This window comes from Marinobacter sp. E2 (genome assembly GCF_055755345.1).
The window spans coordinates 634,387-689,460 of record NZ_CM146911.1 but is presented as its reverse complement, the minus strand read 5'-3'; the positions used below and the strand labels follow the sequence as shown (position 1 = coordinate 689,460).

General features: G+C 59.1%; 64 protein-coding genes (2 of these 64 cut by a window edge). 7 read left to right on the top strand and 57 right to left on the bottom strand.

The window, feature by feature from the left end:
• A protein-coding gene (locus AC0J1C_RS03125; RefSeq protein ID WP_473045572.1) for a glycosyltransferase family 9 protein crosses the window boundary here: on the top strand, positions 1–1,007 show its 3' portion. The gene continues 58 nt to the left of window position 1, outside the view; only the last 1,007 of its 1,065 coding nucleotides appear in the window; its start codon lies off the left edge, out of view; its stop codon occupies positions 1,005–1,007.
• 87 nt (positions 1,008–1,094) lie between these two features.
• On the opposite strand, the gene AC0J1C_RS03120 is transcribed toward AC0J1C_RS03125, so the two are convergent.
• The 3 genes from AC0J1C_RS03120 to glnE form a co-directional block, all read right to left on the bottom strand.
• Positions 1,095–1,502, bottom strand: coding sequence for a DUF6165 family protein (locus AC0J1C_RS03120; RefSeq protein WP_473045571.1), 408 nt, complete (start codon positions 1,500–1,502; stop codon positions 1,095–1,097).
• Positions 1,503–1,589: 87 nt separating this feature from the next.
• Positions 1,590–2,516, bottom strand: coding sequence for a branched-chain amino acid transaminase (locus AC0J1C_RS03115; RefSeq protein WP_375193316.1), 927 nt, complete (start codon positions 2,514–2,516; stop codon positions 1,590–1,592).
• Positions 2,517–2,592: 76 nt separating this feature from the next.
• The gene (glnE, locus tag AC0J1C_RS03110; protein ID WP_473045570.1) at positions 2,593–5,499 is read right to left on the bottom strand and encodes a bifunctional [glutamate--ammonia ligase]-adenylyl-L-tyrosine phosphorylase/[glutamate--ammonia-ligase] adenylyltransferase; all 2,907 of its coding nucleotides are present in this window, start codon (positions 5,497–5,499) and stop codon (positions 2,593–2,595) included.
• Positions 5,500–5,579: 80 nt separating this feature from the next.
• On the opposite strand from glnE, the gene AC0J1C_RS03105 reads away from it, so the two are divergent.
• Complete coding sequence (locus AC0J1C_RS03105; protein ID WP_473045569.1) at positions 5,580–6,746, top strand: potassium channel family protein; 1,167 nt, start codon at positions 5,580–5,582, stop codon at positions 6,744–6,746.
• Here AC0J1C_RS03105 and AC0J1C_RS03100 read toward each other — a convergent pair.
• From AC0J1C_RS03100 to typA, 6 genes are all read right to left on the bottom strand, one after another.
• Positions 6,737–7,603 (bottom strand): CYTH domain-containing protein, encoded by an 867-nt coding sequence (locus tag AC0J1C_RS03100; RefSeq protein WP_473045567.1) that lies wholly within the window; start codon positions 7,601–7,603, stop codon positions 6,737–6,739. The two genes, AC0J1C_RS03105 and AC0J1C_RS03100, sit on opposite strands and share 10 nt — an antisense overlap.
• A 90-nt stretch (positions 7,604–7,693) precedes the next feature.
• A complete protein-coding gene (locus AC0J1C_RS03095; RefSeq protein ID WP_473045566.1) occupies positions 7,694–8,701 on the bottom strand; it encodes a porin in 1,008 nt (335 codons plus the stop codon).
• Positions 8,702–9,209: 508 nt separating this feature from the next.
• Positions 9,210–9,656, bottom strand: coding sequence for a D-aminoacyl-tRNA deacylase (dtd, locus tag AC0J1C_RS03090; protein WP_473045564.1), 447 nt, complete (start codon positions 9,654–9,656; stop codon positions 9,210–9,212).
• Between the two features lie 92 nt (positions 9,657–9,748).
• On the bottom strand, positions 9,749–10,711 hold the full coding sequence (gene pip, locus AC0J1C_RS03085; protein ID WP_473045563.1) for a prolyl aminopeptidase: 963 nt from the start codon (positions 10,709–10,711) through the stop codon (positions 9,749–9,751).
• Between the two features lie 90 nt (positions 10,712–10,801).
• A protein-coding gene (locus AC0J1C_RS03080) for an IS3 family transposase (RefSeq protein WP_473044084.1) occupies positions 10,802–12,051 on the bottom strand; the annotation gives its coding sequence in 2 pieces (ribosomal slippage) (positions 10,802–11,697 and positions 11,697–12,051; 1,251 coding nt in all).
• 98 nt (positions 12,052–12,149) lie between these two features.
• Positions 12,150–13,961, bottom strand: coding sequence for a translational GTPase TypA (gene typA, locus AC0J1C_RS03075; protein WP_375172560.1), 1,812 nt, complete (start codon positions 13,959–13,961; stop codon positions 12,150–12,152).
• 572 nt (positions 13,962–14,533) lie between these two features.
• Here typA and glnA point away from each other — a divergent pair.
• From glnA to ntrC, 4 genes are all read left to right on the top strand, one after another.
• A complete protein-coding gene (gene glnA, locus AC0J1C_RS03070; RefSeq protein WP_473045562.1) occupies positions 14,534–15,937 on the top strand; it encodes a glutamate--ammonia ligase in 1,404 nt (467 codons plus the stop codon).
• Positions 15,938–16,126: 189 nt separating this feature from the next.
• Positions 16,127–16,651: a DUF4124 domain-containing protein gene (locus tag AC0J1C_RS03065; protein WP_473045561.1), complete on the top strand. Its 525-nt coding sequence runs from the start codon at positions 16,127–16,129 to the stop codon at positions 16,649–16,651.
• A gap of 253 nt (positions 16,652–16,904) precedes the next feature.
• On the top strand, positions 16,905–17,999 hold the full coding sequence (gene glnL, locus AC0J1C_RS03060) for a nitrogen regulation protein NR(II) (protein WP_375193831.1): 1,095 nt from the start codon (positions 16,905–16,907) through the stop codon (positions 17,997–17,999).
• Positions 17,996–19,423, top strand: a complete 1,428-nt coding sequence (ntrC, locus tag AC0J1C_RS03055; RefSeq protein ID WP_473045560.1) for a nitrogen regulation protein NR(I) — start codon at positions 17,996–17,998, stop codon at positions 19,421–19,423. The genes glnL and ntrC overlap by 4 nt, the downstream gene beginning before the upstream one ends.
• 61 nt (positions 19,424–19,484) lie before the next feature.
• On the opposite strand, the gene AC0J1C_RS03050 is transcribed toward ntrC, so the two are convergent.
• The 19 genes from AC0J1C_RS03050 to AC0J1C_RS02960 form a co-directional block, all read right to left on the bottom strand.
• Complete coding sequence (locus AC0J1C_RS03050; protein ID WP_473045558.1) at positions 19,485–22,604, bottom strand: DUF6701 domain-containing protein; 3,120 nt, start codon at positions 22,602–22,604, stop codon at positions 19,485–19,487.
• 65 nt (positions 22,605–22,669) lie between these two features.
• Positions 22,670–23,071 (bottom strand): hypothetical protein, encoded by a 402-nt coding sequence (locus AC0J1C_RS03045; RefSeq protein ID WP_473045557.1) that lies wholly within the window; start codon positions 23,069–23,071, stop codon positions 22,670–22,672.
• Position 23,072: 1 nt separating this feature from the next.
• Positions 23,073–23,858, bottom strand: coding sequence for a PulJ/GspJ family protein (locus tag AC0J1C_RS03040; protein ID WP_473045555.1), 786 nt, complete (start codon positions 23,856–23,858; stop codon positions 23,073–23,075).
• Entirely contained in the window at positions 23,858–24,352 is a 495-nt protein-coding gene (locus AC0J1C_RS03035) for a type IV pilus modification PilV family protein (protein WP_375193825.1), read from the bottom strand. Before AC0J1C_RS03035 ends, AC0J1C_RS03040 begins: the two co-directional genes overlap by 1 nt.
• Positions 24,349–24,810, bottom strand: a complete 462-nt coding sequence (locus tag AC0J1C_RS03030) for a prepilin-type N-terminal cleavage/methylation domain-containing protein (protein ID WP_473045552.1) — start codon at positions 24,808–24,810, stop codon at positions 24,349–24,351. Before AC0J1C_RS03030 ends, AC0J1C_RS03035 begins: the two co-directional genes overlap by 4 nt.
• Positions 24,811–24,880: 70 nt before the next feature.
• Complete coding sequence (locus AC0J1C_RS03025; RefSeq protein ID WP_473045549.1) at positions 24,881–25,375, bottom strand: type II secretion system protein; 495 nt, start codon at positions 25,373–25,375, stop codon at positions 24,881–24,883.
• 41 nt (positions 25,376–25,416) lie between these two features.
• Positions 25,417–25,929, bottom strand: coding sequence for a type II secretion system protein (locus tag AC0J1C_RS03020; RefSeq protein ID WP_473045547.1), 513 nt, complete (start codon positions 25,927–25,929; stop codon positions 25,417–25,419).
• Positions 25,930–25,990: 61 nt separating this feature from the next.
• A complete protein-coding gene (locus AC0J1C_RS03015) occupies positions 25,991–26,572 on the bottom strand; it encodes a hypothetical protein (protein WP_375193821.1) in 582 nt (193 codons plus the stop codon).
• Positions 26,573–27,802 carry a type II secretion system F family protein gene (locus AC0J1C_RS03010; protein ID WP_375193820.1) on the bottom strand — a complete coding sequence of 410 codons (1,230 nt, stop codon included), beginning with the start codon at positions 27,800–27,802 and terminating at the stop codon, positions 26,573–26,575. It abuts the gene before it with no gap.
• The gene (locus AC0J1C_RS03005) at positions 27,802–29,571 is read right to left on the bottom strand and encodes a GspE/PulE family protein (RefSeq protein WP_473045545.1); all 1,770 of its coding nucleotides are present in this window, start codon (positions 29,569–29,571) and stop codon (positions 27,802–27,804) included. Before AC0J1C_RS03005 ends, AC0J1C_RS03010 begins: the two co-directional genes overlap by 1 nt.
• On the bottom strand, positions 29,571–30,620 hold the full coding sequence (locus AC0J1C_RS03000; RefSeq protein ID WP_473045544.1) for a tetratricopeptide repeat protein: 1,050 nt from the start codon (positions 30,618–30,620) through the stop codon (positions 29,571–29,573). The genes AC0J1C_RS03005 and AC0J1C_RS03000 overlap by 1 nt, the downstream gene beginning before the upstream one ends.
• On the bottom strand, positions 30,617–31,456 hold the full coding sequence (locus AC0J1C_RS02995) for an ExeA family protein (protein WP_375193817.1): 840 nt from the start codon (positions 31,454–31,456) through the stop codon (positions 30,617–30,619). Before AC0J1C_RS02995 ends, AC0J1C_RS03000 begins: the two co-directional genes overlap by 4 nt.
• Before the next feature lies 1 nt (position 31,457).
• Entirely contained in the window at positions 31,458–33,155 is a 1,698-nt protein-coding gene (gene mshL, locus AC0J1C_RS02990) for a pilus (MSHA type) biogenesis protein MshL (RefSeq protein WP_473045543.1), read from the bottom strand.
• Between the two features lie 17 nt (positions 33,156–33,172).
• On the bottom strand, positions 33,173–33,514 hold the full coding sequence (locus tag AC0J1C_RS02985; RefSeq protein WP_473045542.1) for a hypothetical protein: 342 nt from the start codon (positions 33,512–33,514) through the stop codon (positions 33,173–33,175).
• Positions 33,515–33,516: 2 nt separating this feature from the next.
• On the bottom strand, positions 33,517–34,194 hold the full coding sequence (gene gspM / locus AC0J1C_RS02980; RefSeq protein ID WP_473045541.1) for a type II secretion system protein GspM: 678 nt from the start codon (positions 34,192–34,194) through the stop codon (positions 33,517–33,519).
• On the bottom strand, positions 34,194–34,799 hold the full coding sequence (locus tag AC0J1C_RS02975) for a PilN domain-containing protein (protein ID WP_473045540.1): 606 nt from the start codon (positions 34,797–34,799) through the stop codon (positions 34,194–34,196). Before AC0J1C_RS02975 ends, gspM begins: the two co-directional genes overlap by 1 nt.
• On the bottom strand, positions 34,796–35,722 hold the full coding sequence (locus AC0J1C_RS02970; protein WP_375193812.1) for a biogenesis protein MshI: 927 nt from the start codon (positions 35,720–35,722) through the stop codon (positions 34,796–34,798). The genes AC0J1C_RS02975 and AC0J1C_RS02970 overlap by 4 nt, the downstream gene beginning before the upstream one ends.
• A 220-nt stretch (positions 35,723–35,942) precedes the next feature.
• Positions 35,943–36,464 (bottom strand): single-stranded DNA-binding protein, encoded by a 522-nt coding sequence (ssb, locus tag AC0J1C_RS02965; protein WP_473045538.1) that lies wholly within the window; start codon positions 36,462–36,464, stop codon positions 35,943–35,945.
• 57 nt (positions 36,465–36,521) lie between these two features.
• Positions 36,522–37,892 (bottom strand): MFS transporter, encoded by a 1,371-nt coding sequence (locus AC0J1C_RS02960; RefSeq protein ID WP_473045537.1) that lies wholly within the window; start codon positions 37,890–37,892, stop codon positions 36,522–36,524.
• Between the two features lie 186 nt (positions 37,893–38,078).
• Here AC0J1C_RS02960 and uvrA point away from each other — a divergent pair, with 186 nt between their 5' ends.
• Positions 38,079–40,901 (top strand): excinuclease ABC subunit UvrA, encoded by a 2,823-nt coding sequence (gene uvrA / locus AC0J1C_RS02955; protein ID WP_473045536.1) that lies wholly within the window; start codon positions 38,079–38,081, stop codon positions 40,899–40,901.
• A gap of 222 nt (positions 40,902–41,123) precedes the next feature.
• Here uvrA and rplQ read toward each other — a convergent pair whose 3' ends face one another.
• From rplQ to tuf, 29 genes are all read right to left on the bottom strand, one after another.
• Complete coding sequence (gene rplQ, locus AC0J1C_RS02950; RefSeq protein WP_091992202.1) at positions 41,124–41,522, bottom strand: 50S ribosomal protein L17; 399 nt, start codon at positions 41,520–41,522, stop codon at positions 41,124–41,126.
• A 33-nt stretch (positions 41,523–41,555) separates the two neighbouring features.
• A complete protein-coding gene (locus AC0J1C_RS02945) occupies positions 41,556–42,560 on the bottom strand; it encodes a DNA-directed RNA polymerase subunit alpha (protein WP_008174911.1) in 1,005 nt (334 codons plus the stop codon).
• 35 nt (positions 42,561–42,595) lie between these two features.
• Positions 42,596–43,216 carry a 30S ribosomal protein S4 gene (gene rpsD, locus AC0J1C_RS02940; RefSeq protein ID WP_091992201.1) on the bottom strand — a complete coding sequence of 207 codons (621 nt, stop codon included), beginning with the start codon at positions 43,214–43,216 and terminating at the stop codon, positions 42,596–42,598.
• Positions 43,217–43,234: 18 nt separating this feature from the next.
• The gene (rpsK, locus tag AC0J1C_RS02935; RefSeq protein WP_007153992.1) at positions 43,235–43,624 is read right to left on the bottom strand and encodes a 30S ribosomal protein S11; all 390 of its coding nucleotides are present in this window, start codon (positions 43,622–43,624) and stop codon (positions 43,235–43,237) included.
• 13 nt (positions 43,625–43,637) lie between these two features.
• Positions 43,638–43,994: a 30S ribosomal protein S13 gene (gene rpsM, locus AC0J1C_RS02930; RefSeq protein WP_091992200.1), complete on the bottom strand. Its 357-nt coding sequence runs from the start codon at positions 43,992–43,994 to the stop codon at positions 43,638–43,640.
• 140 nt (positions 43,995–44,134) lie between these two features.
• Entirely contained in the window at positions 44,135–44,248 is a 114-nt protein-coding gene (gene rpmJ / locus AC0J1C_RS02925) for a 50S ribosomal protein L36 (RefSeq protein ID WP_008174902.1), read from the bottom strand.
• A gap of 31 nt (positions 44,249–44,279) precedes the next feature.
• A complete protein-coding gene (gene secY / locus AC0J1C_RS02920; protein ID WP_008174899.1) occupies positions 44,280–45,602 on the bottom strand; it encodes a preprotein translocase subunit SecY in 1,323 nt (440 codons plus the stop codon).
• Positions 45,603–45,619: 17 nt separating this feature from the next.
• A complete protein-coding gene (gene rplO / locus AC0J1C_RS02915; protein ID WP_473045535.1) occupies positions 45,620–46,054 on the bottom strand; it encodes a 50S ribosomal protein L15 in 435 nt (144 codons plus the stop codon).
• A gap of 1 nt (position 46,055) precedes the next feature.
• Entirely contained in the window at positions 46,056–46,244 is a 189-nt protein-coding gene (gene rpmD, locus AC0J1C_RS02910) for a 50S ribosomal protein L30 (protein ID WP_008174894.1), read from the bottom strand.
• A 4-nt stretch (positions 46,245–46,248) separates the two neighbouring features.
• A complete protein-coding gene (gene rpsE / locus AC0J1C_RS02905; RefSeq protein WP_473045534.1) occupies positions 46,249–46,749 on the bottom strand; it encodes a 30S ribosomal protein S5 in 501 nt (166 codons plus the stop codon).
• 12 nt (positions 46,750–46,761) lie between these two features.
• Complete coding sequence (rplR, locus tag AC0J1C_RS02900; protein WP_091992197.1) at positions 46,762–47,109, bottom strand: 50S ribosomal protein L18; 348 nt, start codon at positions 47,107–47,109, stop codon at positions 46,762–46,764.
• A gap of 9 nt (positions 47,110–47,118) precedes the next feature.
• Positions 47,119–47,652 carry a 50S ribosomal protein L6 gene (gene rplF, locus AC0J1C_RS02895; RefSeq protein ID WP_091992196.1) on the bottom strand — a complete coding sequence of 178 codons (534 nt, stop codon included), beginning with the start codon at positions 47,650–47,652 and terminating at the stop codon, positions 47,119–47,121.
• Between the two features lie 9 nt (positions 47,653–47,661).
• On the bottom strand, positions 47,662–48,054 hold the full coding sequence (gene rpsH, locus AC0J1C_RS02890; RefSeq protein WP_091992195.1) for a 30S ribosomal protein S8: 393 nt from the start codon (positions 48,052–48,054) through the stop codon (positions 47,662–47,664).
• A gap of 88 nt (positions 48,055–48,142) precedes the next feature.
• Positions 48,143–48,448: a 30S ribosomal protein S14 gene (gene rpsN, locus AC0J1C_RS02885; protein ID WP_091992194.1), complete on the bottom strand. Its 306-nt coding sequence runs from the start codon at positions 48,446–48,448 to the stop codon at positions 48,143–48,145.
• A gap of 12 nt (positions 48,449–48,460) precedes the next feature.
• A complete protein-coding gene (gene rplE, locus AC0J1C_RS02880) occupies positions 48,461–48,991 on the bottom strand; it encodes a 50S ribosomal protein L5 (RefSeq protein ID WP_407656874.1) in 531 nt (176 codons plus the stop codon).
• A gap of 24 nt (positions 48,992–49,015) precedes the next feature.
• Positions 49,016–49,336, bottom strand: coding sequence for a 50S ribosomal protein L24 (rplX, locus tag AC0J1C_RS02875; RefSeq protein ID WP_091992192.1), 321 nt, complete (start codon positions 49,334–49,336; stop codon positions 49,016–49,018).
• A gap of 17 nt (positions 49,337–49,353) precedes the next feature.
• On the bottom strand, positions 49,354–49,722 hold the full coding sequence (gene rplN / locus AC0J1C_RS02870) for a 50S ribosomal protein L14 (protein ID WP_091992191.1): 369 nt from the start codon (positions 49,720–49,722) through the stop codon (positions 49,354–49,356).
• A gap of 18 nt (positions 49,723–49,740) precedes the next feature.
• A complete protein-coding gene (gene rpsQ, locus AC0J1C_RS02865; RefSeq protein WP_008174879.1) occupies positions 49,741–50,007 on the bottom strand; it encodes a 30S ribosomal protein S17 in 267 nt (88 codons plus the stop codon).
• 1 nt (position 50,008) lies between these two features.
• Positions 50,009–50,200, bottom strand: coding sequence for a 50S ribosomal protein L29 (gene rpmC, locus AC0J1C_RS02860; RefSeq protein ID WP_008174877.1), 192 nt, complete (start codon positions 50,198–50,200; stop codon positions 50,009–50,011).
• Positions 50,200–50,613, bottom strand: coding sequence for a 50S ribosomal protein L16 (gene rplP, locus AC0J1C_RS02855; RefSeq protein ID WP_091992190.1), 414 nt, complete (start codon positions 50,611–50,613; stop codon positions 50,200–50,202). The genes rpmC and rplP overlap by 1 nt, the downstream gene beginning before the upstream one ends.
• Before the next feature lie 12 nt (positions 50,614–50,625).
• Positions 50,626–51,309, bottom strand: a complete 684-nt coding sequence (rpsC, locus tag AC0J1C_RS02850) for a 30S ribosomal protein S3 (RefSeq protein ID WP_064230338.1) — start codon at positions 51,307–51,309, stop codon at positions 50,626–50,628.
• Between the two features lie 11 nt (positions 51,310–51,320).
• Positions 51,321–51,653 (bottom strand): 50S ribosomal protein L22, encoded by a 333-nt coding sequence (gene rplV / locus AC0J1C_RS02845; protein ID WP_069185081.1) that lies wholly within the window; start codon positions 51,651–51,653, stop codon positions 51,321–51,323.
• A gap of 16 nt (positions 51,654–51,669) precedes the next feature.
• Entirely contained in the window at positions 51,670–51,945 is a 276-nt protein-coding gene (gene rpsS, locus AC0J1C_RS02840) for a 30S ribosomal protein S19 (protein WP_007154011.1), read from the bottom strand.
• A gap of 23 nt (positions 51,946–51,968) precedes the next feature.
• On the bottom strand, positions 51,969–52,796 hold the full coding sequence (gene rplB / locus AC0J1C_RS02835) for a 50S ribosomal protein L2 (protein ID WP_091992189.1): 828 nt from the start codon (positions 52,794–52,796) through the stop codon (positions 51,969–51,971).
• Between the two features lie 17 nt (positions 52,797–52,813).
• Positions 52,814–53,107, bottom strand: a complete 294-nt coding sequence (rplW, locus tag AC0J1C_RS02830) for a 50S ribosomal protein L23 (RefSeq protein ID WP_008174862.1) — start codon at positions 53,105–53,107, stop codon at positions 52,814–52,816.
• Positions 53,104–53,709, bottom strand: coding sequence for a 50S ribosomal protein L4 (rplD, locus tag AC0J1C_RS02825; protein ID WP_473045532.1), 606 nt, complete (start codon positions 53,707–53,709; stop codon positions 53,104–53,106). The genes rplW and rplD overlap by 4 nt, the downstream gene beginning before the upstream one ends.
• A gap of 11 nt (positions 53,710–53,720) precedes the next feature.
• Positions 53,721–54,359 (bottom strand): 50S ribosomal protein L3, encoded by a 639-nt coding sequence (gene rplC / locus AC0J1C_RS02820; protein ID WP_091992186.1) that lies wholly within the window; start codon positions 54,357–54,359, stop codon positions 53,721–53,723.
• A gap of 76 nt (positions 54,360–54,435) precedes the next feature.
• Positions 54,436–54,747 (bottom strand): 30S ribosomal protein S10, encoded by a 312-nt coding sequence (rpsJ, locus tag AC0J1C_RS02815; protein ID WP_004580743.1) that lies wholly within the window; start codon positions 54,745–54,747, stop codon positions 54,436–54,438.
• Positions 54,748–54,932: 185 nt separating this feature from the next.
• Positions 54,933–55,074: the end of an elongation factor Tu gene (gene tuf, locus AC0J1C_RS02810; protein ID WP_473045525.1), read on the bottom strand. The gene runs 1,055 nt beyond the window's last position; the window shows 142 of its 1,197 coding nt (coding positions 1,056–1,197); its start codon lies off the right edge, out of view; its stop codon occupies positions 54,933–54,935.

Sequence of the window (55,074 nt, the reverse complement as noted above, 5' to 3'; positions counted from 1 at the left end):
CGGTTGTCTTGAGCCTTCAGGAGCAAATCCCCGGCGTTACAATCACCTGGGTGATCGGCAAGATCGAGGCAAAACTGATCGGTGATCTGCCGGGTGTCGAATTCATCGTTTTCGACAAGAAATCCGGTCGCAGGGGCTATGCCGAGTTGCGCCAGAAACTGAAAGGCCGGCGGTTCGACGCACTGCTACACATGCAGGTGGCGTTTCGGGCCAATCTGGCGTCGGCCTGTATTCCGGCCAGGCTGAGAGTCGGATACGACAGAGCCAGGAGCAAGGACCTGCACAGTCTCTTTATCAACCGCCGCATCAAGCCGGCGCCGGAGCAGCACGTGCGGGACTGCCTCGCCAGCTTCCTCGAGCCCCTGGGACTTGAGTCTGCCCCGCCCCGCTGGCAGATTCCGCTCAGCGAAGAGGACAACGCGTTCGCGGCGGAACAACTGGCAAGCGACCGCCGGAACCTGGTGATCAGCCCCTGTGCCAGTCATATCCTGCGGAACTGGCCAGCGGAGCGCTACGCACAGCTGGCCGACCATGCGGTTCAGAAGCATGGCATGAAGGTCATACTGGTCGGCAGCCCCGCCCCCTTCGAGAACGAATACTGCGCGGCCATTGAAGCCGCCATGAAGGAAAAGGCCCACAATATCTGCGGCAAGGACACTCTGAAACAGCTGACTGCGCTGTTGGCCCGGGCCGACCTTGTCGTGGCCCCGGACACTGGTCCTGCGCATATTGCCAGCGCCGTTGGCACCGATGTTCTGGGATTGTTTGCCGCCAGCAATCCCTACCGCTCCGGCCCCTATAATTCCCTCGAGTGGTGCGTGAACCGCTACCCGGAGGCTTTGCAGAAATTCACCGGAAAGTCGGTGGAGCAGGCGCGCTGGGGCGCGAAGGCCGAATTCGAGGGGGCGATGGAACTGATTGCAGTGGCGGATGCCACGGCAATGCTCGACCGGTGGGTTGAGGCGCACCCTGCGCCAAAAACAACAACGGCGCCACGAGCTGACTGACTCGGGCGCCGTTGGGATTTTGTCGGATTACGCTTTGCCAATCCGACCTACCGGCCTCGTTTTTCCGCAGGAGAGAGAAAGGCCCCCTCACTTTCTGGCGGTGTAATCCTGGTAGGACTTCTCTTCCACAAAACGCGAGCCCAGGGCCAGGTTTACTTCTTTCTTGATGGCGGCACGCTTGTCATTGGTGACATAAACGGCCCGGGCCAGTTCGATAAAACGGGGGCCGAAATCCTGCGCCGCTTCCTGGTCCCGGATATCGTCCTCGATGACCCACAGCTCTTCGTTCACAGCCTTGAGCTGCCGGCGCAGGTCTGCAATCTCCGCGGCCTTGTCCTTCACCGCCTCATCCCAGGTCGCGCTCAGCTCATCCAGCTCCAGGCGTACATTCTTCAGTTTGGCTTCGTCCTTGATACGCTCGGACTTGATTTCGAGGATGGTGATCTTGTCCAGCACCTCGCCGAAAGATACCGGAACCTTGATTACGTCTGCCATGGCTTATCCTGCCTTTTCGAGGGAATTCTGAAACAACAAAGCCGCCGGGCTGTATCAGTCAACGGCGGCTCGCGATACCGGGTATGATCAACCCTTGACGTGGGTCAGCCAGTTGCTGTGCTGAGCCAGCTTGCCCTTCACCGCATCAAAGTACATGCCCTGGAGCTTCTCGGTGACCGGGCCCCGCTTACCGGCGCCGATGACCCGGCCGTCCAGCTCGCGAATCGGCAGTACTTCGGCAGCCGTGCCGGTGAAGAAGGCCTCTTCCGCCACATAGACTTCATCCCGGGTGATGCGACGCTCTTTCACAGTCAGGCCGAGATCACGGGCAAAATCGATAATGGTGGCCCGGGTGATGCCTTCCAGGCAGGAGGTCAGCTCCGGGGTGTGCAGCACGCCATCGCGCACAATGAAGATGTTCTCGCCGGAACCTTCGGCCACATAGCCCTCGTTGTCCAGCAGCAAGGCCTCCTCGGCACCGCCCGAAATGGCTTCGTTCAGGGCCAGCATCGAGTTGATGTAGTTACCGTTGGCCTTGGCCTTGCACATGGTGATATTGACGTGGTGACGCGTGTAGGAAGACGTGCGCACCTTGATCCCCATTTCCTTGGCTTCAGGCGACATGTAGGAAGGCCAGCTCCAGGCCGCCACCATCACGTGCACCTTCAGGTTGTCGGCCCGCAGCCCCATGCCCTCGGATCCCAGGAACGCCATCGGGCGAAGGTAGGCTTCGTCCAGATTGTTCTCGCGAACCGCTGCGCGCTGGGCCTCGTTCAGTTCTTCTTTGCTGAACGGCATCTTCATGTTCAGGATGTGGGCGGAACGGAACAGCCGGTCGGTGTGCTCTTTGAGGCGGAAAATCGCCGGGCCGTTCGCGGTGTTATAGGCACGCACGCCCTCGAAACAGCCGAGGCCGTAATGCAGGGTGTGGGTCAGGACGTGGGTTTTGGCTTCCCGCCAGGGAACCATTTCACCATCCAGCCAGATAAGGCCATCGCGATCAGCCATCGACATGCTACGTTGCTCCTAAAAAAGCCGTTTTCGGGGAACCGGCATTCTAGCAGGAAAGTCCGCCCGAATTGAATTTGCCTCAGGTCTCAATCATCACTTTTTTCCACATGGCGCGGATGTAGTCACGCTCGTCGGGAAAGGCGTCTCCGGCCACCTGACTGTTCAGGTTCTGCAGGGCCCTCCGATGGATGGTCGAGCGCAGAGCAATAAAGGCCTCCCGGAGTTTCTCGGCATCCTCAACCGCCAGCACCCCGGCGCGGCCAAGCTCTTCCATCTGACGAATATTGTCAGACCACTGGGTCAGTTCCGGATGCTCGGAGCACCAGGCCAGCATCAGGTACTGCACCATGAATTCAATATCAACAATGCCGCCGGTGTCATGCTTGATGTGGAACACCTCCGACTGCTGGCTTTCTGGCGTGCCCAGGCTGGCCCGCATCTTTTCACGCATATCCACCACATCATCGCGCAGCTTCTTCCGATCCCGTTTTTCGCACAGGATGTCATGGCGAATCGCCTCAAACGCCTCCAGGGTCTCTTTGCAGCCAGCCACGCCCCGCGCCCGGGCCAGGGCCTGGTGCTCCCAGGTCCAGGCATCTTCGCGCTGGTATTTCTCAAAGGCCTGGAGCGTGCTGACCAGAAGCCCGGAATTTCCGGACGGCCGCAGTCGCATATCCACCTCATACAGCTGGCCAGAGGGCGTCTGGGTATTGAGGATGTGGACAATACGCTGCCCCAGCCGGGTGTAGAAAACCGCATTATCGATGGATTTGTCACCATCGGTAACCTGTTCCGGATCGGCCTTGTGCACAAACACCAGGTCCAGGTCGGAGGTATAGCCCAGCTCGATGCCCCCCAGTTTTCCGTAACCAATGATGGCGAAGTCCGTCTCGCAGGCCGAGCCATCGGCACGGCGCGGATAGCCGTGACGACTCACCAGATTGGCGAACGCCACCTCCACCACATGGTCCAGCACCACCTCGGCAATCCAGGTCAGGTAGTCGCTCACCTTCATCAGCGGCAGGGTACCTTTGAGTTCGGAAGCGGCGACGCGCAGGATATGGGCCTTCTTGAAGTGACGCAGGGATTCCATCTGTTCTTCCAGATCCTCGAATGGAATCCTGAGCATCTGCTGGCGCAGGTCATCCTGGAGCTCGGCTTTCGCCGGCGGATGGTACAGGCTCTCTGCGTTCAGCAGCTCGTCGAGCAGCAACGGCGTCTCCGCCAGTTGTCGGGCAATCCACGGGCTCTCACTGCACAGCCGGACCAGCTGGGTGCAGGCCCCGGGATTTTCCAGCAGCAGCACCATGTAGGCGGTTCGACGCAGGATCGCTTCCACCAGTTGCAGCACCCGGGACAGGGTTTCCGACGGATTCTCCACCTCCGTGAGCCTGGCCAGAAGCATCGGCATGAACTGGTTGAGCCGCCGCCGGCCCTGGGTCTGGAGGGTTTGCACGGTACGATTGGAGCGCAATTCGCCCAGCTCTGCCAAGGTGGTCTCGGGATGCTCGTAGCCGCGGTCTTTCAGCCAGCACAGAGCAGCGGCGTCCTCCATTTCGGCGAGCCAGATCTCCTGCCAGCCTTCTTCCGGGGCGTCCCGATCTTCCTGGTCATCATCTTCGGTGGCAATGATATTGGCGAAGTGGGTGGCGACGCGCTTGCGGTGGGCCTGGAGCGCCTGGTCGCAGTCATCCCAGCTGTCAAAGCCCATGATCGCAGCGACCCGCGCCCGGGCCAGCGCATCCTCCGGCAACAGCTGGGTCTGTTTGTCCTCCATGCCCTGCAGCGCGTGCTCAAGGTTCCTCAGGAATATGTAAGCCTCCCGCAACTCCTGCACCACCGACGATGGCAGCAGCTCCAGCGCCTCCAGCTCCTTGAGGATCACCAGCAGTTCCCGTTGCTGGAGTTCACGGTCGCGACCGCCGCGAATCAGCTGGAACGCCTGCACCACGAATTCGATCTCGCGGATACCGCCGCTGCCGAGCTTGATGTTGTTCTCCATGCCCTGGCGCCGTACTTCCCGGCTGATCATCGCCTTCATGCTGCGCAGGGATTCAAAGGCGCTGAAGTCGATGTACTTGCGGTAGACGAAGGGCCGCAGGCTGTCCATCAGCACCTGCCCCGCCCGCTGATCGCCGGCCACCACGCGGGCCTTGACCATGGCGTAGCGCTCCCAGTCGCGGCCCTGGTCCTGGTAATAGGTTTCGAGGGCGGCAAAGCTCAGGGCGAGGGCTCCGCTCTGGCCGTAGGGACGCAGGCGCATATCGACGCGGAACACGAAGCCATCGGCGGTTATCTGGTCGAGGGCCTGGATCAGGCGCTGGCCAAGACGTACAAAGAACTGCTGGTTATCCAGGGAACGACGACCGCCGACGGTTTCGCCCTTGCCCGGAAAAGCAAAAATCAGATCGATATCAGAGGAAACATTCAGCTCCCGCCCGCCGAGCTTGCCCATTCCGAGCACCACCATTTTCTGGTCGGATTCCTGCCCGGTTATCGGATCGGCGCCCCGCGGGGTGCCGTACTGCGCACAGGAATCCCGATACAGCCAGTCCAGGGCGCCATCAATGCAGGTATCGGCGAAGGCACTTGTGGCTGCCATGGTTTCGGCCAGGTCGGCCCAGCGCATCAGATCCCGCCAGATAATCCGGAACTGCGATTCCATCCGGAACTGTCTCAGGGCCGTGTGCAGCGCAGGCTCTCCCTCCACCGTGCCCAGGAACTCCTGCCAGCGACTGTCGAGGTAATCCGGGGTGGTAGGCTCGGTCAGGGGACGCGAGTCAAGGAGCGCCCTGACCTGCTCCGGGTGGCGCTGCAGCGTCTGGCGCAGAAACACGCTTCGGGAGATTGCAGTGGCAATCACCGTCTCGCTCATACCCTCGGGCGAGACAAGCCAGTCCGGAACGCCCTCTGGAAACACCGAGTGCCAGCATCCGGCAACGTCGTCCGAAAGTCGTTCCGGCAAGCCCTGCCATGGCTCGGACATAATGCAACCCCCTGTTCCTCTGTTATATTTCCGGTACTCTATACCCTACTCTACCGCAACTGAACAGGCTGAACAGACGGATGCAGCGAAACCGCCGCCCCCTCAATCCGGAACATCAGGGCTCTCATCTGCCCATGGGCAGCCTGATCCGTGAACGCATGAAGCGCCTGTTCCTGCTGCTTGCCGGGCTGCTCACCCTGCAGATACTGGTGATCTGGGCGGTCGAGGACCTGAGCCTTTTCGAATCGGTGTGGATCACCATGACCACGGTGTCTACGGTGGGCTATGGCGACTTCGCTCCCAAGACCACAGTAGGCCGGCTGAGCACCATACTGATCATGTTCGTGGGCGCGATCACCCTGCTGACATTGATTGTCAGCGACTTTATCGAGTACCGGTTCTATCGCCGGGAACGCATTCTGATGGGCAAGTGGATCTACAAAATGAATGACCATATCGTGATCATCAACACGCCAAGAAGCGGCGGCGAGCAGTACTTCATGCGATTTGCCACGCAGATTCGCTCGATTCCGGATTACCAGACCATCCCGATCATGATTCTGACGCGCCAGTTCCCGAACGGCCTCCCGACGGAACTTTCAGACATTGGCGTTGTGCACTATCACGGTGCCGGCTTTGAACCAGAGTCGCTGAAGGCGGTACACGCGGGCAGTGCCAGACATGTCATCGTTCTGGCCGCCGATGAGGCGGATCCCTACTCGGACAGCCTGACCTTTGACATCGCCCACCGACTCACCGAGCTGAACCTCGGCAACCGGACCATCGTGGAATGCGTTAACGACGAGAACCGCGGGCGATTCAAGATTCTGGGTGTCAGAACCATTATCCGCCCCGTCCGCACCTACCCGGAAATCATGGTTCGCTCGGTGGTGGCACCCGGTTCAGAGAAAGTGCTGGAAGACATGTTCAACTACGAGCACGATCATCCGCACCGGTACGATCTCACCCTCGACGATCTTAACTGGGCCGACATTGTCAGCGCACTGGTGCGTCACGGCATCGGCACGGCCCTCGCGTATATCGATGACGATAACGAGGTCATCTGTCATCCACCGACCGATCGTGAAATTGAAGGCAAGGGCTTAATCGTGCTGGTGAAATCCTCGGAGACGCCCGACGTGGAGGCGGTCGAGGAGGCGCTGGAGCGTCATCGCGCCTTCCTGAAACAATGGCAAGCCCACAGCGACACGGGAAAAGACGCGGACGAAGAAAGCGCTCAAACCTGACCCGCAGCGGCCAACTGCAGCTGAAGCCGTCCGAGCAGCGTGGCGCGCTCGGCAAACTCCCGAACCAGAACGCCGCGGGAGAGCTCATCGTTTACCTGGCGCCATAGCTCCGAACAGCCTGCGGCGTCTGCCGCACCCGCTACCCGCGACAGGTCCAGCATCTGGATTGGCACTGGTTTTTCCAGCAACCAGCCATGCCCCAGTGTCTTGAGGTAGGCGGTGACCGACAGTCTCTCGTGCCCGGCCTCCAGTTGGGGATGATACAAACCACCCAGCCAGTACCCCTGCTCGGCCTTGCTGACGAGATTGAGAAATACAGGCACCTCGTCCGCCAGTGCCAGGGCCGCATTCACCAGGCTTTCAGGGGCTCCGGATTTCAGTTCGAACTCGATTTCGTTCAGTGGCAGGCGTTTGTCACCCGCTTTTACGACACCAGAGTCCACCGCCACTTCGATGGTTGCAGCATCCTGTTGTAGCCAGAAGATCCGGCGCTGGAAATTGGTTTCAAACACCACGCCCAATTCGCTGAGGTCCAGCGTTCGATGCAAAGGCGTGTCAGCCAGCAGATCAAGATCGAGATCCGGGCCAGCCAGCGGCCATTCCCACTCTTCACGGGCATGGGCACCGTTAACAAACTCGCCCCGGGTTTTCAGGGTCTGGATAAAGGCATCGCCGGCCTTACGAATCCGCAACGCCGCTTTCGAGCGGTTGAGCACTCCGCCCGGTGTATCGAAATACCGATTGACCAGATCCATGGTTTTACCGGAATGCACGTCCGTCCGCCCGCTGAGCCATTGAACGGCCTGCTCCTGGGCATGCTCCGAGACACTCAGTTTGATTTCCAGTTCGGTCGCCATCGCTAAAGCCTGTTGCGGGTTATATAAACGCAAAAACCGGCGACCCGAAGGTCGCCGGTTTTCATACTACCAGACTAGCTGATTAGCTGATCAGAAGTAGTAAACAGCACCAACTACCAGATCAGTGGTGTCGACGTCAGCCGCACCGCTGTCTGCGTTGTTCAGATAACCTTCAACATACACGTACATGTTGTCAGACAGGTTATGCAGAGCCTGCGCAGTGATGGTAGAGGTTTCAGCGTTGGTGTTGTCAGCCTCGGCGAACTCGTAGGACAGAGCGAAGGTGTTCGCGCCCATGGAGTAACCACCGAACAGGCCCCACACGTCGCCAACGTCCTTACGGGTTTGGTACTGAGCGGTAACACGCAGATCGCCAGCAGTATAGCTACCACGCAGACCGTAGGTGTTTTCGTTGTTCACGCTGGAACCAACGGTGTCGTCAGAGTAGGCGAAGTCACCATCGTTGGAGTCCATGGCAACAGCCAGCTCAAATGCGTCTACCGCGTAAGTAGCGGCCAGCTGGTACGGGTAGGACTTCTCACCCTTGTCACCGTCGCCGTTCACCTGAACAGCACCGTGCAGCTGCAGGCCGCCGAAGCTCGGGGAGCTGTACTGGATCAGGTCGCCTTCGCCAGTGTCGTAGTAGTTGTCGTTGCCCAGGCTCAGAGCAGCGTACTCGTAGTAGTTGGCGATCTCGTCGATGGCGCTTTCGTAGGTAGAGTCGTCAGAACCAACCCAGATCTGGCCAAAGCTGTCGCCGCGAACACCGATGTAGGCTTCGTCGAACGCGTTCAGGCCGCCGTTGCTGGCCTTGTCGTCAGCGTCGAACTCGAGTTCGGCCTTGAAGAAGCCGGTGATGCCCGGAGCCAGCTCGTGGTCGTGCTTCACACCGATGGTGGAACCGTTGTCGTAATGGCCGATTTCAGATTCGCCGTCTTCTACGTCGCGGTGAGCCACGGCCAGCTGGATGTTACCGTACACCTGCGGCATGGAGTCCATCTTGGCAGCCAGCTCGGAAGCAGACATTTCCATCTGGGCCAGCGCAGAACCGGAGAAAGTAGCGGCTGCAATAGCAGATGCGATGAGCGTTTTTTTCATGTTGCGTCTTCCTTTTTGAGTTAACTCAGGTTTTAGCGACGGGTTCTTATCCCGATTTTTTAAGGCATCACCAGTCAGGCTGGATGAGGCCGATTCTGCATTACCCCTGTGTCATTTTTGTGACATCGAAGTAACTTTTCTTCTTTTTCTGAAAAACCCGACAAATGTCAGGTCTATACAGCTCAAACACTTACAGATCTTTCTTCAAGCTCTGCATGATAAACGTGTTTTAATACAACCAATCGTCTTTTGCAAATTTTTAAGTCGGCGTTTTTAGTTCGTTTAGCATCTGCGTGCGCCGCTCTTATGCCCGAACCCTCTGAACCGGCCTGTGACAGATGTGTTTCAATTCCGGGGCCAAGCCTTTAAAAAGCCTTACATATCAGAAATATAAAACGACAACCCTATCTCTTTAGCAACGAATTGGCGACGAGCCAGCCAATTCGTGCACTACTTCAACGCCACACACATTGCTGCGCCCGAAAATGGTGCAAGCGTCTGCGCAGCATCAACCGACCTCAAGCAGAAACGTCACCGGCCCATCGTTAACCAGCCCAACTTGCATGTCTGCACCGAACACACCGGCACCCACCCTGTCAGAGCCGAGCTCATCCCGGGCCTCTGCAACGAAAGCCTCAAACAGGGTTCTTGCACGCTGAGGGGCCGCCGCTCGGGAAAAGCCCGCGCGGGTGCCGGAGGATGTATCGGCGGAAAGTGTGAACTGGGGAACCACAAGGAGAGCGCCATCTGTGTCGGCGAGACTGCGGTTCATACGACCGGATTCATCTGGAAATACCCGGTAGGAAATAATCTTCCGGCACAAATCCCGGACCTCGTTCTCACCATCGTCCCTGTCGACACCCAGCAGCAGCAGTAATCCGTCGCCGATGGAGGCAACCCGTTCGCTATCGACGGTAACACTGGCTTCCGTAACGCGCTGAATCAGCCCTTTCATCAACTTCCTTGGGGTGGCGTGAACGAGAGATGTTCTCAATGGCGGAAAAGTGTATCGACGGTAATGTCCGGCCGCAACCCCGAAAGCGAGAATCAGCCGACACTTTTCCCGGTTTTTGCCACAACGGACTCCACGCCGCGCATCAGGGCATCGACAATGGCGGGCTCAGATGCAGAATGACCCGCATCCCGGATGATCTGCAGTTCGGCTTGTGGCCATGCCCGGCTGAGGGCAATGGCGTTCTCCAGCGGGCACACCATGTCATAGCGACCGTGCACAATAATGCCGGGGATGTCGGCGAGGCGCGCCGCGTCCCTGACGATCTGGTCCGGCTCGAGAAAGGCATTGTTCATGAAGTAGTGGCATTCAATGCGGGCCAGCGCGATTGCCACGTGCGGGTGACCAAAATGTTCGACAACCCGGGGATTGGGATGCAGGGTGGCACACCGCCCCTCCCAGACCGACCAGGCCTTGGCGGCCTGAATCTGCTCCAGCTCGTTGGCGCTGGTAAGGCGACGGTAATAGGCCGCCACCATATCCGCGCGCTCATGCTCAGGAATGGGCGCTTCGAAATCCGCCCAGTAATCGGGAAACACCCGGCTGGCTCCGTCCTGGTAGAACCACTGGATATCCCTCGGGCGGCAGAGGAAAATTCCCCGCAACACCAGCCCGAGGACACGCTCCGGATGCGTCTGAGCGTAGACCAGACTCAGTGTCGACCCCCAGCTGCCACCGAACAGCAGCCACTGGTCGACCCCGAGAAACGCGCGCACCGCTTCCATGTCTTCAATGAGTCGGTCAGTACTGTTGCCTTGCAGCTCCGCCAGCGGAGTCGACCGTCCCGCCCCTCGCTGATCCATCAGGATGATGCGGAACCGCTCAGCGTCGAAGAACCGGCGATGATAGTCCTCACACCCTCCGCCTGGCCCACCGTGAACCACCAGCACTGGAATGCCGTCGGGATTGCCACTCTCTTCCACGTAAAGTTCGTGGGGCGGCTCCACGGCCAGGCGGTGCTGCGCGTTGGGCTTGAGTTCAGGGTACAGCGTGAGCATCGGACTCTCCGACAATAGAAAGAAAGGATTTTAACGGGAGTTTAGCCGATAGCTGCCGGAAAGGGACAATCAGGCAGACAGTGACCCGTCCTAATATACGTTGACGGTTTTTGTTGAAGCCAGCTCCCCTCGGGTGCTGGCTTTTTCATGTACCTCTTGTGGCGTTTTCATGCCGAGGCTGAGGTGTGGCCTGTAGGTATTATAGGCATCAACAGACTCCTTGATCAGTACGCCCAACTCGGCAAAGGTTCGACATCGATTGATCAGGAACTCCTGCTTGAGGATGCCGTTGATCCGCTCAGCAAGAGCATTCTGGTAGCAATCATACCCATCGGTCATGGATGGCCGAATCTGATGTTTCCGCAGCACTCCTTGGTACAGAGAAGAGCAGTATTGGATGCCTCGATCCGAATGATGTATCAGGGGTTGGTCGGTCATACGATGACGGACGGCCTGGTTCAGCGCGGCCACGGTATCGGAAGCTTTCATCTCGTGACTGAGGTTATGGCCCATGATCTTGCGTGAGAAGGCATCCGTAACCAGGGATAGATAATGCACCCCCTCATCTGTTTCGACGTAGGTGATATCGCTCACGAAGACCTGCTCGGGACGATGCAGCTCACATCCTGCAAACAGGTTGGGATGCTTCCTCATCCAATGGCGGCTGTCGGTTGTTTTCGTATAGTTTTTCTTCGGATGAACCAGTAACTGGTGCTGACGCAGGTAATCAAACAAACCATCTCGACCCAGCTTGATGCCAAGGGCCTGAAATTCTTCGCGCAACAGATAATACAGCTTGCGTGTTCCCAGTCGCGGCAATCGTTTTCGAATCTGCTGCACAAGCGCTTTAACCGGCTCCAGCTCACTTTGGCGCCTTCTCCGCCGCTGAAGACGCTGATAAACCGCCTGGCGTGTTACTCCAAAGAGCGAGCAGCTTTTGCTCAGGCTTACTTTGCCTTTTGCTTGCAGCGTACGCGCTCCTTGGATAAATACTTTTTTCGCAGACCGGCTCCGTATTCCCGATCCATAATATCGACCATCTCATTGAGCAGGAGATTGCGAAGACGCTCATCTTCTAGCTCTTTTTCAAGTCGCTTGATCTTCTGCTCGGGCGTTTCCTGGGATCGGTTCATGGGCGAGTTCCTCGGCAGGGACCAGTCCAATCTACCATGCTTGCGCAGCCAAGTGAGAACCGTGCTGCGCCCTTGAATGCCGTAGGTCCTTTGGGCCTGTTTATAGGTGAGCTCGCCTTTTTCGACCTGATCAACAACCGCTAATTTAAAGCCCAGGTTGTAATCACGCTGCGTGCGCTTCTTGCGGGTGGGAGTGACGTTGTCCATCTCTGCATCTCCAGATGACAACGTATTTCAGGACGGGTCACAGCCATAAAAAAGGCCGGATGCTGAACACATCCGGCCTTCTGGACACAGTGCAGACCTTACTTCTTGTTGGCCCGCTTGCGCTCGTTTTCGGTCAGGAGCTTTTTCCGGAGCCGGATCGATTTCGGGGTTACCTCAACCAGCTCATCGTCATCGATAAACTCCAGAGCCTGCTCCAGCGTGTACTTGATCGGCGGCACCAGGCCAATCACCTCATCCTTACCAGAGGCACGCATGTTGTCGAGCTTCTTGGCCTTGGTGGGGTTAACAACCAGGTCGTTGTCGCGACTGTGAATGCCGCACAGCTGCCCTTCGTAGATTTCCTGGCCAGGCTCAAGGAACAGCTTGCCACGGCTCTGCAGCGTCTCCAGGGAATAAGTCAGGGCAGTGCCCGTTGCCATGGAGACCAGCACGCCGTTCTGACGACTGGTGACATCGCCCACCTTGATCGGGCCGTAATGGCTGAAGGTGGAGGTGAGAATGCCGGTACCGGAGGTCATGGTCAGGAAGGTGTTCCGGAAACCGATCAACCCGCGAGCGGGGATGGTGTAATCCAGCCGCATGCGGCCCTTGCCATCCGGCACCATGTTGGTCAGATCGCCCTTGCGCAGGCCCATCTGTTCCATCACAGCGCCCTGGTGCTGCTCTTCAATGTCTACAATCACGTTCTCGTAGGGCTCCTGCTTGACGCCATCCACTTCTTTGATGACCACTTCAGGACGGCCCACGGCCAGTTCGAAGTTCTCGCGGCGCATGTTCTCGATCAACACCGAGAGGTGCAGTTCGCCGCGACCAGACACCTTGAACTTGTCGGCGGAATCACCCTCTTCAACCCGCAGCGCCACGTTGTGCAGCAGCTCTTTCTCAAGACGTTCCTTGATGTTGCGGCTGGTCACGTACTTGCCTTCCTTGCCAGCGAACGGCGAATCGTTAACCTGGAAGGTCATTGATACGGTCGGCTCGTCCACGGTCAGGGCCGGCAGGGCTTCCACGTTGGCGGGGTCGCAGAGGGTGTCGGAGATGAACAGCTCGTCCATGCCGCTGACGCAGACAATGTCACCGGCCTGGGCCTCTTCCACCTCTACCCGTTGCAGGCCGAAATGACCCATGATCTTGAGAATACGGCCGTTACGCTTCTTGCCATTGGCGCCAATGGCGGTGACCGGGGAGTTGGTTTTGATCTTTCCGCGCATGATCCGCCCGATGCCGATCACACCCAGGAAGCTGCTGTAGTCGAGCTGGGAAATCTGCATCTGGAAGGGGCCGTCCAGGTCCACGTTCGGTGCCGGCACGTGATCGACGATCGCCTGGAACACGGCGTCCATGTTGTCGTCGAGGTTTTCATGGTCGACGCCGGCAATACCGTTCAGGGCGCTGGCGTAAACGATCGGAAAGTCCAGCTGCTCATCGGTGGCACCCAGGTTATCGAACAGGTCAAACACCTGATCCACCACCCAGTCCGGGCGGGCACCCGGGCGGTCGATCTTGTTGACCACCACGATCGGCCGCAGGCCGGCCGCAAACGCCTTCTGGGTAACAAAGCGGGTCTGGGGCATGGGGCCGTCGATGGAATCCACCACCAGCAGCACGCAATCCACCATGCTCATCACCCGCTCAACTTCACCACCGAAGTCCGCGTGTCCCGGGGTATCCACAATGTTGATGTCGTACCCGTTCCACTTCAGGGCGGTGTTCTTGGCCAGAATGGTAATGCCCCGCTCTTTTTCCTGGTCGTTCGAGTCCATGACCCGTTCGCTTTCAAGTTCCTTGCGGTCGAGGGTGCCGGACTGGCGAAGCAGTTTGTCTACCAGCGTGGTTTTACCATGGTCGACGTGGGCGATGATGGCGATATTACGAAGTTTCTCAATCACAAAAAGTATCCTGCGGCATGCACTCAATGACCTGAGAAGGTCGTTCGCAGGGGAAGCCCCGGCACATGCCGTCTCAAATCCGTAAAATGAATTCATTCACCGGAACTGACTGCCCGGCGCCCTGCACGGAGCTTTTCGATCCGGGATCTGAAAAAGGCAGGGTGAAAATGAAGCGGCGCGCAGTATATCGAAAAGTCGGTGTCGTTAATATGAAGAAAAACGCCTATTCTTTACTCAACTTGCCACGCTGGGCGCCCCGCACTCTTTTGATGCACCCCACCAATAAATGCACCATATTAGTGCACTGATTTGGTGCGTAAGGCGTAGCTGACTCTGGCCCGGCGCCGGCGCCATGCCCCAAACCCTCGCAGTTGCGCTGTTCTGGAGCACGCCCCAAAAATTGGCAAGCACCTTGCTTTACCGAAATCAGCCGAAATTTGCAGGTAAGTGTCACTGGCATTTGCTAAGCTGCGCAAACCTGAGAAACCGATCGGAACCCGCAAGGGCGGGCGATCCGGCACCACGAACATGAATGCAGCCGCCTGTGCGGTATAACTAACGGAGCATGCACAATGTCCAAGACAGTTGATTTGATCAAAGAACACGAAGTCAAATGGGTTGATCTGCGCTTCACCGACAGCCGTGGTAAAGAGCAGCACGTGACCCTGCCCGCCACCGAGGTGGACGAAGACTTCTTCACCGACGGCAAGATGTTCGACGGCTCCTCCATCGCCGGCTGGAAAGGCATCAACGAATCCGACATGATCCTGATGCCGGACGACGAAACTTCCGTTCTGGATCCGTTCACCGAAGAAACGACTGTCAACATCACCTGTAACATTGTGGAGCCCTCCACCATGCAGGGATATGAGCGTGATCCCCGCTCTGTTGCCCGTCGCGCCGAGGAATACCTGAAGTCCACCGGCATTGCCGATGGCGCCCTGTTCGGCCCCGAGCCCGAGTTCTTTGTGTTCGACTCCGTGAAGTGGAACGTCGACATGCAAGGCGCCTCCTACCACATCCACTCCGAGGAAGCAGCCTGGGTATCCGGCGAAGACTTCGACCGCAACAACATCGGTCACCGTCCGGGCGTGAAAGGCGGTTACTTCCCGGTTCCGCCGGTTGACAGCCTGCACGACCTGCGTGGCGCGATGTGTGCCGCCATGGAGTCCATGGGCCTGGAAATTGAAGTACACCACCATGAAGTGGGAACTGCCGGCCAGTGTGAAATCGGCGTTGGTGCCAACACCCTGACCCGCAAGGCCGACGAAGTACAGATTCTGAAGTACTGCGTGCACAACGTGGCACACGCCTACGGCAAGACCGCCACCTTCATGCCCAAGCCGGTAGTTGGTGACAACGGCTCCGGTATGCACGTACACATGTCCCTGAGCAAGGACGGCAAGAACCTGTTTGCCGGCGATAGCTACGCTGGCCTCAGCGAAGCTGCCCTGTACTACATCGGCGGTGTAATCAAGCATGCCAAGGCCATCAACGCCTTCACCAACCCGGCCACCAACAGCTACAAGCGTCTGGTTCCCGGTTTCGAAGCTCCGGTTATGCTGGCCTACTCTGCCCGTAACCGCTCCGCTTCCATCCGTATCCCGTACGTGAGCAGCCCGAAGGCCCGCCGCATCGAGGTGCGCTTCCCTGATCCGTCCGCGAACCCGTACCTGGCGTTTGCCGCACTGATGATGGCCGGCCTTGACGGTATCCAGAACAAGATCCACCCTGGCGATGCCATGGACAAGGATCTGTACGACCTGCCCAAGGAAGAGGCCCTGAACATTCCGAAGGTTGCCGAGACTCTGTCCGAGGCTCTGGACTGCCTGGAAGCGGATCACGAGTTCCTGACCCGTGGCGGCGTGTTCACCGAAGACATGATTGCCGGCTACATTGATCTGAAGCGCGGCGAAGTCGAAAAGCTGAACATGACCACCCACCCGGTCGAGTTCCAGCTGTACTACTCCTGCTAAACGCTCACCGGAGCGTGCCTCCGGAGAGAACAGCAGATCGAAGCCCCGCCCTGTGCGGGGCTTTTTTTTGTGAGCGACTCCACAGAGCCTGCCGCCCTTAACGATATGTAACGAACATCCGTGGGCCCGGCCGTTGAAATGGTGTAAAGCGCCGCCGATAATCGGGGAAACCCCATAAAAGGTGAGCGTATGTATCTCAAGTCCGGGCTGATTGCCGGCCTCTTCGTTTTGTTGGCCACCCCCGTATTCGCCGAGGTCTATCGCAACGTCGATGCCTACGGCAACGTCACCTACTCCGACGAACCGTCCGAAGGCTCTGAGGCGGTCGAAGTCAAACCGGTTACTACAATTACCCTGCCCAAGCCCCAGACGGTTCAGGAAACCGACAAGCTGCGGGAAGAAGTTCGCAGGGAGGGCGCGGCCTATGACAGCGTGTCCTTCAGTTACCCTGAGAACAACCAGGCCTTCTACAGTGGCAGCGGTGACATTCAGTTCGAAGTGACCAGCACGCCAGGTCTGCAGGCGGGCCACAAGTACGAAGTCACCCTCGATGGCCAACCGGTGGGTCAGAGCAGCTCCGGTTCGATCACGGTGAACAACGTGTTCCGTGGGACCCACGAAGCCCGGGTTCATATCGTTGATGAAAATGGGGTGCAGGTGAAAACGGGGCCGGCCATTTCCTTCACCGTACACCGGCCATCCGTCCTCAACTGATTCCGCCCACACCAAGCTTGCACTAATTTGGTGCGCGCGCACCAGAAACAAGCCATACTCTGACCAGCAACGGGGCGCTTGACCCGGGCTGGTCATTCTTTTTTGCCTTCCCTGCACCAGCTTTTGGCACATTTCAGCGCTGATGGGCTCCAATGCCCGCACTTCGCCCGTTCATTCGACCATCGACACCAATGTGGTTCGCTTTTTGCAAAACTCCGGAGGTCATCCAATGTCGAACCAACGGGATTCACGCATGGCTCTGCCTTCGGCCACTCCAGTCGGATACAAAAGCATTCTCGACAGCCTTACCACGGCTGTTCTGGTGCTCGAGGACAATCTCAATATCCAGTATCTGAATCCGGCCGCCGAAAGCCTGTTTGAAACCAGCATGACCCGGAGCCACGGCCAGCCCTTTCGGGACATCCTGGTGGAATCTGAGGACGCCCTGAAAACCCTTCTCGCGGCGGTCCGGAACGGACAGTCCTACACCAGGCGTGAGGCTGAATTCCTGCTTACCAGTGGCTCCCGCCTGACGGTCGACTACTCTGTCACGCCGATCAGTCTCGAGCCCACAGAGCTGCTGATTGAAATCCAGCCCCGGGACCGCCTGATGCGGATCAGCCGTGAGGAAGACATCATTTCCCAGCAGGAAACCACCCGCATCCTGGTGCGCGGCATGGCCCACGAGATCAAGAATCCGCTCGGAGGCATTCGCGGCGCCGCCCAGCTACTGGACCGTGAACTCGGCAGCGAGGACCAGCGCGAATACACCCGCGTAATCATCGATGAGGCCGACCGCCTCAGAAGCCTTGTCGACCGCATGCTCGGCCCCAACAAGGCCCTGAAGCTGGCCCCGACCAACATTCACGAAGTACTGGAGAGAGTGGGCACTCTCCTTGAAGCCGAGAGCAAGGGTCGCCTGCATTTCAGCCGCGACTACGACCCCAGCATTCCCGAGTTCCGGGGCGACAAGGAGCAGCTGATCCAGGCATTTCTGAACATCGCCCGTAATGCCATGGAGGCCGCGTTCGAGAACCAGAGCGGCCATACCGCCAGCGAACCGCCAACCATCACATTCCGGACCCGGACGCTGCGCCAGTTCACCATCGGTCACCGCCGCCACAAGCTGGTGTGCCGGGTGGATGTCATTGATAACGGACCGGGCATTCCGCCGGATCTACTGCAAAACATTTTTTATCCGATGATCAGCGGCCGGGCCAGCGGCACCGGCCTGGGCCTGTCCATTACCCAGAGCATCATCGGACAACACCACGGACTGGTGGAGTGCGAAAGCGAGCCAGGCCGAACTGACTTCATCATCTTCCTGCCCCTGGAGGACACCCCATGAGCCAACCGGCAAACGTCTGGATCATTGACGACGATCGCAGTATTCGCTGGGTGCTGGAGCGCGCCCTGAACCAGGCCGGTATGCAGCCCCGCGTTTTTGACAGCGGAGAAAGCATCATGATGCGGCTCGAGCACGAGCAGCCCGATGCCATTGTCAGCGACATCCGGATGCCGGGCGTGGACGGCATCACCCTGCTGTCACAGATCGTGGACGTGCACCCGGATGTGCCTGTCATCATCATGACCGCCCATTCCGATCTGGAAAGCGCGGTAACCAGTTACCAGACCGGCGCCTTCGAGTACCTGCCCAAGCCCTTCGATGTGGACGATGCCGTGGCGCTGGTCAAGCGGGCCGTAGCCCACAGCCACGAAAAACGGGCCAGTGGCGAGCCCCAGGCCGAGAGCGCCCAGCGCAGCGCCGAAATCATCGGCGAGGCACCGGCCATGCAGGAGGTCTTCCGGGCCATCGGCCGGCTCTCTCACTCCAACATCACGGTACTAATCAACGGCGAGAGCGGTACCGGGAAGGAACTGGTGGCCCAGGCACTGCACAACCACAGCCCCAGGGCGAGCCATCCGTTTATCGCCCTGAACATGGCCGCCATTCCCAAGGACCTGATTGAATCCGAACTCTTCGGCCACGAAAAAGGCGCCTTTACCGGAGCCGGCGCGGCCCGCCAGGGGCGCTTCGAGCAGGCCAATGGCGGCACCCTGTTCCTGGACGAGATCGGCGACATGCCCGCCGATACCCAGACCCGGCTGCTGCGCGTGCTGGCCGATGGCGAATTCTACCGGGTGGGCGGCACTACCCCCATCAAGGTGGATGTCCGGATCATCGCGGCAACCCACCAGGATCTCGAGAAACTGGTACAGGCCGGTAACTTCCGGGAAGACCTGTTCCACCGACTGAACGTCATCCGGGTGCATCTGCCCAGACTGGCCGAGCGCCGGGAAGACATCCCGCGCCTGATGCAGCATTTCCTGAAGCGGGCGGCCAAGGAACTGGCGGTGGAGCCCAAAATCCTGCGCGAAGAGGCGGAAGAGTACCTGACGACCCTTCCCTGGCCAGGCAACGTTCGGCAACTTGAGAACACCTGCCGCTGGCTGACGGTGATGGCCAGCGGCCGCGAAATTCACATTGATGATCTGCCGCCTGAACTGCTGCACCAGGCGGAGACGCCCACCACCGGCACGACGTGGGAGGAGGGTCTGAAGAACTGGGCTGAGCAGGAGCTGAAGCGGGGCAAGAGAGGCATCCTCGATACCGCCGTGCCGGAGTTCGAGAAGATCATGATCGAGACCGCTCTTAAACACACCGGCGGCCGCCGCCGGGATGCCTCCATCCTGCTGGGCTGGGGACGGAATACCCTGACCCGGAAAATCAACGAACTGGGCATGGATCATCCGGAGCACGAAGAGGATTGACGATTGGCGAACCGCCGGGGTTCGCGAACGCTTCAGGGCAGGACGGCAGTCCTGCCCTTTTTTATGGCTCCTGCCAGTAGATCACCCGGTCGTGCCCGCGGAACACGCCAAAGGTGGCCAGGCCCACCGGGTTGTCGAGAGTACCATCGCCATCCTCGTCGTCACGCAGCCATTGTTCAACCGCCCAGATCAGGGTATCCGTCCCCTGGGTGCCGTTTGGCTGAAGGATCAGCGGTCCTGCGGAGCCCGTTGTGAATGTGCCTGAGTCGGTGACCAGCGTGTGATGGTTAGCCGTGTTGCTGATATCGGCGGTGGTCCAGTCGGTACAGCTATCGTCGGTGTTCACAACGTAACGGGCACCGTTCCAATACTCCACCCGGAAAGGCATCTCCAGCTCCATGATGTTCTCAGGGCCGTAGACGTTCTCCATCACCAGACGACCGTAATACATCTCAAACGCTGCCAACGGCGTGAAGGGATAGGAAGGCTGCTCGGCGTTTACTCCGTCACTGTCAGTGATGCTGTCAATCGAGAACGGCAGTTCGGGGGCAAACGGGGCAATGCGAGCCGCGGCCGATTTTGTGTATTCAAAGCTGTCGCCCAGATCGTAGGTGTAGGTCATCAAGCCCGGGGCGGTTACGGCCAGCGCGCCTGTGGCAACACCGGACGTCACCACCATGGCACTCCCGGCCTGGTCCGTCGCGGAGGCATCCTGGCTGGGGAAGCTCCTGATCACTCCCGATTCGTTGAGCCGCTGGAACCCGGCGGCCGTGTAGTTCCGAGTGCGCGTGCCTGCCAGGGAAAGGGGCTCGATGGTCAGACTTGGCGTGGCCAGATACCCGAAACTCTGGCCGATGTAGGTGAACGGGGCGCCCGTGCTGCAAACAGGCGCCATTTCCCCGGGATCCACCGCAACGGCAAACCGATCCGGATAAAAACGGCCCGTCGGCTGGCTCTTGCCTCCGTCGGGGGTCAGGCCAAGGTAGGAGCCGGCCGTTGGCGTGGCAGAGAACTCGAAAACACCCACTTCGGAAACCCGCGCCCGAATCGTTTCCGTGGCGCTGGCCGAGCGGGTGTGGGTGTAGCTGGCCGGCTCGAACACGCCATCGGCGCCCCCGGCCGGTGCCTGCACCGATGACGTCAGGGGTATATCCAGCAGGCGGAAATTCGGGGTTACCGGGTTGCCCTGGCAGAGGTCGGCGTCGGTATCACTCTGCCAGCCAACGGCGGTAATCGACAGGTCGAATTCCTCGTCGGCCCGCACGAACGTCGGGCAGGTGCTATCCCCGGCGGCACACTCGCCGCCGGTACGAACACAAAGTCCGGCAGGCCGGCTCGCAAACAGGTCAGCCCCGGGCATAACCAGCCCGTCGTCATCGGTGGCAGTCGAACCGATATAGCGGGCATCCAGTTGCATCAGGCCGGCATCGGGATAGGTCACCTCAACCTCGGCAATGCCTCCCGGGCCGAAATCCAGGTCAACCACCGACGGATTGGCGGAATCACCACTGATGTCTGCCCCATTGACCGCGACCGCGCGACTCACGGGGCGTCCGTTTGGCCCCGGATCCGAGTAGGTCGACCAGAAATGCACGGGGCGGGTGACGTTCTCGAAGGCCGGTACGCACGCCTGGCTCTGCTCGTCCTGCCGGACGGCACGAACCTCGACCGGACCGGACGGTCGATGGGAAATCAGATCCGGGACATCAAAGGCGAGGCCAGACTCGAAGAACTCCAACTGGCACTGGGTCGAGGAAAGCGTATCGCTGCCATTGTCGCACAGGGTGACCGACTGGGGACGGGTCGAGGGCTCCGACCCCACGACGTCCAGGGTGACCACCCCGCCTGCGGTGTTCTGTAGCGTTGCCTGTCCTACCCCGCCCGAGAAGGTAATCGGGTTGCCTTGCACCCAACCGTTCCCGGGCGCCAGGGTAGCGGTTACCGGATCAGTAAACAGATCTTCCGGCTGGTCGCAGTCTGCCGTCGCGCAGGCCCGGATGGTCACCGTCTCGGGCTGGCAGCTCAGGGCAACGCCATCGTGGATGATTTCAAAATGATCCACCTGGGCACCCACCGGATTGAGCTTGAGGGCACACAGCTCCATATTGTCCAGTTCGTGAATGTTGGTGGAACCTCCGGTAGAGCCGGTAAGTGACAGCAGGAAGTTCTCCGGAACAGCCGCCTGGCCGGGCTCGTCAAGCACGTTGAACGGCGCGATCAACTGCTGGAAACCTGAGCCAGTATCGCGCTCCACGGAAACGATGGCCTCGCCGGCAATCCGGGAATCAACCGTGATGCGATAACGGTGAGGGTTGTTCTGTCCCGTGGCGTCAATACCCGGGTTCAGGCGCCCGGTTCCGTCCAGGTAGCGATAACCGCTGTTCCCTGATCCCGATCCGCGAATGGCAACGGAATCCTGGATTCTGCCCGGCCCGCCCTGTCGACCCTCGGTGGCCGCCGAGAAGTTACCGTACTCATCAATACCGATACCCAACCAGCCCCCGGCAAATCCGGCGTCACCATTGTTGCGCTGGGCATATCCCAGGGAGCCACCAAAGCTGCCGGGCCTTGGGGTGACCCCGGCGTCCGAGAGAACCACCGCGATTCCATCTGCCCCGTTACCTCCGTAGGCGTAATAGTCGAACTGCAGGATCAGCAGATTCTCGGCACCCGGAATTTCCCGTTGCAGTGTGGCAGCGGTGGACTGGTTGGATCGCGCTTCCGTCATCCGAAGCCGACCGTTGATCTCGGTGGGCGTGAAGTTCCCGCTGGCAACAGACGTGACCCAGTCTTCCGGGGCCAGACCGTTTGCGGAATAGTCGTCGTCAAAACAGGTCAGTGCTTGCGGGTCCAGAACAATCACGACAATGGAATCGCGCTGGTCTTCGGTCCATCCTGTCCTGCAATCGCCAAATCGGTAATTTCGGCAGTACTCGGAAATAAACTCAACGGTATAAGTGCCCGGGGAACCGTAGCTGACCGTTCGGCCAAAAGCAGGAATGGAACAGGGGCTGGTCCCGAAGATCTGCTGCTCGGGATCACCTGCATTCACCCAGTTATCCCGCCAGACGCCGTTATTACCCTGGACATTTTCGCAACCCGTTGCCGTCACCTCGAGGTAGACCGTGTCGCCCACATTCACAGTTACCGGACCATTCGGATCGTTGTTCGCAGAAAGCACTATCTCCGCGCTCGCAACGGAGCCAAGGAGTAACCACAACAGGAGAAAAACAGCCAATCGCCAAATCATCGAACTCGCACCTCAACTGCCCGGCTCGCCTGGTCCGGCCCCGCGCCGCACTGGCCCTCGCTTACGATGGTATACACCGTATCGCCGCCCGAGCCACCGATGTCTTCCGTTACCGACTCACAGCTGACTACAGCACGACACCCGGACAGACCTGGCGTGCTGAAAGCCACCGGACTGGTGATGGCGGCACAGCTTGACGCCTCCAGAGCCTCACGAACCGCTACCTGGGCACCGCTCTCGGCCGCAAAGAACGCGCGCTGCGACTGGATCTGCAGGCTGATCGACTCTCCGCTGGACTGCTGCAGCTGCGCCATGCCAATCACCAGCAGCGCCAGCACCGTGATGATGAACAGGGCGATGGGCAGGCCTGCGCCGCCCTGTTGTTTCAAGCTGGACACTTCAGGGCACATTACGAACCTGAACCTCCTGAGTGATCGCTGTGGTTTCACCGGATTCCGGATCCGCAAGCTCGAAACTGAACGACACCACGGCACCCCGTTGGAGACTGGGCGGCGTTACTTCGAATTCCAAAGAACCCGGCACCAGATTGGCGGCCATGACTTCACGGCCCGGATAGCTCGACGGTAATCCCGAAGCAGGCGAGGCATTGATGCCATAGCCGCTGTAGCGATACAGGAACGCGCCCGCCTGGCAGACTGCCTCGGGCCCGGAGACCACGTAGAATCGGCGCTCCGGTGACTGCTGGGAGAATCGGTGGGTCGCTCCGCCGTCAAAGGTCACCGTTACCGGCGAGGGTCCGGCAGGTACCGTGGCCGGCGGCGAAATCGGCCCGGGATCCGTGGGGTTGTAGACATTCGAGCCGTAGCCGTAGATCACCACCCGCCCGGCTGCAGAACGCCCACCTGCCAGAGGCACCGCCTCAAAGGAATCCGGCGTAGGCCCGGACGGCCGGTTGAGGTAGTTTGATGCCGCCACAATGGGCATCCACTCCAGGCAGCTTCCACCGGAACCCGTGCGCAAGGAGGTGGGCAAGGCCGCCCGCACGGCCCTGCTGATCTGTTCACTGATGACAACGCCGGCCAGGGCCCGTTGCTGGCGGGCACCCACATCGATGGCGCCGCGGGTGGACAAGGTGACGAACTGCACGGAAATGGTCGCCACAATGGCCAGCAGAACGATGACCATCACCAGCTCCACCAGGGTAAAGCCGCCCGCCCGCTTCATCAGAAGTTGGCCCTGTAAGCGGAGAAGACAAAGGACTGATCACCCGGCGCCTGTATCGACAGTTCGATACGCTTGGCCTCGGAGGCCGGAAGGCCCACATCGCCCCCGGCGCAGGCGACGGTGACGGACACCGTGAAACCGTTATAGCCACTCAACGAGGCACCGGTGGCCGTGGCCGGCGGCCCGCTAAGATTATGGTAATCGTCCACATCATCAAACTCGCTTCGGGTGGACTCGTCGCTTTCAGCGCCAATGGTACAGGCACCGCTGTACCTGGGCACGCCGCCCTGAGGGGTCTGATCGTCGTACTTCTGGGTAATGATCTCATCCATGTACAGCTGGGCCAGCTTCACCGCCCGGGTCTGGTTGAGCGGATCGGCGCTTCGCCCGGCAATCAGTGAGAAAGCGCCCACCACACCGGCAATCGCGACGCTGATAATCACAATGGTGATCACCAGCTCCACCAGCGTAGCACCGCCCTGTGCCCGGCTCATGGCTGACAGCTCCCGGCGTACACGGCGCCCAGAGAGCTGAGGCAAGTGGTAAAGGTGCTGTCTCCGGTAAAGGTAAGCTGCAGGTTCGAACCGGATGCGGGCGCGCCTCTGGCATCGAAAGAAAGGGTTATAGGCAAACCGCCAGCTACCGAGAGACTGGTGCTCTCCCGGGCAATGGCAAAGGTTCGGGGATTGGCACTGCCGCCACCGACCACGAACCGGAACTCGTCTGAGCCCTGTTCAATGGTCAGGGTGTTGGCAGCATTACCCGCCAGCGCTGCCTGCTGTGCAAGCAGCGTGGCCGAGGCCAGTTGCTGGTTGGCCAGAAGTGGCGAGAAGGCCGATCGGCTGGCAAACAGGCCAATACCCAGGACGGAGAGCACTCCGATCAGGATAATGACCATCACCAGCTCGATCAGGGTGAACCCCGATTGGCCCGGGGCGATTGGCTTTTTCATGCCCCTCTCCCAACTAGCCAGCCATACGCAGGGCTAAGAGTACAGCCCACTCTTAACCTCTCGCACGGCATCAAGAGCCAGCAGCAGTTCCACCACAAGTCGAAGCGTCGCCCATAGTAGCCACTGCAGAGACGACTGGAGGAGTATTAGCTGCATTTGAGTCGGTGAAAGTAAAGCAAGGCTGATCAGCCGCCGCCGGATCAATGGTCACGATGTAAGGAGAGGCTGTGCCTACAATGGCAAAATCTTCCAACTGGGCTGCGTCCTCAAGAGAACTTCCAGCAAGATATCCATTGATGGTGTTCACCGTAGCCCCTTCGAGAGAAACCGTTCCGGTTGCTCCAGTTGCGTTAGTAGCCAAAGCGGTGGATCGTACGATACCCACCGCCGATTTCACACTACCTCTGGCACCCTCAATAGAGGCAGTCTCAGCTTGCCCACCCAAGTCCGCAAACCGCGGCAACGCAAACGCCGCCAGAATCCCCAGAATCACGATCACCATCACCAGTTCGATGAGGGTGAAACCTTTCTCTTTTTTCACTGCCATTGCTGTCATTGCGCTCATGGTGCTACTCCGTCGTTGTTGCCAATTGGCTTTCAGTTTTATCAGTTGATGTTGGTTATTATTTCACCGGTGTCGGCATCGTAGGTGATGTCAGAGCCCTGCCCGTCCGGTTGATAGGTAAAGACGCAATCCCCCGCATCAATCGAAATCAGGTACTCCGGCGTGCCCGAGGCCGCCACCGTGGGAGCGTTCGATTGCAACACGCCCAGCCAGACCTCCTGACACTTGGTAGCGGTCATGGTTGCCGAGGTGTCGTCGGAGGCAACCGACGTTGGCCACCCCTCGTCATTCACATCCACGTTGTCATTGCCAAAGCCAACGATGTTGGTCTGGGCGGTGGTGAATCCGTTGGATACCCACTGAGTTTTTGCCAGGGCCACGCCCGCGGCCAGCGCCCCGGCGGTCGCCCGGATGCTCGACTGGTGCGCCTGCTCCGACAACTGGGCAAACCGCGGCAGGGCGAAGGCGGCCAGGATCGCCAGTATGGCAATCACCACCACCAGTTCGATCAGCGTAAAGCCCCGCTGTTTCGTTCTTTTGCTCTCCCGCTTCATAGGTCGTCCTCGTTTCGGTTTTAGTCTTGGTTTTAGCCTTGATTTAAAGAGCTGCGATCATTCAATTCCGCGCATCCTGCGCCGTCACAGGCGCGCCCGCCAACGACACTGGGGCCAGTTTCAGCCCCGTCAGCCGTTCTTCCTGCTCCCGCACACCGTTCCCGTTACGGTCCGAAAATTCCGTTGTTACCTGCCAGGCCATCGGCTGCTGCGACCTGGCGTTGCGCCTATCTATGGTTATCGGCTGCCTCGGGTTGTAAATTAACCAGCCGTCCACCTGCGCGTCTGTTTCATTGTGTTGCCTGGTTTGAAAGCACCAGGTCCCCGGATCCGGGATGGGAGCCGAACAGTGCCCCCGGTAACGGCTCCATTGATGCTCAATGAGCTCGAACGGGTTGATGCCCTGATGCTCCGCCAGGTTGCCGTCACGGCCCAGCATCACCTCCGCACCCTTGATCACCAGGGCCGACCGAAGCTGCCCCAGCACCATGTTTGCCGCCCGCTCTTCCGCGTTGCGCGTCTCCCGCTCCAGCACCCCCAGCAGGAACCACCCGAGCGTGGCCAGTATCGCCAGCGCCACTGCCAGCCGGAACCAGCGAGACATCGCCCAACCGCTCGCATCGGACAGCTTCGCCAGGGCCATTCATCCCCGCCCCATGGCGGCCGCACCCAGATCCCAGATCGGAAGAAACACGCCCAGCGCCAGGATCAGCACCAGGATGCCCATGGCCACGATCAGTATCGGCTCAATGCTTTCCGCCAGCCGCTTGAGCCCGTAGTCCACATCTTCGTCGTAAAAGTCCGCCACGTTATTGAGCATGTCGTCCACCGAACCAGTCTCTTCACCCACGGCAATCATCTGCAGGATCAAGGGCGTGAACATCTCGCTGTTGCGGGCCGTTCGCAACAGGCTCTCGCCGCGTTCGATGCCCTGCCGCATTTCCTTGATATGCAGCGAAATCCAGGCATTGTCGGTGGCGTCCGCCACAACGGTCAGCGCCGTTGTCACCGGCATACCCGCAGACAACATGGTGGCAAAGTTGCGGGAAAACCGGCTGAGGGTAATCAGTTCCAGCAATGGGCCGATGATCGGAACCCGCAGTTTGTAGCGGTCCCAGGTTAACCGGCCCTGCTCGGTCTGCTTCCATTGGCGAACCAGCAACCCGCCAGCGGCCACCAAAAACAGCACAACGTACCAGTAGCCGAGCAGAAAATTCGAAGTGCCGACAAGCACCTGGGTCAGGAACGGCAGGTCCGCACCCAGTTTGTTGAACACCGCCGCGAACTTGGGAATCACCAGAAAGTTCACCACCATCAGTGCCGCCAACAGCGCAATCACCACGAACGTGGGATAACGCATGGCCTGCTTCAGGCGTCGCCGGGTGTCCCGCTCCAGCTCCAGGATCTCCGACAGCCGCTTGAAGGCATCATCCAGCATCCCGGTGTTCTCGCCCACGTGGATCATGGCAATGAACAGCTCCGAGAACACCCCGGGGTGAGCCTGCATGGCAGTGGCCATGGTGGTACCGCCCTCAAGCCGGGTGGTTACGTCTTCCAGCACCTCCGCCAGCACCGGCGACCGGGTAGTCTCGGCCAGCCCGCGCATGGTGCGAATCAACGGGATACCCGCCTTGGTAAGCGCGTGCATCTGCCGACAGAACACAATGAGCTCGTCCAGGGTGACCCGCTTGCGAAACACCGGCAGCCGGTTCAGTCGATCGAACAGTGAGTCCCGCTCCTCCACCTCGCGGATGGTCAACGGGGTAATGCCCCGGCGCATCAGCTCCGAGGCCGCCGCGTCCGCATTAGGAGCCCCCAGGGATCCTTGCTGGACCATGCCACGATTGTCCTTACCCCGGTAACTGAACTGCATCAGACGCCACCTCCAAGAGGTTCATCCGGCAGGGGAATCTCGGCTTCCGGTGCAAGCTCTCCCTCGGAGGTCGCCGCTACCCTGGCCACCTCGTCCAGCGTGGTCGTGCCCTGTAGCGCGAAATCCATGGCACACCGGCCCAGCGGCCTGTACAGCGGGCTCTTGCGGGCTTCGCTGGTAAACGCCGACACATCGCGACGCCTCAGAGCATCCAGCATGGCTTCGTTCATTTCCAGCAGCTCGTAGACACCGATCCGGCCCTTGTAGCCGGTATTGCTGCACTGGTAACAGCCGCGCCCGCGTACGAAGCCGGCCTCAAGGTCGAGAGGATCCAGATCGAAACTGCGTAGCCACACCAGCTCCTGCTCGCTTGGCGAATAGGACTCGGCGCAGTTCTCGCACACCCGCCTTACCAGCCGCTGGGCGACCACCCCCAGCAGGGAGCTAGCCACCAGAAACGGCTCCGCCCCCATATCAATGAGACGCATGGCGCTGCTGATGGAATCGTTGGTGTGCAGGGTGGACAGCACCAGATGGCCGGTCATGGCGGCACGCAGGCCGATTTCCACGGTTTCCCGATCCCGCATCTCACCCACCAGGATCACATCGGGGTCCTGGCGCAGCGCCGCCCGGAGCACGCCGGCAAATTCCAGCCCGATCTTCGGATTAACCTGAACCTGGGTGATGCGAGGCAGACGGTACTCCACCGGGTCTTCCGCGGTAATGATCTTCACCTCGGGACGATTAAGCTCTGTGAGCGCACCGTAGAGCGTCGTGGTTTTACCGCTGCCGGTGGGGCCGGTTACCAGAATCATGCCGTGGGGCTTCTTGATCATCCGCCGGAAGCGCTCCAGCAGCTCCACCGGCATGCCGGTACCGTCCAGATTCAACATCCCCTGGCTCTGGTCCAACAGACGCATCACCACCGATTCACCGTACTGCACCGGCATGGTGGACACCCGCACATCAATGCTTCGGCCCTTGACCCGCACATTAAAGCGACCGTCCTGGGGCATCCGCTTCTCGGAAATATTGAGACCCGCCATGAGCTTGAGGCGCAGGACCAGCGCAGCGTTGACCCGCTTCTCCTTCATCACCTGTTCCTGCAGCACGCCGTCCACCCGTTGCCGGATACGCACCACGGTTTCATCCGGCTCGATGTGAATATCCGAACTGCGGGCCTGTACGGCATCCTCGAACAGTGTCTGCAGCAGCTTGACTACCGGCGCCTCGGCACTTTCCGATTCTGCGGACAGATCGGCCAGGTCGAACGCATCGTCGCCCAGTTCGTCTTCCAGCTCTTCGGCCAGGGAGGCGATCTCGTCGGTGCGCCGATACACCAGGTCCAGGGTGTTCAGCAGCTCGCTCTCGCGAACCACCGCCTGCTTGATAGGCTGTTTGAGAATACGGACCAGCTCATCGTAGGCAAAGATGTCGAGCGGGTCGGCCATGCCCACCAGCAGTTCGCCCCCCTGCTCCGCCAGCACAATACTGCGGAAACGCCGGGCCATGGCTTCCGGCAGTTTTTTCACTAGCTCATTGTTGAACTGGTAGTGCCGCAACTGCACAAAGGGCACGTCGAGCTGACGAGAGAGAATGTTGAGCAGACTGTCCTCGTCCACATACCCCAGGTCGGTCAGGGTCTTGCCGAGCTTTCGACCGGTGCTCTTCTGCTCGCGAAGGGCCGTCATCAACTGTTGTTCGGTAATGACGTCGTTCTGAACCAGCAGGTCCCCTAACCGGACTTTCTTTTTCGGTTCTGTTGTCATCATCCCGCCTGCAAGCTTCTCAGTCGTTCACGAACGTAGTCCGCCAGCGAGGGCGACAGCCCTGGCAGCTGTGCCGCCTGGGTGTAGGCCCGTGCGGCGCTGTCAGGCTCGCCACCGGTTTCCAGCGCAATGCCCAGCCCCACCCACCAGGCCGCCCGGCTATCGTCTTCGACAATCAGCAGCGACCAGTGCCGGGCCGACTCGGCGCTCCGGCCGGCCTGCTGAAGCAGTGTGGCCAGTGTTACCCGATACCCGGCATTGTCTGCCACAGGCGGCACAGAGCTCTCCAGCGTGCTCAGGGCGCCTGCCAGATCGCCGGTGGCATGCAGGGCACGGGCCCTGAGCAGGCGCAAATCCGGCACCTCGGCGGTTACATCGGCTGGCAGCCAGGCCAGGGCATGCTCCGGCTTGCCCTCCACCAGCATCCGGCGCGCAAACACCTCGCGGCTAACAGGGGCGGACTGAGCCGCCACCAGTGCCTGTAAACGCTGTTCGGCTTTGGCAACCTCACCGTTTCCAAGAAGCGAGGCAAGTTCCTGACTGACCCGGCGATCCATCGCTTCCGGGGTTTCCCGAACCTGCTTGACCGCGGGCAGCTCTTCCTCTGGCGTCGAGGCCGATACTGGCTCCCCCGAAACTGGCGCCTCGCTTGCCTCGTGCTCGACAGTCGCAACCGGGGCGTCAACGGGCTGCTCCGCCTGCCGCTCAACGCTTGGCGTCGGCTCTGAAGCAGGCGCCTCGCTGATTCGTTCTGGCGCCATCACAACCGTCTCTGGTTGTGGTTGTGGCTGCGGCTGCGGCTGTGGCTCTTTTGCCTCCACCACGGGCGCATTCTCCGTGGCCTCGCCGGCATCGGCCTCAGAATGGTCGCGATTCAGGAACCAGATGGCCGGAACGGCGGCCAGACCGGCCACCAGCAGCAAAACAACGAACCACAGGGCCGAGCGTCCGGGTCGCTCACCGCGAACCTGGCCGGTGTAAGCAGTAGCGACTTCCGGTCGGTTCTGCCGTTGTTCGGCAGCCCTGAGCGCATCATTAAGCAGGCTCATAACCACCTCGCAATCAGACCTGGCAGCCGCACGCTTTCGGTATCTCGGATGGCCTGCAGGGCATGGGATTTCTGCACCAGCCGGTCACCGCGGCCCCAGGCCGCCAGCAGGGATTTGTGGGCGAGAATGTTTACCAGCCGGGGAATACCGCCAGACGCACGGGCAATCAGACGCAGAGCCCCGGGTGTGAAGAGGTCGGCGCCATTGTAGCCAGCCTGGGCCAAACGGTGTCGCAGGTACTGTGCCACCGACTGCCGATCAAGCGGCGCCAGCCGGTAATGGAAGGTAATCCGCTGGTTCAGCTGTCTGAGACTCGGTTTCTGCAGCAGCGCATCGAGTTCGGGCTGGCCGAACAACACCACCTGAAGCAGACGCATGCTCTCGGTCTCGAGGTTGGTGAGCAGCCGAAGTGCTTCAATAGTTTCCTCGGGCATGGCCTGGGCTTCGTCAATAACCAGCACCACCGGCCGGCGCTCCATGGCATGACCAATCAGGCTTTCATTGATGGCCTTCAACACCTGATGACTGTTGGCACAACCCGCCAGATCCACCCCAAGTTCTTCGGCAACAGCCTCGTAGAGAGTCTCTGGCGTCAGGCGGGGATTGGGAATGTAGGCAGTGTGCGCCTGCTGCTCCAGCTCATTGAGCAGCAGGCGGCACAGCAGGGTCTTGCCAGTGCCAACCTCACCGGAGATCTTGATGAAGCCCTCTCGCTGGCGCAACGCCACCAGCAATAGCTCTAGCGCATCACCATGACTGGGCGCCCGCAGAAAATAGCGGGTGTTGGGCGTCAATGCGAACGGTGCTTCCTGCAGTCCAAAGTGGGCTTCGTACATGCTATCGCGGCGCTTTCTCCGGCTCGGGGGTCACAGACCCTGACGATTGCAGCAGTTCTTTCAGAACGCTCATGCGCTCCCGGCTCGCAGAGATGTCGGCGTTCATTTCCGGCAGCCCCGCCACCACCGGCCGCAGCAGAATCACCAGCTCACTCTTGCGGGACTGGAAACGGCGCTGCTTGAACAGCTCGCCCACCAGCGGAATCTCGCTGAAGAAGGGCACGGCCGAATTCTGGTCTTCACTGGTGTTCTGGATCAGGCCACCAATCACCACGATCTGCCCGCTCTCGGCCCGGATCACGCTGTCGGTTTCGCGAACGGTGCTGCTTGCCAGGGGCAGGGTCACATCCCGCTCGCCAACGGTAATGACCTTCTCCTGATCGGTCACCTCACTGACCGCCGGGTGCACGTGCAGGGTGATCGAGCCGTCTTCGGCAATCTGGGGGGTGACATCCAGGGAGATCCCGGAAAAGAAGGGGGTGAGCTCCACCGAGGTGGACGTCCGGTCCGTGGCCGCCACGGCGGAATTGTTGTCGTCAAAATCAATGTCGGTGACGAAAAACTCATCGGTGCCCACCTTGATCACCGCTTTCTGGTTGTTCACGGTGGAAATGCGGGGGCTGGAGAGAATCTGCACATTGCCCTGCCGGCCCAGCAGTTCGATCAGCCCGGTAAAATCGCCGGCACGCACGCTGGCCGAAAACAGGCCGCCGATGTCGGAGGTCTGGATCACCTGTCCGGCGAGGGCCTGGGCGGTGAAGTCTTCGGGCAGGCCATCGGAGGCGGTGATGCTGGAGGCACTCTGGATGTCCGACCAGTTGATGCCCTGCTGGTAGCCTTCGTTAAGGGCGATCTCGAGGATTTTGGCCTCCAGGATCACCTGCCGCTGCATGATCAGCTCGGTTCGGCGCAGGTAATCCTCCACCAGTTCCAGGTCGTCGGAGCCCGCGCGAACCATGACCAGACCGGCGCCGGGATTGACGATCACCTGCTGGCCGTCGCCGCCCACAATCATGCTGAGGGCGGCCCGGATGTCCTGCCAGAAATCAGACTCGGTTTCGGTGGAAATGGCAGTGCCAATGAGGTTCCGGGTGTCGCCGGAGTCGTCGGCACTGGTGTTGGCGCCGGAATCACTGCTGCGGGCATTGGTGACCTGCCCGGAACTGACCCGGGTTTCGGAGCCGCCACGACGCTTGAAATGCAGGTAGTCGATGGCAAACAGGCGGGTCTGGATTTCGTTGGCCATTACCCGGAACAGACGACCGTTGCGACGAATATCCAGCCCATAGAGATCGGCGGCGATGTCCATAACCCCCGGCACCGTCACATCCCCCAGTCGCAGGTCCACGACAACGTCGACGTCCGGATGGACCACCACGTTGTAACGGGTACCCTCCACCAGCGACTGGAAGAAACTCGCAGCCGGCACCCCCTGGGCCCTCACGTCAAAGCGTTCATCCAGCGTGGCGGCTGTTGACAGCGGGGGCAGCAGCGCGGCACTGACATCCGGGGGCAAGGTGCTCTTCGCCGGCGCCTCCTGCTCTTGCTGGGCGGGCTGCCCGGCCTGGGCCAGGGTCTCTTCGATGGCCTGCGCCGAATCGGTGGAGGTGGCCGTAGCCGTGCGCATCAACGGGTTGTTGCTGCAGGCTGCAAGGCCCAGGGCCAGGGCCAACACGCCGAGGTGTCTGATTGTGGTCATGTCTATCCGTTTGTCAGTCATTGAGTTCCCCGAACCTGCGGAAGTCCATCCAGGTACAAGACCCGCTCGCGGCCACTGTCCGAGACCCGCACGTGATCGTGGTAGATCCGGATAACCCGTACGCCGTCAACCTTCTGGCCTTCCGTGAGGGCCTTGCCTTCAATCACGGCAACCCGTCGATCCTCGCTGTAGAGAATGGAATCCAGCACCAGGATCCGCTCTGGCTGCGGCGCTGAAACCACCTGACCGCCTCCAGGGGGGCGGGTCGGGTCCTGCAGCGCCACGGCAGGCGCGGACGCCAATGCCATCATTACCAGACCCAGCCAGCTTTGAACGGCGATACGCGCCCGACACTTCATACTCAAACCCCCAACCAGGCCTGTTCCAGGCTCAGCGTGCGCACACGAATGGTCGCCTCTCCGGCGGGCCAGTCGCCGGCATCGTAGTGCAGCCGGACCCAACCCAGGCGGTCGTCCAGCGCCTCCAGCCGCTCCAGGTAATTCATTACCTGCAGGTAACTGCCGCGTATCCGCAGCTCCACCTCATGGGCGTAGAGCAGAGGCTCGGCTTCCTGCTCGCCGTCGGTGGTTGCCGAGGGCGCATAGACAGGCGTGGGCTTTTGCAGTTCCAGGCCCTGCAACGCCAGCTCATCCTGGGCGGCAAGCATGGTCTGCAGGAGCGAGACCATGGCCCTGGGCGCAATCAACTCACCGGTGGTATCGGAAATCTGGCGATTGAGTGCCTCCAGTCTCTGTTGCCTGGCGCTGAGCTGGTTGCGCAGCGAGAGGGAGGGATCGGTGGCCAGTTGACGCTCCAGCGTCTGCTGCTGCGCCAGGAGGCCGTCGGCATCCGCTGACAGCGCCTGCAGGCGATTCTGGAGACGCTGGTGTTCCTGCTGCACCGGAACCACGGCAAGCTCCCAGCCCACGACAACCAGAACCACCAGAGCCGTAGCGAGCATCAGGGCCCGCTCTCTCACCGGACGCTGGTTGTATCGGTCGGCGAGACTCGCCAGCCTGTCAGAGAACGAATGGGCCATCAGTCCCCCTCCCCGGTTCGCTGGCTGGCGACGCGGAACTCAATCCAGGGCCCTTCATCCACACGGGAAAGCCGGAAGGCACCGAAGGTCTTTCCTGCGAACGCCGGTTCCTGCCCGAGTTTTTCTAGGTACAGGGGTACCAGTGCGCCGCTGCGACTACGTCCCTCCAGAATGACCTGATCGGCATCCGCGGCCAGGGTAACACCCGTGAGCCAGACGTCCTCGGGAATCTGGCGGGCGAGAGCGGCCATGCCTGGAGAAAAGCGGCGATCCTCGGAAAGCACCAGGCTCTCCACTTTCGCCAGTAATCGCTGACGGCGCGCCAGGGTCTCTGTCACATCTGCCAACTGCGCCTGCAGATCGGTATCCGGCTGGCGGCCCTGGACGGCGCCCTCAAGCCGGGCCACGGCCTGCTCCAGCTGACGGTTCTGCTGCTCAAGGCCCGCGACCCGCGCATCCAGATCCATGTTCTGGTATCGCACCAGTCCGGCAGCAAGAATAACCAGCAGCAACCCGGCTCCGACAATCGCCAGGGCGGTCCCGGCCTGCAGTTTCTGCCTGCGGGGCCGCAGCTCCTCGGTGTAGAGATTTACCCTCTGGATCATGCGCGCGCCTCCGCTGGCAACGCCAGGCCAGCACTCCAGGCCGGCAGGCAGCGACTGTCCAGAGCCTCATTCAGGCCCACCGATGGCCATTCCAGAGTTTCAACGCCGGCAGCCACGTAGGACGAGAGCATCGAGGCAAGCGGCAGGACGCTGTCCCTCGCGACCAGGCGAATCCGGGCCGGAGGCACCTGCCCCAATTGGCTTTCGTAGTAGTCCAGGGAGCGTTGCATTTCCAGGGCCAGAGACTGCACAGCGGATTCCTGACGCGCGGCATCCCGCAGATCGTCGGAGTTCACATCAAGGCGGCGGGAGAGATAGAGGGTGTTGTTCTTGCAAATCACCATCTGGCCATAGTTTTCACGAATATGGACCAGCGCGGCACTGCGACCGCTCTCATCCAGCCGGCACACCAGGTTGCGCAGGGCCAGTTCGGCGATATCAATCTGCACCAGCGACAGCCCGGAGGCCTGAACCAGAGATACCAGCTCGGACACCAGGGCTTTTCTGGCCGCTACCACGTTCACCAGTTCGCCGCGTCCTCGGGAGGCATCCATAGGAAAGGGGAAAACATCCGAGACGGCATCAGAAGGGCTGAAATCGAGAAAATCCTTGAGCTTCCATTTAAGGGCGTCACCCAGCTCGGACTCCTCGACGCCCTCGGGGCGTTCCATCTGGAACACCTGATACTGATCCAGCGGCAAAACCAGTGTCGCGGAAGCGCCGGCCCAGCCATACCGGGACACAAGGTCCTCGAGTGCGGCCAGACGCTTGGCGGGCAGGCACTCGACAAACCCGGCACCATCCGAACCACCGGAAACCGCCCAGGCGATGCCGTCCGGGCGAATTTCCAGGCAGACCTGCTGCCGCGCACGGCTCCGACGAAATATGCCAGCCAGTTTGTTGATCAGTGATGTGCTTGTCATGCAGTCCGCTAACCTGGATCCGAGCGCGTCTCGCCAGCCCTGTTATTATTCGCTGCCCAAAAAACAGCCGCTTTGTTTACAAACGATAACATGATCGTTGAGAAAGTGAACCTAACTCCCAGATTTGGCGGTTGATTTGACTTCTTTTTGCAAGCGTTTAACAAAAAAGCCCCCGCAATGCGGAGGCTCTCTCGTTGAGCTCGTTTCCCTCAGGCATTCCTTAGAAGGGAATGTCGTCATCAAAATCGTCAATCGGTTCCGGCATGCTGCCCTGGGACGGCTGATTGCTGTAGCCACCCGACTGGGGCGGATTGTTCTGCTGCCCTGCCGGCGCGTTGTACCCGGACTGCTGCGGCCGACCGGCCGGGGCGCCCTGGCTCATGCCACCCTCGCCACCACGGCTATCCAGCATCTGCATCTGGCCGTTGATGTCCACCACCACCTCGGTGGTGTAACGGTCCTGACCATCCTGGCCCTGCCACTTGCGCGTCTGCAGCTTGCCTTCAATGTAAACCTTGGAGCCCTTACGCAGATACTGGCCGGCCACCTCTGCCACCTTGCCGAACAGAACAACACGGTGCCATTCCGTTTTTGGAACCAGCTGCCCGGTCTGACGATCCTTGTAGCTCTCATCTGTGGCAAGGTTCAGGTTCACTACGGCATTGCCGTTAGGGGTGTAGCGCGTATCCGGGTCCTGGCCCAGATTGCCAATCAGAATTACCTTGTTTACGCCTCGTGCCATGCTCTGCTCCTGACTCTGTTTCAGGGACAACCCGCGCTCCTTGCGGGCGTCCGGATTTCATGAATTGCTAGGGTGCCGGACAAATGAAAAGTCCGCAAGTGAAGCTTCGTCGAAATGCTGTCGATCCACTTTCAGGTACGCCGTAGCCGCCTCCTCCACGATCACCACGTCCTGCACACCCGGCAAGCGTCGAAGATCACTGTCGATATCGTCGTACTGCTCGCCGAGAACCTGCTGTAACTGTACCACGAAACTGGTGGTGTAGCCGGGAGAGGGCATGGTGAGCGCGACCAACAGCCACAGGCCCAGGATGCCGGCCATAAACCAGAGCACGCCGGCAATGCCCGCCTCCTGCAACAGGAACCCGCCAACGGCACCGCCGAGGAAGGCCCCCATGAACTGGGAGGTGGAATAAACCCCCATGGCGGTGCCTTTACCTGCGGCCGGCGCCTCCTTGCTGATCAGCGAAGGCAGGCTGGCCTCCAGCAGATTGAAGGCCATGAAAAACAGGAACAGCAGGAACCAGGCTGCGACCAGACTGGCGGGCACGGCGGTAAAACTTGCGGTAGCAATCGTCAGCAGCGCAATGGCAGCGCACAGCACGGGCTTCATCTTGCGCTTTTTCTCACCCAGGATAATGAACGGCACCATCGCGAAGAAGGAGGTGACCATGACGCTCAGGTAGAACCACCAGTGGGCATCGCCAGGCAGACCGAACTGATCCTGCAGCAACGATGGAAACACCAGGAACAGCGCCGTGAGCACCAGATGCAGGGCGAAAATACCAAAATCCAGCCTCAGCAGCCGGCCGTCTGACAGCACCCGACCCAGCATCTGCCGGGCCGGCTGGGTATCGGCGCTGACTTTGTGCTGGTGCGGGGTGGGCACCATGCGGTACACGATGAACAGCGCCACCCCGGCAAGGGCGCTGGTGGCGTAGAAAATGCCAGACAGTCCCCACCAGGCCCCGACCAATGGCCCCAGCACCAGGGAGACGGAAAAGGACAGCCCGATTGTGACACCCACGGTGGCCATGGCCTTGGTGCGCTCTTCTTCACGGGTGAGATCACTGAGCAGGGCCATAAGGACACTGGCGATTGCCCCTGCCCCCTGAAGAATCCGACCCGCAATCACAACGTATATGGAGTCCGTGGCGCCTGCGAGGAAACTCCCTGAAGCAAACAGCACAAGGCCGATGTAGATCATGCGCTTGCGCCCGACCCGATCGGAGAGCATGCCGAATGGAATCTGCAGCAGGGCCTGGCTCAAACCATAGGCCCCGATGGCCAGGCCGAGCAGCGCCGGTGTAGCTCCATCAAGCTCTCCGCCCAGCAGCATGAACACCGGCATGACCATGAACAGCCCGAGCATGCGCATGGCATAGACCGATGCCAGGGCCGCAACGGAGCGTTTTTCCAGGGCATTCATGGCAACTACGTACCTCAGTCGGGGTTGAAAGCGGTCACATCAGGGAGCAGATAGCCTTCGCAGGCGGCGCATTGTAGCAAAAAGCCGTGCCATCAGGGGACCATTCCCGAAGCACAGCTCCGGATCCTTTTCGCGGCGTGGCAGGCAACACGGTATACTTTTCGTTTTTCTTCCGAGCGAGGTGTTATGGACCATATCCAGATCAAAGGGGCACGCACCCACAACCTGAAGAACATCGACCTGGATATGCCGAGGGACAAACTGATTGTGATTACCGGCCTCTCCGGCTCGGGAAAATCGTCCCTCGCCTTCGACACACTGTACGCCGAAGGGCAGCGGCGGTATGTGGAATCTCTATCCACCTACGCCCGCCAGTTCCTGTCCATGATGGAAAAGCCTGACGTTGACCACATCGAAGGCCTTTCCCCGGCCATTTCCATCGAACAGAAATCCACCTCTCATAACCCTCGCTCCACGGTCGGCACCATCACCGAGATCTACGACTACCTGAGGCTGCTGTTTGCCCGCGCCGGCGAACCCCGTTGCCCTGACCACGGTCAGCCGCTCGAGGCCCAGACCGTCAGCCAGATGGTCGATCAGGTGCTGGCGATGCCCGAGGACAGCAAGCTGATGATCCTGGCGCCCGTCATCAGGGACCGCAAGGGCGAGCACCTACAGGTGATCGACACGATGCGCAGCCAGGGCTTCATACGCCTGCGCGTGGACGGCACCGTTTACGATATTGACGATGTGCCGGTCCTGGACAAGAAGCGCAAACACCAGATTGACGTGGTGGTGGACCGGTTCAAGGTGAAACCAGGCCTCGAGCAGCGCCTTGCCGAAAGCTTCGAAACCGCGCTGGAACTGGCCGACGGCATCGCCCTCGTGGCCCCCATGAGTGGCGAGGGCGAGGAACACACCTTTTCCGCCCGCTACGCCTGCACCCAATGCGGCTATTCCCTGAGTGAGCTGGAACCCCGGCTGTTCTCCTTCAACAACCCGGCCGGCGCATGCCCGACCTGCGATGGCCTGGGCGTGCGGCAGTTCTTCGATCCAGAGAAAATCGTCCAGCATCCTGAGGCGACGTTGGCCTCTGGGGCCATCAAGGGCTGGGACCGCCGGGCGGTTTATTATTTCCAGATGCTCGGCAGTGTGGCCGACCACTACGGCATTGATCTGGAGACGCCCTGGATCGATCTGCCTGAAGAGTTCCGGAACGTCCTGCTGTTCGGCTCCGGCAACGAGGAGATTCCGTTCCGGTATGTGAACTCGCGGGGCCATATCATGGAGAAGGCCCATACGTTCGAGGGCATTCTGCCAAACCTTGAACGCCGCTACCGCGAGACCGACTCTCAGAGCATGCGCGAAGAGCTGGCCCGCAACCTGAGCACCCAGCCCTGCAAGGACTGCCAGGGCTCCCGGTTGCGTCGCAGCGCCCGCCATGTGTTCATCGAGAACCACAACATCTCCGATGTCACCCACCTGCCGGTGGGCGATGCCCACGATTACTTCCAGACCCTGGCACTACCCGGTCGCAAGGGCGAGATTGCCGAGAAGATCCTCAAAGAGGTTCGCCAGCGCTTGCAGTTCCTGGTAAATGTGGGCCTTGAATACCTCACTCTGGAGCGCAGTGCCGACACCCTATCCGGTGGCGAGGCCCAGCGTATCAGACTGGCCAGCCAGATCGGCGCCGGGCTGGTGGGCGTGATGTACATCCTGGACGAACCCTCCATTGGCCTGCACCAACGGGACAATGACCGGCTACTGGCCACCCTCACCCATCTTCGGGACCTGGGCAACACGGTGATCGTGGTGGAACACGACGAGGATGCAATCAGGGCTGCAGATCATGTTATCGACATCGGCCCCGGCGCGGGCGTGCATGGTGGTCAGGTAATTGCCCATGGGACTCCCGAGGACATTATCGCGAACGGGGATTCCCTTACCGGCCAATACCTCAGTGGCACACGGGAGATCGCTGTCCCGAAGAAGCGCAACAGAGGCAGCGGCAAAACCCTGACCCTGACCGGCGCCAGCGGCAATAACCTTCAGGACGTGACCCTCAACCTGCCCCTGGGTGTGATGACCTGCGTAACGGGGGTCTCCGGTTCAGGCAAATCGACCCTGATTAACAGCACCCTGTACCCGGTGGCCGCCGCCAAACTGAACAAGGCCACCAGCCTGAACCATGCCCCCTATGGCTCACTCAAGGGCCTCGAGCATCTGGACAAAGTCATCGACATCGACCAGAGCCCCATCGGCCGGACACCCCGCTCAAACCCGGCCACGTACACTGGCCTTTTCACGCCCATCCGCGAACTCTTCGCAGGCACCCAGGAAGCCCGCTCCCGCGGCTACAAACCCGGCCGCTTCTCTTTCAACGTGAAGGGTGGCCGCTGCGAGGCCTGCCAGGGCGACGGCGTGATCAAGGTCGAGATGCACTTCCTGCCGGACATCTACGTGCCCTGCGACGTGTGCAAGGGCAAGCGCTACAACCGGGAAACCCTGGAAGTGCGGTATAAAGGGAAGAACATCAACGAAGTTCTGGAGATGACCGTAGAAGAAGGCCGCGAATTCTTCGATGCCGTGCCCTTCATCGCCCGCAAACTCCAGACCCTGATCGACGTCGGCCTGTCCTACATCCGCCTCGGTCAGAGCGCAGTGACCCTCTCCGGCGGCGAAGCCCAAAGGGTGAAACTGGCCAAGGAACTGTCCAAACGGGACACCGGCAAAACCCTCTACATTCTGGACGAACCCACCACCGGCCTGCACTTCTACGACATCCAGCAACTGCTGAATGTCCTGGAAAGGCTCCGTGACCACGGCAACACCATTGTGGTGATCGAGCACAACCTGGACGTCATAAAAACTGCCGACTGGATTATCGATCTGGGCCCCGAAGGCGGCTCCGGCGGCGGGCAGATCATTGCAGAGGGTGCGCCCGAGGACGTTGCCAAGAACCCCGCTTCCCACACCGGTCGTTATCTCAAGCCCATGTTGAAGAGTTAATTAGCGGGCCATGGAGCTTTCTGTCGGCGCGGGGGCGAGGGTGTATTTTCTGCCGGGAAAAGATGTCTGAGCGAAGCGAGTTGTTTTCCCAAAGAAAATACACCCTCACCCCCGTGCCAGCCACCTGACCTCGAAGCCCACGAATTCCCTGAAAACCAGACACAAAAAAACCGGGAACCTCACGGAACCCGGTTTTTCTGTGGTTGGCCGAAGCCGAGGCAATTACTCCTCGTCTTCGTCCACCTCTTCCGCTTCGATATCCAGTGGGCGACCAACCAGCTCAACGAATGCCATGGGGGCATTGTCGCCGGCACGGAAGCCGCACTTCAGGATACGAAGGTATCCACCCGGACGCTCGCTGTAACGGGGACCCAGCTCGTCAAAGAGCTTGGCAACCGCAGCATCGTCACGCAGGCGTGAGAACGCCAGACGACGATTCGCGACCGAATCATTCTTGGAGAGCGTGATCAAAGGCTCGGCTACCCGACGAAGCTCTTTGGCTTTCGGCAGCGTTGTCTTGATCAGCTCGTGTTCAACCAGTGACGCAGTCATGTTACGGAACATGGCCTTGCGATGCGCACTGGTCCTGCTGAACTTACGACCACTCTTACGATGACGCATTGCTCTGATTCCTTACCTTAAACTAATCGGCGATTAACCGCCCAGAACCCGGTCGTCGCCACGAAGGCTAGCCGGCGGCCAGTTATCAAGACGCATGCCCAGTGACAGACCACGGGACGCCAGAACGTCCTTGATCTCGGTCAGCGACTTTTTACCAAGGTTAGGCGTCTTCAACAGCTCAACTTCTGTGCGCTGGATAAGATCGCCGATGTAGTAAATGTTCTCAGCCTTCAAGCAGTTAGCTGAACGCACTGTCAATTCCAGATCATCAACCGGACGCAGCAGGATCGGATCGATTTCTTCCTCTTCCTCTACGCGCTCCGGCTCTTTCTCATGATCGAAATCAACGAACACCGCCAGTTGCTGCTGGAGGATGGTCGCGGCCCGGCGAATTGCTTCTTCCGGGTCGATGGTGCCATTGGTCTCCAGATCGATAACCAGCTTGTCCAGATCGGTACGCTGCTCAACCCGTGCACTTTCCACGGCGTAGGCCACGCGGCGTACCGGGCTGAACGTCGCGTCCAGCTGCAGGCGTCCGATGGCGCGAGTTTCGTCCTCGTCAAGACCGCGCTGATCTGCCGGCTCATAGCCGCGACCGCGGGCAACACGCAGACGCATGTTCACTTCACCATTTTCGCTCAGGTGACAGATCACATGTTCCGGGTTGGCGATCTCGACGTCGTGATCCAGCTTGATATCACCGGCTGTGACAACGCCCGGGCCTTTCTTGCTGAGCGTGAGCTCGGCATCGTCCCGGCCGTTCATTTTTACGGCAACGCCCTTGAGATTCAGCAGAATCTCGATGACGTCCTCCTGGACACCTTCAATGGCGCTGTACTCGTGCAGGACACCGTCGATCTGCGCTTCAGTCACGGCGCAGCCCGGCATCGAAGACAAGAGAATCCGGCGCAGAGCGCTACCCAGGGTATGGCCAAAGCCCCTTTCCAGAGGCTCAAGCGTCACCTTTGCGCGGGTGGCGCTGGATTCCTTCACGTCAATGGTACGAGGTGTCAATAACTCATGTACTGAACGCTGCATAGACGCCCCTATCTGCTATCGTTGCTAACTGGGCTTTACTTAGAGTAAAGCTCGACGATGAGGTTCTCGTTGATGTCGGCCGGCAGTTCAGTACGCTCAGGCACTGACTTGTAAACGCCGGACATCTTGTTGGCGTCGACCTCTACCCAGCTCACCGGTGCACGGCTTGCAGACAGATCCAGTGCGCCTTTGACGCGCAGCTGATTCTTCGCCTTTTCACGCACGCTCACAACATCACCCGGCTTGACCTGGTAGGACGGGATGTTCACCGTCTTGTCGTTGACCAGGATTGCCTTGTGAGAGACGAGCTGACGAGCCTCTGCACGGGTAGAACCAAAGCCCATGCGATAGACAACGTTATCGAGACGGCCTTCCAGCAGCTGCAGCAGGTTTTCACCAGTTGCACCTTTGCCTCGGGCGGCCTCTTTGTAATAGTTACGGAACTGCTTCTCCAGAACGCCGTAGATCCGACGAACTTTCTGCTTTTCACGAAGCTGTACGCCGTACTCGGACAGACGACCGCGACGCGCGCCGTGCATACCCGGCGGAGTCTCGATGTTGCACTTGGAATCGAGCGCGCGAACACCGCTCTTCAGAAAAAGATCTGTCCCTTCACGACGAGACAGCTTGCACTTCGGGCCTATATAACGAGCCATAATTCACTGTCTCCTGTGTTAGACGCGGCGCTTCTTGGGCGGACGACAGCCGTTGTGGGGAATCGGCGTCACATCTGTGATGTTGGTGATCTTGTAGCCACACGCGTTCAGCGCGCGAACTGCAGATTCACGTCCGGGCCCAGGACCCTTAACCTCTACGTCCAGGTTTTTAAGGCCGTATTCAGCAGCCGCATTACCGGCTCTTTCAGCTGCTACCTGCGCAGCAAAAGGTGTACTCTTGCGTGACCCACGGAAACCGGAACCACCGGAAGTGGCCCAGGACAGGACGTTGCCCTGACGGTCAGAAATGGTCACGATAGTGTTGTTGAAGGACGCGTGAATGTGCGCGACGCCATCAACAACCGTCTTTTTCACCTTTTTACGGGTACGTGTACCTGGCTTTGCCATGTTTGCCTACCTGTTACTTACGAATAGGTTTGCGAGGACCTTTACGGGTGCGGGCGTTGGTCTTGGTGCGCTGGCCACGGACCGGAAGGCCATGACGGTGACGCAGACCACGGTGGCATCCGAGATCCTTCAAACGCTTGATGTTCATCTGTACTTCACGACGCAGATCGCCCTCGACAGACACCTTGCCCACTTCGGTACGAAGTGCTTCAAGCTGCTCATCGCTCAGGTCCTTGACCTTGACGTCCGGCTTTACGCCGGTTGCATCGCAAAGCTTCTGGGCTGTTGTCTTGCCAATACCAAAGATGTAGGTCAGCGAGATAACAGCATGTTTGTGATCGGGTATATTGACACCGGCTATACGTGCCATCCAAATTACTCCGCGTTCAAAGCTTTGCTGTGTGAATTTTCCGCCACAAAAAGGGCGCGAAATAATAGCGCCTGACCCCGCGTGGAGTCAAGCGCCACTATTTCGAAACCCTGCAATGTCAGGAAGGCTTCCTTTCGGAATCAGCCCTGGCGTTGCTTGTGACGAGGCTCCGAGCAAATGACTCGTACTGAGCCATTGCGACGAATTACTTTGCAGTTACGGCAAATTTTCTTTACCGAAGCGCGTACTTTCATTGTCGACTCCAGTTTTCAAGGGGAACGGGGGTTACCCGTTCCGACCATAGCCCTTGAGATTGGACTTCTTCATCAGTGATTCATACTGATGGGACATCAGGTGCGACTGAACCTGCGCCATGAAATCCATCACCACGACTACAACAATCAGCAGAGAGGTACCGCCCAGATAGAACGGCACATTCCCGGCAACCATCAGGAACTGAGGGAACAGGGACACTGCTGCAATGTACATTGCACCGAACAGCGTCAGGCGAGTCAGCACACCGTCAATATACTTGGCGGTCTGATCACCCGGACGGATGCCCGGAATAAACGCTCCAGAGCGCTTGAGGTTATCCGCAACTTCTTTCGGGTTGTACATCAGGGCTGTATAGAAGAAGCAGAAGAAGACCACTGCTGCCGCAAACAGGATAATGTACAACGGCTGGCTGGGCGCCAGAGCCTGAGACACATCACTCAGCCATTCCATGCCTTCGCCCTGACCAAACCACTGACCCAGCGATGCCGGGAACAGCAGGATGGAAGACGCGAAGATGGGCGGAATAACACCGGCCATGTTCACTTTCAGGGGCAGATGACTGGACTGCTGGGCAAATACCCGACGGCCCTGCTGGCGCTTGGCGTAGTTGATGGTCAACCGACGCTGACCACGCTCCATGAACACCACGAAGCCGATGACCGCAACCGCGAGCACACCAATGCCCAGTACGACCAGAAGACTCATCTCACCGTTCCGGGCCTGCTCCAGGGTCTGACCAATAGCGCCAGGCAACCCGGCAACAATCCCGGCGAAGATCAACAGCGAAATGCCGTTACCGACACCCCGCTCGGTGATCTGCTCACCCAGCCACATCATGAACACAGCGCCACTGACAAACGACACAACTGCCACGAAGTGGAAGCTGAAGCTGTCATTGAAAGTAACGCCCTGCGATGCCAGACCGACCGAAATACCAAAGCCCTGAACCAGGGCCAGGATAACCGTACCATACCGCGTATACTGGCTGATCTTGCGACGACCAGCCTCGCCTTCCTTTTTCAGCTGCTCAAGCTGCGGACTGACCGCAGTCATGAGCTGCATGATGATGGAGGCCGAAATGTACGGCATGATACCGAGAGCGAAGATACTCATGCGCTCAAGCGCACCACCGGAAAACATGTTGAACATGCTCAGGATCGTGCCCTGATTCTGCTCAAACAGTGCCGCCAGACGGTCGGGGTTGATACCCGGCACAGGGATGTGGGCACCGATCCGGTACACCAGCAATGCCAGGAAGACAAACCAGAGCCGCGATCGCAGCTCTGCCAGTCCTTTACCCGCGCCCGCAGGCAATGATGCGTTCTTGGCCATTTAGTCCTCGACTCGCCTTAGTCTTCGACTTTACCACCCGCGGCGGAAATCGCCTCGCGCGCGCCTTTGGTGACCCGAAGTCCCTTTACGGTTACTGCGCGGCTCAGTTCGCCGGACAGGATAACCTTGGCCTCGCGAATTTCTTCGCGAATGATGTCGGCCTTCTTCAGGGCTTGCAGATCCACCACATCGCCTTCCACCTTCGCCAGTTCATTCAGGCGAATCTCAGCAACGAAACGCTGCTGACGGGAGGTGAAGCCGAACTTCGGCAGACGACGGGCCAGCGGCTGCTGACCGCCCTCGAAACCAGGGGCTACGGAACCACCGGAGCGGGACTTCAGACCCTTGTGACCACGGCCGCCGGTTTTGCCGAGACCGCTACCGATACCACGGCCGACGCGCTTGGCATCGGGACGTGAACCGGGTTCTGGAGCAAGTTCGTTCAGACGCATCTTAGTTCTCCTCAACCCGAACCAGGTAATTCACCCGGTTGATCATGCCGCGGATAGAAGGAGTGTCTTCCACTTCCACGGTGTGACCGATTTTACGAAGACCCAGGCCCTTGACGCACAGTTTGTGCTTGGGCTGGCAGCCGATCGGGCTGCGGGTCAGAGTTACTTTGATCGTTTTTGCGTTCGCCATGACTTCAACCCAGAATCTCTTCCACGGTCTTACCGCGCTTGGCTGCAATATCTTCAGGCGCCTTGGTCGCCTGGAGACCCTTGATGGTGGAACGTACCACGTTCACCGGGTTGGTGGACCCGTAACACTTGGACAGTACGTTCTGGACACCCGCCACTTCCAGTACGGCACGCATCGCGCCGCCGGCGATGATACCGGTACCTTCGGAAGCCGGCTGCATGTAGACCTTGGAGCCGCCATGCTGAGCCCTCACCGGGTACTGCAGGGTAGTACCGTCAAGCGGAACTTCCACCATGTTTTTGCGTGCAGCTTCCATGGCCTTCTGGATGGCGACCGGCACTTCACGCGCCTTGCCACGACCGAAACCAACGCGACCCTTGCCATCACCCACTACAGTCAGTGCGGTGAAGGCGAAAATACGGCCACCTTTAACAACCTTGGCGACACGATTGACCTGAACCAGCTTCTCCTGGAGCTCAGGCGCCTTCTGTTCGTTAACGCTCATCTTCTCCACCTCTTAGAATTGCAAGCCAGCTTCACGGGCTGCGTCGGCCAGAGCCTGGACACGGCCGTGATAACGGTAACCGGAGCGGTCAAAAGCAACCTGCTCAACACCTGCCGCCTTGGCACGCTCAGCAATCAGCTGACCGACTTTCTTGGCAGCGTCCACGTTACCGGTTGCACCCTGGCGCAGTTCCTTATCCAACGTGGAGGCAGAAGCCAGCACTTTGCTGCCATCTGCAGTGGTGACCTGGGCGTACATATGACGCGGCGTGCGGTGCACGCACAGACGATTGGTACCCAGCTCACGGATCTTCATGCGCACTTTGCGTGCGCGACGCAATCTTTCGTTATTCGCGCTCATAGTCCCGCCTTATTTCTTCTTGGCTTCTTTGCGTCTGACCTGCTCATCCGCATAACGAACACCCTTGCCCTTGTAAGGCTCGGGCGGACGGAACGCGCGGACTTCCGCAGCGACCTGGCCAACCTGTTGCTTGTCGATTCCGCGAATCACCACTTCCGTGTTGGAAGGAGTTTCAGCGGTAATCCCCTCGGGCAGCTCATACTCGACCGGGTGTGAAAAACCCAGCGTCAGATTGAGCTTCTTACCTTGCGCCTGGGCACGGTAACCTACGCCCGTCAGCTGGAGCTTACGTTCCCAGCCTGTGGAAACACCGGTCACCATGTTGTTGACCAGTGCGCGTGTAGTACCAGCAAGAGCGCGGGACTTTTGAGCACCATCGCGGGCCGCAAAGCGAAGAACATTCTCTTCCTGCTTTACTTCAACCGCCTGGTGAATGGTGAACTGAAGCGCTCCCTTGGAACCCTTCACACTAATTTCCTGTCCGTTCAGCTTAACCTCAACACCGGAAGGCAGCACGACAGGATTATTGGCAACCCTGGACATGTGTATCTCCTAGAATACGGTGCAGATGACTTCGCCACCCACGCCAGCAGCACGTGCGGCGCGGTCTGTCATAACGCCCTTGGACGTTGAGACAATCGCGACTCCCAGACCACCGGATACTTTCGGCAGTTCCCCAGCGCCTTTGTACTGGCGCAGACTCGGACGGCTGACCCGCTTGATCTCTTCAATAACCGGCTTGCCACCGAAGTATTTCAGAGTAATCGTCAGCTCGGGCTTCGCGTCGGCTGAAACGGAAAAATCGTCTACGTAACCTTCGTCCTTGAGGACCTGGGCTACGGACACCTTCATTTTTGAAGACGGCATCGTTACGTCTGCTTTAGATGCCATCTGGGCATTACGGATACGGGTAAACATATCCGCAAGCGTGTCTTGCATACTCATTGGTATGAGGCTCCTGATCTTTTTAGTTGTGCAGCGGCTTGCCGCACCGCTTACCAACAGGCACCTGACCGGAGTCAGGCGGCCTATCTTACCAGCTTGCCTTGGTCAGGCCCGGAACGTCACCGCGCATGCCGTATTCACGGAGCTTGATCCGTGACAGCTCGAACTTGCGCAGAACGCCGTGGGGACGACCAGTCACCTGGCAACGATTCCGAAGACGCGAAGGAGAAGCATCGCGAGGAAGCTGCTGCAGCTTCATCTGTGCGTTCCAACGGTCGTCGTCGCTGGTATTCGGGTTCTTGATAATTGCCTTGAGCTCGGCGCGCTTCGCTGCATATTTCGCAACGGTTTTCTCGCGCTTGAGCTCGCGGTTCTTCATGGAAACCTTAGCCATTACACTCGTTCCTTATTTCTTGAACGGAAAGCCAAAGGCTTTCAACAGTTCACGACCTTCGTCGTCGGTACCGGCAGTGGTGGTAATGGTGATGTCCAGACCACGGATCTTGTCGACCTTGTCGTACTCGATCTCAGGGAAAATGATCTGCTCACGCACGCCCATGCTGTAGTTACCGCGACCGTCGAACGATTTGGGGTTCAGACCGCGGAAGTCACGAATGCGGGGAACCGCAATGTGCACCAGACGATCAAAGAAGTCCCACATACGCTCGCCGCGCAGGGTAACCTTGCAGCCGATCGGCCAGCCTTCACGGATCTTGAAACCCGCGACGGACTTACGTGCCTTGGTAACAACGGCTTTCTGGCCCGCCAGGCGCTCGAGATCCGCCACAGCGTTTTCAATCAGCTTCTTGTCACCAACCGCTTCGCCGACACCCATGTTCAGGGTGATCTTTTCGATACGCGGCACCTGCATAACGTTCTTGTAGCCGAACTCTTTCTGCAGGGCGGGTACCACTTCCTGACTGTACTGCTCTTTCATGTTAAGCATCGTAACCACCACCGCTTACTGGTTATCGACAGCTTCGTTCGTGGACTTGAAGATCCGCACTTTCGCGCCGTCTTCCTTGATCTGGAAGCCTACGCGATCGGCTTTGCCGGTCTGCGGATTAAAAATAGCCACGTTGGAAGCCTGGATAGGTGCTTCTTTTTCGACGATGCCACCTGGGGTGCCCAGCATCGGGTTCGGCTTGGTGTGCTTCTTGATCATGTTGATCCCGGAAACAACCACTCGGCCATCGTCCTGAACTTTCAGGACTTTACCACGTTTGCCTTTGTCTTTCCCCGTGGTGACGATTACTTCGTCATCTCGTTTGATCTTTTTCATAACCGGCCTCTGGTCCTTTAAAGTACTTCGGGTGCCAGTGAGATAATTTTCATGAACTTTTCATTACGCAGTTCACGGGTAACCGGTCCGAAGATACGGGTACCGATAGGAGCGTCCTGATTGTTCAGAAGTACTGCCGCGTTTCCGTCGAAACGGATCAGCGAACCGTCGGGACGGCGCACACCCTTAGCGGTGCGAACCACGACAGCTTTCAGGACCTGGCCTTTCTTCACCTTACCGCGCGGGATGGCTTCCTTGACGGTCACCTTGATGATATCCCCAACGCTGGCGTAACGCCGGTGTGAACCGCCCAGGACCTTGATGCACATCACCTGGCGTGCACCGCTGTTATCCGCGACTTCAAGCATTGTTTGAGTCTGAATCATGGTTGTTCTCCGGGCGAATTACACCTTGGATGCACGTTCGGTGACTTCCACCAGGGCCCAGCTCTTGGTCTTGGAGACCGGACGGGTTTCCTGAATGGTCACAGTGTCACCGATGTTGCACTGATTGCTCTCATCGTGAGCATGGATCTTGGTGGAGCGCTTCATGTACTTGCCGTACAGGGGGTGTTTCACCTGACGCTCGACCAGCACCACGATGGATTTCTCCATCTTGTTGCTCACGACCTTGCCGCTCAGAGTTCTGGCAGTTTGGGTAGCTTCGGTCATGTCACTGTCCTGCCTTTTCGTTCAATACTGTTTTCACGCGAGCGATGTCGCGCTTCACCTTGCCGAGAAGGTGAGACTGATTCAGCTGACCTGTCGCCTTGCGCATGCGCAGGTTGAACTGCTCCTTCAGGAGGTCGATCAGCTCTTTGTTCAGCTCCTCGACTGACTTTTCACGCAGCTCTGTTGCTTTCATCACATCACCGTCCTCGTTACAAAGGTGGTCTGTACCGGCAGTTTGGCCGCCGCGAGAGCGAATGCGTCACGTGCTACGTCTTCAGCAACGCCTTCCATCTCGTAGAGCATGCGGCCTGGCTGGATTTCAGCCACCCAATACTCGACAGAACCCTTACCTTTACCCATTCGAACTTCAAGCGGTTTGCTGGAGATCGGCTTGTCCGGGAAAATCCGGATCCAGATCTTGCCGCCCCGCTTGATGCGACGTGTCATGGTACGACGTGCCGCCTCAATCTGGCGCGCAGTTATACGCCCGCGAGTTGTCGCCTTCAATCCGTATTCACCGAAGCTCACCTTGTTGGCGCGGTGAGCAAGACCGGTGTTACGGCCTTTCATTACCTTGCGGAATTTGGTGCGTTTTGGTTGCAGCATAAGAGTGCCCCTTTACTTAGAACCTTTCTTCCCAGAGGCTTTCTTGTCAGCACGGACCTGCTCCATACCACCAAGAATCTCACCTTTGAAGATCCATACCTTGACGCCGATAACGCCGTAAGTGGTATGCGCTTCGTAGGTTGCGTAATCAATGTCTGCACGCAGTGTGTGCAGCGGAACACGACCTTCGCGATACCACTCGGAACGCGCGATTTCAGCACCCCCGAGACGACCGCCTACCTGGATCTTGATGCCCTTGGCACCCTGGCGCATGGCGTTCTGTACCGCACGCTTCATGGCGCGACGGAACATCACACGACGCTCCAGCTGACCGGCAACGTTCTGCGCGACCAGGCGGGCATCCAGGTCCGGCTTGCGGACTTCTTCGATGTTGATGTGCACAGGCACACCCATCATGTCGCTGACTTCGCGACGCAGACGGTCAACATCTTCGCCCTTCTTACCGATAACAATACCGGGGCGGGCAGTATGGATCGTGATCCGGGCGTTCTGAGCCGGGCGCTCGATCACAATCTTGCTGACAGACGCCTTCACCAGACGCTTGTCGAGGAACTCACGAACCTGAATGTCGTTCAGCAGGTTGCGGGAGTATTCCTTCTTGTCGGCATACCAGACTGAGTTGTGCTCTTTGATCACACCCAGGCGAATGCCGGTTGGATTTACTTTATGACCCATCTGAGCATCTCCTACTTGTCGGCGACCTTGACGGTGATATGGCAGGTGCGCTTGAAAATCCGGTCAGCGCGCCCCTTGGCTCGAGCTTTGATTCGCTTGAGCGTCGGACCCTCATCCACCATCACGGTGGAAACCCGCAGTTCGTCAACGTCCAGACCTTCGTTGTGCTCAGCGTTGGCGATGGCGGATTCAAGAGCCTTCTTGATCACAACCGCCGCCTTCTTCGGGCTGAAAGTCAGAATGTTCAGGGCGTCCTCAACAGCCTTGCCGCGTACTTGGTCAGCGACAAGACGTGCTTTCTGAGCTGAGAGGCGAGCGCCCTTGTACTTGGCTGCTACTTCCATTTCTATTACCTCAGAATCAGCGTTTAGCTTTCTTGTCGGCCGCATGACCACGATAAGTACGCGTTGCCGCGAACTCACCCAGCTTATGTCCAACCATATCTTCGGTGACATAAACCGGCACGTGCTGCTTGCCGTTGTGGACTGCAATGGTCAGGCCTACCATCTCCGGGAAGACTGTCGACCGGCGGGACCAGGTTTTGATCGGCCGCTTGTCGTTAGCTTCCAGAGCTGCCTCGACCTTCTTCAACAGATGCAGGTCTATAAAAGGACCTTTCTTCAAAGAACGTGGCACAGCAATTACCTCTATGTAGTCGTTTACTTGGCCGAACGACGACGTACTATCATCTTGTCAGTACGCTTGTTCTTACGAGTCTTATGCCCTTTGGTCGGAACACCCCACGGAGTAACCGGGTGACGTCCGCCAGAGGTACGCCCTTCACCACCACCATGCGGGTGGTCAACTGGGTTCATAGCAACACCACGTACTGTTGGCCGTTTGCCGCGCCAACGTGATGCACCCGCTTTACCAAGCTGCTTGAGACTGTGCTCGCTGTTGGATACTTCACCCAGCGTGGCACGGCAATCTACAAGCACCTTTCGCATTTCACCTGAGCGCAGGCGGATGGTGGCATACGCCCCTTCCCGAGCAACCAGCTGTACGGATGCGCCCGCAGAGCGAGCCAGCTGTGCACCTTTGCCAGGCTTGAGTTCGACGCAGTGGATCACAGAACCGACCGGAATGTTCCGGAGCGGCAGAGTGGAGCCCACCTTGATCGGCGCGTCGATACCGGAACGCACAGGGTCACCGATCTGCATACCCTTGGGAGCGATAATGTAGCGACGCTCGCCATCGGCGTACTTGACCAGCGCGATGTGCGCAGAGCGGTTCGGATCGTATTCCAGGCGCTCGATGACCGCCGGGATACCATCTTTGGTCCGCTTGAAATCAATGATTCGGTAGTGCTTCTTGTGACCACCACCAACGTGACGGGTTGTGATGCGGCCAACGTTGTTACGACCACCCGTCTTGTTCTTTCTTTCTACCAACGGCTCGTAAGGGCGCCCAGTGTGCAGATCCGGGTTGTAAAGCTTTACAACGTGACGGCGTCCGGCAGATGTTGGTTTGGTTTTGACGATCGGCATATTACGACCCCTTTACCTTATTCCACATCCAGAAAATCGATGTCCTGACCTTCTGCCAGCTTGACGTAAGCCTTACGAATGTCATTACGCTTGCCGAACCCGCGGATAGTGCGCTTGAGCTTACCCTTACGGTTCAGAACCTGAACACCTTCGACGGTGACGTTGAACAGTTGCTCAACGGCTTTCTTGATCTCCGGCTTGGTGGCGTCAGGCGCTACACGGAACACGACTTGACCGCGCTCGGCTGCCAGAGATGCTTTCTCTGATACGTGCGGCCCAAGAAGGACCTTATAAATACGTTCCTGATTCATCCCAGCATCTCCTCGATTTTCTTCAGAGCGGGAACAGTCACAACCACCTTTTCAAAGGCCACCAGGCTGACCGGATCCAGGCCTGCGATATCACGCACATCAACGTGCGGAATATTGCGGGAGGCCAGATGCAGGTTCTGCTCGACGTTGTCGGCCAGAATCAGCGCGTTGGTCACACCGATGTCCTTCAGCTTGGCGTTGAACGCCTTGGTCTTCGGGCTGTCCACGTTCATGTCGTCAACAACCACCAGACGCTCCTGGCGAACCAGCTCGGAAAAAATGGAGCGCATTGCGGCGCGGTACATCTTGCGGTTGACTTTCTGCTCAAAACCGCGGGGTTTCGCAGCGAAGGTCACACCACCAGAGCGCCAGATCGGGCTACGGATGGTACCAGCACGGGCACGACCGGTGCCCTTCTGGCGCCACGGCTTCTTGCCGCCACCGCTAACTTCGGAACGCGTCTTCTGAGCCTTGGTACCCTGACGGCCACCGGCCATATAGGCAGTAACCACCTGGTGAACCAGCGACTCGTTAAAATCTTTGGCGAATGCAGCGTCGGAAACAGAAATTCCCTTGCCGCTACCTGTAATAGTCAATTCCATCGCACCGCTCCTCAGGCTTTAACTGCAGGCTTGATGACAACATCGCCGCCAGTCGCGCCAGGAACGGCACCACTTACCAGCAGCAGGTTGCGCTCGGCGTCGACACGGACGATCTTCAGGTTCTGCACAGTCACCTGTGCATTACCCATCTGGCCCGCCATCTTCTTGCCCTTGAATACCTTGCCCGGAGTCTGGTTCTGACCAATGGAACCCGGTGCACGGTGAGACAGAGAGTTACCGTGAGTGGCGTCCTGCATGGAGAAGTTCCAGCGCTTTACGCCGCCCTGGAAGCCCTTACCCTTGGACTGACCAATGGCATCAACAACCTGGCCATCTTCGAAGATGGAAGCAGTGATCTCGCCGCCGGCAGCCAGGTCTTCACCTTCGCCATCGGCCAGACGGAACTCCCACATGCCGCGACCGGCTTCTACGCCCGCCTTGGCAAAGTGACCTGCTTCACTCTTGGTAACGCGAGAGGAACGACGAGTACCGACAGTCACCTGAACGGCGCGGTAGCCATCGCTTTCAAGAGTTTTCAGTTGGGTAATGCGGTTGGGCTCAACCTCAATTACCGTTACGGGCAGCGCTTGCCCGTCTTCCGTAAAAATACGGGTCATACCGGCCTTACGACCGACAACACCAATTGCCATGTTTCACCTCTTAAGTGTACGGGGCTCTCACCCTCTATGGCCTTATGACAGTTACACAGACTAATACCGGGCGGTATTAGCCGAGGCTGATCTGAACGTCTACACCTGCTGCCAGGTCCAGTTTCATCAGAGCATCTACTGTCTTTTCCGTCGGCTCAACGATGTCGAGCAGACGCTTATGAGTACGAATTTCATACTGATCACGCGCGTCTTTGTTGACGTGCGGAGAGATCAGAACGGTGTACTTTTCCTTCCGCGTCGGCAGAGGGATTGGGCCACGCACCTGAGCGCCGGTCCGCTTGGCGGTATCGACGATCTCCTGCGTGGACTGGTCGATCAGGCGATAGTCAAACGCCTTCAACCGGATTCGAATTTTTTGGCTTTGCATGATGCACCAAACTCCACTCGTAGCAGCTACTTATTAGCCGACCTTCAAAAAAAGGAGCCGCATTGTATGCATAATACCCAACCAAGTCAACAGCGTTGCTGATTGACCCGGCAGAGATTGCATTGCGACTGAAACAGAAAAAGGGGCTGAAACATCAGCCCCTTTTTCCTGATCAAACGAGCAGATTACTCGATGATCTTGGAGACCACGCCGGCACCTACGGTACGGCCGCCTTCACGAATCGCGAAGCGCAGGCCATCTTCCATGGCGATCGGGGCGATCAGGGTAACACTCATCTTCACGTTGTCACCCGGCATTACCATCTCA

Bases quoted from the DNA above. Each gene is read 5' to 3' on its own strand.
- rpmJ (WP_008174902.1), bottom strand. From the start codon at position 44,248: ATGAAAGTACGCGCTTCGGTAAAGAAAATTTGCCGTAACTGCAAAGTA.
- rplV (WP_069185081.1), bottom strand. From the start codon at position 51,653: ATGGAAGTAGCAGCCAAGTACAAGGGCGCTCGCCTCTCAGCTCAGAAA.
- rpsC (WP_064230338.1), bottom strand. From the start codon at position 51,309: ATGGGTCATAAAGTAAATCCAACCGGCATTCGCCTGGGTGTGATCAAA.
- rpsH (WP_091992195.1), bottom strand. From the start codon at position 48,054: ATGAGTATGCAAGACACGCTTGCGGATATGTTTACCCGTATCCGTAAT.
- AC0J1C_RS02995 (WP_375193817.1), bottom strand. From the start codon at position 31,456: ATGTACGAAGCCCACTTTGGACTGCAGGAAGCACCGTTCGCATTGACG.
- glnA (WP_473045562.1), top strand. From the start codon at position 14,534: ATGTCCAAGACAGTTGATTTGATCAAAGAACACGAAGTCAAATGGGTT.
- rpmD (WP_008174894.1), bottom strand. From the start codon at position 46,244: ATGGCGAACGCAAAAACGATCAAAGTAACTCTGACCCGCAGCCCGATC.
- pip (WP_473045563.1), bottom strand. From the start codon at position 10,711: ATGCTCACGCTGTACCCTGAACTCAAGCCCAACGCGCAGCACCGCCTG.
- secY (WP_008174899.1), bottom strand. From the start codon at position 45,602: ATGGCCAAGAACGCATCATTGCCTGCGGGCGCGGGTAAAGGACTGGCA.
- rpsJ (WP_004580743.1), bottom strand. From the start codon at position 54,747: ATGCAAAGCCAAAAAATTCGAATCCGGTTGAAGGCGTTTGACTATCGC.
- AC0J1C_RS03095 (WP_473045566.1), bottom strand. From the start codon at position 8,701: ATGAAAAAAACGCTCATCGCATCTGCTATTGCAGCCGCTACTTTCTCC.
- gspM (WP_473045541.1), bottom strand. From the start codon at position 34,194: ATGGCCCATTCGTTCTCTGACAGGCTGGCGAGTCTCGCCGACCGATAC.
- rplW (WP_008174862.1), bottom strand. From the start codon at position 53,107: ATGAATCAGGAACGTATTTATAAGGTCCTTCTTGGGCCGCACGTATCA.
- glnL (WP_375193831.1), top strand. From the start codon at position 16,905: ATGGCTCTGCCTTCGGCCACTCCAGTCGGATACAAAAGCATTCTCGAC.
- AC0J1C_RS03035 (WP_375193825.1), bottom strand. From the start codon at position 24,352: ATGAGCCGGGCACAGGGCGGTGCTACGCTGGTGGAGCTGGTGATCACC.
- AC0J1C_RS03000 (WP_473045544.1), bottom strand. From the start codon at position 30,620: ATGAGCCTGCTTAATGATGCGCTCAGGGCTGCCGAACAACGGCAGAAC.
- dtd (WP_473045564.1), bottom strand. From the start codon at position 9,656: ATGAAAGGGCTGATTCAGCGCGTTACGGAAGCCAGTGTTACCGTCGAT.
- rpsK (WP_007153992.1), bottom strand. From the start codon at position 43,624: ATGGCAAAGCCAGGTACACGTACCCGTAAAAAGGTGAAAAAGACGGTT.
- glnE (WP_473045570.1), bottom strand. From the start codon at position 5,499: ATGTCCGAGCCATGGCAGGGCTTGCCGGAACGACTTTCGGACGACGTT.
- AC0J1C_RS03115 (WP_375193316.1), bottom strand. From the start codon at position 2,516: ATGTCGATGGCTGATCGCGATGGCCTTATCTGGCTGGATGGTGAAATG.
- rpsE (WP_473045534.1), bottom strand. From the start codon at position 46,749: ATGAGCGTTAACGAACAGAAGGCGCCTGAGCTCCAGGAGAAGCTGGTT.
- rplQ (WP_091992202.1), bottom strand. From the start codon at position 41,522: ATGCGTCATCGTAAGAGTGGTCGTAAGTTCAGCAGGACCAGTGCGCAT.
- AC0J1C_RS03100 (WP_473045567.1), bottom strand. From the start codon at position 7,603: ATGGCGACCGAACTGGAAATCAAACTGAGTGTCTCGGAGCATGCCCAG.
- AC0J1C_RS02960 (WP_473045537.1), bottom strand. From the start codon at position 37,892: ATGAATGCCCTGGAAAAACGCTCCGTTGCGGCCCTGGCATCGGTCTAT.
- AC0J1C_RS03030 (WP_473045552.1), bottom strand. From the start codon at position 24,810: ATGAAAAAGCCAATCGCCCCGGGCCAATCGGGGTTCACCCTGATCGAG.
- rplP (WP_091992190.1), bottom strand. From the start codon at position 50,613: ATGCTGCAACCAAAACGCACCAAATTCCGCAAGGTAATGAAAGGCCGT.
- rplN (WP_091992191.1), bottom strand. From the start codon at position 49,722: ATGATTCAGACTCAAACAATGCTTGAAGTCGCGGATAACAGCGGTGCA.
- rpmC (WP_008174877.1), bottom strand. From the start codon at position 50,200: ATGAAAGCAACAGAGCTGCGTGAAAAGTCAGTCGAGGAGCTGAACAAA.
- mshL (WP_473045543.1), bottom strand. From the start codon at position 33,155: ATGACCACAATCAGACACCTCGGCGTGTTGGCCCTGGCCCTGGGCCTT.
- AC0J1C_RS03010 (WP_375193820.1), bottom strand. From the start codon at position 27,802: ATGCAGTTCAGTTACCGGGGTAAGGACAATCGTGGCATGGTCCAGCAA.
- AC0J1C_RS02975 (WP_473045540.1), bottom strand. From the start codon at position 34,799: ATGATCCAGAGGGTAAATCTCTACACCGAGGAGCTGCGGCCCCGCAGG.
- AC0J1C_RS03040 (WP_473045555.1), bottom strand. From the start codon at position 23,858: ATGAAGCGGGCGGGCGGCTTTACCCTGGTGGAGCTGGTGATGGTCATC.
- rplB (WP_091992189.1), bottom strand. From the start codon at position 52,796: ATGCCGATCGTCAAAACCAAACCAACATCTGCCGGACGCCGTCACGTT.
- AC0J1C_RS02970 (WP_375193812.1), bottom strand. From the start codon at position 35,722: ATGACAAGCACATCACTGATCAACAAACTGGCTGGCATATTTCGTCGG.
- AC0J1C_RS03005 (WP_473045545.1), bottom strand. From the start codon at position 29,571: ATGACAACAGAACCGAAAAAGAAAGTCCGGTTAGGGGACCTGCTGGTT.
- rplR (WP_091992197.1), bottom strand. From the start codon at position 47,109: ATGAGCGCGAATAACGAAAGATTGCGTCGCGCACGCAAAGTGCGCATG.
- rpsQ (WP_008174879.1), bottom strand. From the start codon at position 50,007: ATGACCGAAGCTACCCAAACTGCCAGAACTCTGAGCGGCAAGGTCGTG.
- rplO (WP_473045535.1), bottom strand. From the start codon at position 46,054: ATGCGTCTGAACGAACTTGCTCCAGAACCCGGTTCACGTCCCGATGCC.
- AC0J1C_RS02945 (WP_008174911.1), bottom strand. From the start codon at position 42,560: ATGCAGCGTTCAGTACATGAGTTATTGACACCTCGTACCATTGACGTG.
- rplE (WP_407656874.1), bottom strand. From the start codon at position 48,991: ATGAAAGAGCAGTACAGTCAGGAAGTGGTACCCGCCCTGCAGAAAGAG.
- rpsM (WP_091992200.1), bottom strand. From the start codon at position 43,994: ATGGCACGTATAGCCGGTGTCAATATACCCGATCACAAACATGCTGTT.
- AC0J1C_RS02985 (WP_473045542.1), bottom strand. From the start codon at position 33,514: ATGAAGTGTCGGGCGCGTATCGCCGTTCAAAGCTGGCTGGGTCTGGTA.
- AC0J1C_RS03105 (WP_473045569.1), top strand. From the start codon at position 5,580: ATGCAGCGAAACCGCCGCCCCCTCAATCCGGAACATCAGGGCTCTCAT.
- rpsN (WP_091992194.1), bottom strand. From the start codon at position 48,448: ATGGCTAAGGTTTCCATGAAGAACCGCGAGCTCAAGCGCGAGAAAACC.
- rpsD (WP_091992201.1), bottom strand. From the start codon at position 43,216: ATGGCTCGTTATATAGGCCCGAAGTGCAAGCTGTCTCGTCGTGAAGGG.
- AC0J1C_RS03065 (WP_473045561.1), top strand. From the start codon at position 16,127: ATGTATCTCAAGTCCGGGCTGATTGCCGGCCTCTTCGTTTTGTTGGCC.
- rplD (WP_473045532.1), bottom strand. From the start codon at position 53,709: ATGGAATTGACTATTACAGGTAGCGGCAAGGGAATTTCTGTTTCCGAC.
- rplX (WP_091992192.1), bottom strand. From the start codon at position 49,336: ATGAAAAAGATCAAACGAGATGACGAAGTAATCGTCACCACGGGGAAA.
- AC0J1C_RS03015 (WP_375193821.1), bottom strand. From the start codon at position 26,572: ATGGCCCTGGCGAAGCTGTCCGATGCGAGCGGTTGGGCGATGTCTCGC.
- AC0J1C_RS03120 (WP_473045571.1), bottom strand. From the start codon at position 1,502: ATGGCAGACGTAATCAAGGTTCCGGTATCTTTCGGCGAGGTGCTGGAC.
- uvrA (WP_473045536.1), top strand. From the start codon at position 38,079: ATGGACCATATCCAGATCAAAGGGGCACGCACCCACAACCTGAAGAAC.
- AC0J1C_RS03020 (WP_473045547.1), bottom strand. From the start codon at position 25,929: ATGAAGCGGGAGAGCAAAAGAACGAAACAGCGGGGCTTTACGCTGATC.
- ntrC (WP_473045560.1), top strand. From the start codon at position 17,996: ATGAGCCAACCGGCAAACGTCTGGATCATTGACGACGATCGCAGTATT.
- rplF (WP_091992196.1), bottom strand. From the start codon at position 47,652: ATGTCCAGGGTTGCCAATAATCCTGTCGTGCTGCCTTCCGGTGTTGAG.
- rplC (WP_091992186.1), bottom strand. From the start codon at position 54,359: ATGGCAATTGGTGTTGTCGGTCGTAAGGCCGGTATGACCCGTATTTTT.
- ssb (WP_473045538.1), bottom strand. From the start codon at position 36,464: ATGGCACGAGGCGTAAACAAGGTAATTCTGATTGGCAATCTGGGCCAG.
- AC0J1C_RS03025 (WP_473045549.1), bottom strand. From the start codon at position 25,375: ATGAGCGCAATGACAGCAATGGCAGTGAAAAAAGAGAAAGGTTTCACC.